This window comes from Streptomyces sp. NPDC097640, assembly GCF_040302705.1.
Lineage (GTDB): Bacteria > Actinomycetota > Actinomycetes > Streptomycetales > Streptomycetaceae > Streptomyces.
Genome location: NZ_JBEOSB010000025.1, coordinates 1 through 56,366 on the forward strand (window position 1 = coordinate 1; position 56,366 = coordinate 56,366).

At 71.0% G+C, this 56,366-nt stretch carries 50 protein-coding genes and 1 rRNA gene (1 of these 51 running past the window's edge); 23 read left to right on the top strand and 28 right to left on the bottom strand.

All coding sequences use genetic code 11. From position 1 onward, the window contains the following. From rrf to ABTY62_RS33115, 9 genes are all read left to right on the top strand, one after another. A 5S ribosomal RNA gene (gene rrf, locus ABTY62_RS33075) occupies window positions 1-92 on the top strand; the annotation flags it as partial. A 96-nt stretch (window positions 93-188) separates the two neighbouring features. Next, complete coding sequence (locus tag ABTY62_RS33080) at window positions 189-833, top strand: HAD family hydrolase (protein ID WP_352133106.1); 645 nt, start codon at window positions 189-191, stop codon at window positions 831-833. A gap of 29 nt (window positions 834-862) precedes the next feature. Continuing rightward, on the top strand, window positions 863-2,110 hold the full coding sequence (locus ABTY62_RS33085; RefSeq protein ID WP_352133107.1) for an MFS transporter: 1,248 nt from the start codon (window positions 863-865) through the stop codon (window positions 2,108-2,110). Beyond that, window positions 2,079-3,251, top strand: coding sequence for an acetoin utilization protein AcuC (locus tag ABTY62_RS33090; protein ID WP_352133108.1), 1,173 nt, complete (start codon window positions 2,079-2,081; stop codon window positions 3,249-3,251). The genes ABTY62_RS33085 and ABTY62_RS33090 overlap by 32 nt, the downstream gene beginning before the upstream one ends. 135 nt (window positions 3,252-3,386) lie before the next feature. After that, window positions 3,387-4,202, top strand: coding sequence for a phosphatase (locus ABTY62_RS33095; protein WP_352133109.1), 816 nt, complete (start codon window positions 3,387-3,389; stop codon window positions 4,200-4,202). Window positions 4,203-4,330: 128 nt separating this feature from the next. After that, window positions 4,331-4,540 (top strand): helix-turn-helix domain-containing protein, encoded by a 210-nt coding sequence (locus tag ABTY62_RS33100; protein WP_014053989.1) that lies wholly within the window; start codon window positions 4,331-4,333, stop codon window positions 4,538-4,540. A gap of 142 nt (window positions 4,541-4,682) precedes the next feature. After that, window positions 4,683-4,781: a 30S ribosomal protein bS22 gene (locus ABTY62_RS33105; protein WP_003948845.1), complete on the top strand. Its 99-nt coding sequence runs from the start codon at window positions 4,683-4,685 to the stop codon at window positions 4,779-4,781. Between the two features lie 245 nt (window positions 4,782-5,026). Next, a complete protein-coding gene (locus ABTY62_RS33110; RefSeq protein ID WP_352133110.1) occupies window positions 5,027-6,076 on the top strand; it encodes an NAD-dependent epimerase/dehydratase family protein in 1,050 nt (349 codons plus the stop codon). A gap of 14 nt (window positions 6,077-6,090) precedes the next feature. After that, window positions 6,091-7,146, top strand: a complete 1,056-nt coding sequence (locus tag ABTY62_RS33115) for a lysophospholipid acyltransferase family protein (protein WP_311726511.1) — start codon at window positions 6,091-6,093, stop codon at window positions 7,144-7,146. Window positions 7,147-7,235: 89 nt separating this feature from the next. Here the strand turns inward: ABTY62_RS33115 and ABTY62_RS33120 are convergent, their stop codons facing one another. The 4 genes from ABTY62_RS33120 to ABTY62_RS33135 form a co-directional block, all read right to left on the bottom strand. Continuing rightward, entirely contained in the window at window positions 7,236-8,453 is a 1,218-nt protein-coding gene (locus tag ABTY62_RS33120; RefSeq protein WP_352133111.1) for a DUF5667 domain-containing protein, read from the bottom strand. 371 nt (window positions 8,454-8,824) lie between these two features. After that, window positions 8,825-9,628, bottom strand: coding sequence for an ECF subfamily RNA polymerase sigma factor, BldN family (locus tag ABTY62_RS33125; RefSeq protein WP_352133112.1), 804 nt, complete (start codon window positions 9,626-9,628; stop codon window positions 8,825-8,827). 569 nt (window positions 9,629-10,197) lie between these two features. Beyond that, window positions 10,198-11,118 (bottom strand): HAD family hydrolase, encoded by a 921-nt coding sequence (locus ABTY62_RS33130; RefSeq protein ID WP_352133113.1) that lies wholly within the window; start codon window positions 11,116-11,118, stop codon window positions 10,198-10,200. A gap of 156 nt (window positions 11,119-11,274) precedes the next feature. Then, on the bottom strand, window positions 11,275-11,553 hold the full coding sequence (locus ABTY62_RS33135; RefSeq protein WP_311726515.1) for a glutaredoxin family protein: 279 nt from the start codon (window positions 11,551-11,553) through the stop codon (window positions 11,275-11,277). A gap of 309 nt (window positions 11,554-11,862) precedes the next feature. On the opposite strand from ABTY62_RS33135, the gene ABTY62_RS33140 reads away from it, so the two are divergent. From ABTY62_RS33140 to hemB, 5 genes are read left to right on the top strand one after another with little or no spacing between them, the layout of a single operon-like run. Continuing rightward, the gene (locus tag ABTY62_RS33140) at window positions 11,863-12,702 is read left to right on the top strand and encodes a redox-sensing transcriptional repressor Rex (protein WP_352133114.1); all 840 of its coding nucleotides are present in this window, start codon (window positions 11,863-11,865) and stop codon (window positions 12,700-12,702) included. Further along, a complete protein-coding gene (locus tag ABTY62_RS33145; RefSeq protein WP_352133115.1) occupies window positions 12,699-14,132 on the top strand; it encodes a glutamyl-tRNA reductase in 1,434 nt (477 codons plus the stop codon). Before ABTY62_RS33140 ends, ABTY62_RS33145 begins: the two co-directional genes overlap by 4 nt. Next, entirely contained in the window at window positions 14,129-15,136 is a 1,008-nt protein-coding gene (gene hemC / locus ABTY62_RS33150; protein ID WP_352133116.1) for a hydroxymethylbilane synthase, read from the top strand. The genes ABTY62_RS33145 and hemC overlap by 4 nt, the downstream gene beginning before the upstream one ends. Then, complete coding sequence (locus ABTY62_RS33155; RefSeq protein WP_311726519.1) at window positions 15,133-16,800, top strand: bifunctional uroporphyrinogen-III C-methyltransferase/uroporphyrinogen-III synthase; 1,668 nt, start codon at window positions 15,133-15,135, stop codon at window positions 16,798-16,800. The genes hemC and ABTY62_RS33155 overlap by 4 nt, the downstream gene beginning before the upstream one ends. Continuing rightward, window positions 16,797-17,825, top strand: a complete 1,029-nt coding sequence (gene hemB / locus ABTY62_RS33160) for a porphobilinogen synthase (protein ID WP_352133117.1) — start codon at window positions 16,797-16,799, stop codon at window positions 17,823-17,825. The genes ABTY62_RS33155 and hemB overlap by 4 nt, the downstream gene beginning before the upstream one ends. 22 nt (window positions 17,826-17,847) lie before the next feature. On the opposite strand, the gene ABTY62_RS33165 is transcribed toward hemB, so the two are convergent. From ABTY62_RS33165 to ABTY62_RS33185, 5 genes are all read right to left on the bottom strand, one after another. Further along, on the bottom strand, window positions 17,848-18,855 hold the full coding sequence (locus tag ABTY62_RS33165) for a ketopantoate reductase family protein (protein WP_352133118.1): 1,008 nt from the start codon (window positions 18,853-18,855) through the stop codon (window positions 17,848-17,850). Window positions 18,856-18,917: 62 nt separating this feature from the next. Further along, window positions 18,918-19,865, bottom strand: coding sequence for an SMI1/KNR4 family protein (locus ABTY62_RS33170; RefSeq protein ID WP_352133119.1), 948 nt, complete (start codon window positions 19,863-19,865; stop codon window positions 18,918-18,920). A gap of 80 nt (window positions 19,866-19,945) precedes the next feature. Beyond that, window positions 19,946-20,539 carry an AMIN-like domain-containing (lipo)protein gene (locus ABTY62_RS33175; protein ID WP_352133120.1) on the bottom strand — a complete coding sequence of 198 codons (594 nt, stop codon included), beginning with the start codon at window positions 20,537-20,539 and terminating at the stop codon, window positions 19,946-19,948. 120 nt (window positions 20,540-20,659) lie between these two features. After that, the gene (locus ABTY62_RS33180; RefSeq protein WP_352133121.1) at window positions 20,660-20,857 is read right to left on the bottom strand and encodes a DUF397 domain-containing protein; all 198 of its coding nucleotides are present in this window, start codon (window positions 20,855-20,857) and stop codon (window positions 20,660-20,662) included. 12 nt (window positions 20,858-20,869) lie between these two features. After that, window positions 20,870-21,721, bottom strand: a complete 852-nt coding sequence (locus ABTY62_RS33185; RefSeq protein WP_352133249.1) for a helix-turn-helix domain-containing protein — start codon at window positions 21,719-21,721, stop codon at window positions 20,870-20,872. A 160-nt stretch (window positions 21,722-21,881) separates the two neighbouring features. Between ABTY62_RS33185 and ABTY62_RS33190 the strand changes: the two genes are divergently transcribed. The 3 genes from ABTY62_RS33190 (at window position 21,882) to ABTY62_RS33200 (ending at window position 24,790) form a co-directional block, all read left to right on the top strand. Then, a complete protein-coding gene (locus ABTY62_RS33190) occupies window positions 21,882-22,301 on the top strand; it encodes an ATP-binding protein (RefSeq protein WP_352133122.1) in 420 nt (139 codons plus the stop codon). Between the two features lie 528 nt (window positions 22,302-22,829). Next, window positions 22,830-24,254, top strand: coding sequence for an RNA-guided endonuclease IscB (gene iscB / locus ABTY62_RS33195; protein WP_352133123.1), 1,425 nt, complete (start codon window positions 22,830-22,832; stop codon window positions 24,252-24,254). Beyond that, the gene (locus tag ABTY62_RS33200; RefSeq protein WP_352133124.1) at window positions 24,251-24,790 is read left to right on the top strand and encodes a Uma2 family endonuclease; all 540 of its coding nucleotides are present in this window, start codon (window positions 24,251-24,253) and stop codon (window positions 24,788-24,790) included. The genes iscB and ABTY62_RS33200 overlap by 4 nt, the downstream gene beginning before the upstream one ends. A 60-nt stretch (window positions 24,791-24,850) precedes the next feature. Here the strand turns inward: ABTY62_RS33200 and argS are convergent, their stop codons facing one another. Continuing rightward, entirely contained in the window at window positions 24,851-26,629 is a 1,779-nt protein-coding gene (argS, locus tag ABTY62_RS33205; RefSeq protein WP_352133125.1) for an arginine--tRNA ligase, read from the bottom strand. A 134-nt stretch (window positions 26,630-26,763) separates the two neighbouring features. Between argS and lysS the strand changes: the two genes are divergently transcribed. Next, entirely contained in the window at window positions 26,764-28,515 is a 1,752-nt protein-coding gene (gene lysS / locus ABTY62_RS33210) for a lysine--tRNA ligase (RefSeq protein WP_352133126.1), read from the top strand. A gap of 116 nt (window positions 28,516-28,631) precedes the next feature. Here the strand turns inward: lysS and ABTY62_RS33215 are convergent, their stop codons facing one another. The 3 genes from ABTY62_RS33215 to ABTY62_RS33225 all read right to left on the bottom strand — a co-directional run bounded on the left by ABTY62_RS33215 (window position 28,632) and on the right by ABTY62_RS33225 (window position 32,005). After that, window positions 28,632-30,074 carry a DUF2637 domain-containing protein gene (locus tag ABTY62_RS33215; protein WP_502997565.1) on the bottom strand — a complete coding sequence of 481 codons (1,443 nt, stop codon included), beginning with the start codon at window positions 30,072-30,074 and terminating at the stop codon, window positions 28,632-28,634. A gap of 110 nt (window positions 30,075-30,184) precedes the next feature. Continuing rightward, window positions 30,185-30,925, bottom strand: a complete 741-nt coding sequence (locus ABTY62_RS33220) for a hypothetical protein (RefSeq protein ID WP_352133128.1) — start codon at window positions 30,923-30,925, stop codon at window positions 30,185-30,187. A 123-nt stretch (window positions 30,926-31,048) separates the two neighbouring features. Further along, entirely contained in the window at window positions 31,049-32,005 is a 957-nt protein-coding gene (locus ABTY62_RS33225) for a DUF3558 domain-containing protein (RefSeq protein WP_352133129.1), read from the bottom strand. A gap of 182 nt (window positions 32,006-32,187) precedes the next feature. Here ABTY62_RS33225 and ABTY62_RS33230 point away from each other — a divergent pair, with 182 nt between their 5' ends. After that, window positions 32,188-33,381 carry an RtcB family protein gene (locus tag ABTY62_RS33230; protein WP_352133130.1) on the top strand — a complete coding sequence of 398 codons (1,194 nt, stop codon included), beginning with the start codon at window positions 32,188-32,190 and terminating at the stop codon, window positions 33,379-33,381. A 303-nt stretch (window positions 33,382-33,684) separates the two neighbouring features. After that, on the top strand, window positions 33,685-34,095 hold the full coding sequence (locus ABTY62_RS33235) for a hypothetical protein (RefSeq protein ID WP_352133131.1): 411 nt from the start codon (window positions 33,685-33,687) through the stop codon (window positions 34,093-34,095). A gap of 78 nt (window positions 34,096-34,173) precedes the next feature. Here ABTY62_RS33235 and ABTY62_RS33240 read toward each other — a convergent pair whose 3' ends face one another. After that, complete coding sequence (locus tag ABTY62_RS33240) at window positions 34,174-34,929, bottom strand: SDR family NAD(P)-dependent oxidoreductase (RefSeq protein ID WP_352133132.1); 756 nt, start codon at window positions 34,927-34,929, stop codon at window positions 34,174-34,176. A gap of 208 nt (window positions 34,930-35,137) precedes the next feature. On the opposite strand from ABTY62_RS33240, the gene ABTY62_RS33245 reads away from it, so the two are divergent. Continuing rightward, window positions 35,138-36,325, top strand: a complete 1,188-nt coding sequence (locus tag ABTY62_RS33245) for a hypothetical protein (protein WP_352133133.1) — start codon at window positions 35,138-35,140, stop codon at window positions 36,323-36,325. Window positions 36,326-36,503: 178 nt separating this feature from the next. On the opposite strand, the gene ABTY62_RS33250 is transcribed toward ABTY62_RS33245, so the two are convergent. Genes ABTY62_RS33250 through ABTY62_RS33265 form a run of 4 tightly spaced genes read right to left on the bottom strand, consistent with a single transcriptional unit; the run spans window position 36,504 to window position 41,813 of the window. Then, window positions 36,504-37,571 carry a C40 family peptidase gene (locus ABTY62_RS33250; protein WP_352133134.1) on the bottom strand — a complete coding sequence of 356 codons (1,068 nt, stop codon included), beginning with the start codon at window positions 37,569-37,571 and terminating at the stop codon, window positions 36,504-36,506. Window positions 37,572-37,591: 20 nt separating this feature from the next. Further along, window positions 37,592-38,074, bottom strand: a complete 483-nt coding sequence (locus ABTY62_RS33255; protein ID WP_311726534.1) for a poly-gamma-glutamate biosynthesis protein PgsC/CapC — start codon at window positions 38,072-38,074, stop codon at window positions 37,592-37,594. Continuing rightward, entirely contained in the window at window positions 38,071-39,639 is a 1,569-nt protein-coding gene (gene pgsB, locus ABTY62_RS33260; protein WP_352133135.1) for a poly-gamma-glutamate synthase PgsB, read from the bottom strand. The genes ABTY62_RS33255 and pgsB overlap by 4 nt, the downstream gene beginning before the upstream one ends. Before the next feature lie 5 nt (window positions 39,640-39,644). Further along, window positions 39,645-41,813, bottom strand: a complete 2,169-nt coding sequence (locus tag ABTY62_RS33265; RefSeq protein WP_352133136.1) for a HAMP domain-containing protein — start codon at window positions 41,811-41,813, stop codon at window positions 39,645-39,647. 492 nt (window positions 41,814-42,305) lie between these two features. Here ABTY62_RS33265 and ABTY62_RS33270 point away from each other — a divergent pair, with 492 nt between their 5' ends. After that, window positions 42,306-44,510 carry an ATP-binding SpoIIE family protein phosphatase gene (locus ABTY62_RS33270; protein WP_352133137.1) on the top strand — a complete coding sequence of 735 codons (2,205 nt, stop codon included), beginning with the start codon at window positions 42,306-42,308 and terminating at the stop codon, window positions 44,508-44,510. On the opposite strand, the gene ABTY62_RS33275 is transcribed toward ABTY62_RS33270, so the two are convergent. The 9 genes from ABTY62_RS33275 to ABTY62_RS33315 are packed head-to-tail and all read right to left on the bottom strand — an operon-like array spanning window position 44,498 to window position 53,521. After that, window positions 44,498-45,490, bottom strand: a complete 993-nt coding sequence (locus ABTY62_RS33275; RefSeq protein WP_352133138.1) for a substrate-binding domain-containing protein — start codon at window positions 45,488-45,490, stop codon at window positions 44,498-44,500. The two genes, ABTY62_RS33270 and ABTY62_RS33275, sit on opposite strands and share 13 nt — an antisense overlap. Beyond that, window positions 45,487-45,993, bottom strand: a complete 507-nt coding sequence (locus ABTY62_RS33280) for a MarR family winged helix-turn-helix transcriptional regulator (protein ID WP_352133139.1) — start codon at window positions 45,991-45,993, stop codon at window positions 45,487-45,489. Before ABTY62_RS33280 ends, ABTY62_RS33275 begins: the two co-directional genes overlap by 4 nt. Next, window positions 45,990-46,844 carry a fumarylacetoacetate hydrolase family protein gene (locus ABTY62_RS33285; RefSeq protein ID WP_352133140.1) on the bottom strand — a complete coding sequence of 285 codons (855 nt, stop codon included), beginning with the start codon at window positions 46,842-46,844 and terminating at the stop codon, window positions 45,990-45,992. The genes ABTY62_RS33280 and ABTY62_RS33285 overlap by 4 nt, the downstream gene beginning before the upstream one ends. Before the next feature lie 12 nt (window positions 46,845-46,856). Then, window positions 46,857-47,960: an ABC transporter substrate-binding protein gene (locus tag ABTY62_RS33290; RefSeq protein ID WP_352133141.1), complete on the bottom strand. Its 1,104-nt coding sequence runs from the start codon at window positions 47,958-47,960 to the stop codon at window positions 46,857-46,859. An 18-nt stretch (window positions 47,961-47,978) separates the two neighbouring features. Then, window positions 47,979-49,082 (bottom strand): ABC transporter ATP-binding protein, encoded by a 1,104-nt coding sequence (locus tag ABTY62_RS33295; protein WP_352133142.1) that lies wholly within the window; start codon window positions 49,080-49,082, stop codon window positions 47,979-47,981. A 2-nt stretch (window positions 49,083-49,084) separates the two neighbouring features. Further along, the gene (locus ABTY62_RS33300; protein WP_352133143.1) at window positions 49,085-50,827 is read right to left on the bottom strand and encodes an ABC transporter permease; all 1,743 of its coding nucleotides are present in this window, start codon (window positions 50,825-50,827) and stop codon (window positions 49,085-49,087) included. Between the two features lie 3 nt (window positions 50,828-50,830). After that, the gene (locus ABTY62_RS33305) at window positions 50,831-51,283 is read right to left on the bottom strand and encodes a type II 3-dehydroquinate dehydratase (RefSeq protein WP_352133144.1); all 453 of its coding nucleotides are present in this window, start codon (window positions 51,281-51,283) and stop codon (window positions 50,831-50,833) included. A 1-nt stretch (window position 51,284) separates the two neighbouring features. Next, window positions 51,285-52,490 (bottom strand): FAD-dependent monooxygenase, encoded by a 1,206-nt coding sequence (locus ABTY62_RS33310; protein WP_352133145.1) that lies wholly within the window; start codon window positions 52,488-52,490, stop codon window positions 51,285-51,287. After that, the gene (locus ABTY62_RS33315; RefSeq protein WP_352133146.1) at window positions 52,487-53,521 is read right to left on the bottom strand and encodes a cupin domain-containing protein; all 1,035 of its coding nucleotides are present in this window, start codon (window positions 53,519-53,521) and stop codon (window positions 52,487-52,489) included. The genes ABTY62_RS33310 and ABTY62_RS33315 overlap by 4 nt, the downstream gene beginning before the upstream one ends. Window positions 53,522-53,878: 357 nt before the next feature. Between ABTY62_RS33315 and ABTY62_RS33320 the strand changes: the two genes are divergently transcribed. After that, on the top strand, window positions 53,879-54,880 hold the full coding sequence (locus tag ABTY62_RS33320) for a hypothetical protein (RefSeq protein ID WP_352133147.1): 1,002 nt from the start codon (window positions 53,879-53,881) through the stop codon (window positions 54,878-54,880). A 22-nt stretch (window positions 54,881-54,902) separates the two neighbouring features. On the opposite strand, the gene ABTY62_RS33325 is transcribed toward ABTY62_RS33320, so the two are convergent. Beyond that, window positions 54,903-56,366, bottom strand: the 3' portion of a protein-coding gene (locus ABTY62_RS33325; protein WP_352133250.1) for an MFS transporter. The gene runs 24 nt beyond the window's last position; 1,464 of the gene's 1,488 nt are visible here — the last part of the coding sequence; its start codon lies beyond the right edge, outside the window; its stop codon occupies window positions 54,903-54,905.

Below are 56,366 nucleotides of genomic sequence, written 5' to 3' on the forward strand. Positions count from 1 at the left end.
CGCCCGGTTACATTCCGAACCCGGAAGCTAAGCCTTTCAGCGCCGATGGTACTGCAGGGGGGACCCTGTGGGAGAGTAGGACGCCGCCGAACAATCTTTGATAAAAGCCCGGTCGGGAGCTTCGGCTCCCGACCGGGCTTTTTTCTTTGTGTCGTTCGCCGGCTGAGCGGCTGAGTAGTCTGAGCAGCATGCGCTATGACCTGGTCATCTTCGACAACGACGGCGTGCTCGTCGACAGTGAGTCGATATCCAACCGGCTCCTCGCCGCTTATCTCACGGAGTTGGGCCACCCCACCACCTACGAGGACTCCATCCGTGACTACATGGGCTCGGCCATGCACCGGATCCACGAGCTGGTCCTCGAGCACACGGGCCGTCGGCTGCCGGATGACTTCGACGCCACCTTCCACAGCCGCGTGTTCGAGGCATTCCGCCGTGAACTGGAGCCCGTGACCGGTGTCGCCGATGTCCTGGAGAAGCTGCGGGCGGACGAGGTTCCGTACTGCGTGGCGTCCTCCGGAAGCCATGAGCGCATTCGTGTCGCGCTGCGGAAGACCGGGCTGTACGGACTCTTCGGCGAGGAGCGCATCTTCAGCTCCGAGGACGTGGGGAGGGGCAAGCCCGCGCCGGATCTGTTTCTGCACGCCGCGCGGACGATGGGGGTGCCTCCGCAGCGGTGTGCGGTTGTCGAGGACAGCCCGCTCGGTGTGCAGGCCGCCATCGCCGCCGGGATGGATGTCTACGGGTATACGGCGATGACGCCGGCCGCCAAGCTCGCCCGCGCCCATGCCCGTTTCCCGGGCATGGCAGAACTGCCCCAATTGCTCGCCTAACACGGCGTGGGGCCGTACGCTCCTCGGCCATGACAGATACGCGCCCGACGCCGCGGCTGCGGCGCGGTCGGGCCTCGCTGGCCGTCAGTTTCTTCGTCCAGGGCGCGGTCTTCGCTCTGCTGGTGACCCGAATACCCGCGCTCCAGGACCGGTACGGGGTGTCCGATGCGCTGCTGCCCGCGTTCCTCGCCGCGGTTCCGGTGCTCGCGGGTGTGGGCAGCGTCGCGACCGAGCATCTCGTCAAGCGGGTGCGGCCGGGCCTTGTGCTCCGCTGGGTCCAGCCGGTGGTCTCCGTGGCGCTGCTCGCGGCCGGGTCCGGCTCGGCGCTGTGGCAGCTGGCTTTGGCGCTCGCGGTCTTCGGGCTCTCCGTCGGGGCGCTCGACGCGTCGATGAACATGCTCGGCGTCACCCTTCAGCACGCGTACGGGCGGAGCATCATGCTCGGCTTCCACGCCGCGTACAGCCTGGGCGGGATCGTCGGGGCGTCGCTCGCCTGGGCGGGAGCGCACTGGGACGTGGCGCTGCCCGTGCTCTACACGCCGCTCGTCGCGGCCCTGGTACCCGTCGCGCTGTTCGCCAGCCGCTGGTACATGGACCACGGCGCGGACAAGGGCTCGGACAAGGGCACGGATCAGGTTGTGGGGGAGAGCGACCAGGCGTCCGGCTCCGGCTCCGGTGCCGTCAGCATGAAGCTGCTGTTGCCGCTCTGCCTGGTGATGTCCTTCGCCTATATCGGTGACTCGACCGTCTCCAACTGGAGCGCCAAGTATCTCCAGGACGTGCTGCACAGCTCCGAGCAGCTGGCCACCGTGCCGTACAACGTCTATATGGTCACCGCCCTTCTCGGCCGCACCTTTGGTGACCTGGGGGTGCGGCGCTTCGGTGCGGTCGCCGTGGTCCGGGCCGGCACACTGCTCGCCGCGGGCGGCTTCGCGATCGTCGCGGCGGCGCCCGGCGCATGGGTGGGGATGGCCGGGTTCACGCTGCTGGGCCTGGGGTTGTGTGTGCTGGTGCCGCAGACCTTCGCGGCTGCCGGGCGGCTGTTCCCGGGGGCGTCCGACGCCGCCATCGCGCGTCTCAACATCTTCAATTACGTCGGCTTTCTGATCGGCTCCCCGCTCGTCGGCGCACTGGGCGGCGCGTGGAACTACCGGGGGGCGATGCTGGTGCCGATGGTGCTGGTGCTCGCGACGCTGTGGTACGCGAGGTCGTTTGCGCCCACTCCTGCCCGATACGGTGACGGGCATGAGCGGTCGCGCACAGTTGATGTGGGATGAGGGCCTGACGGGGTACGACTTCGGCGCGGGGCATCCGATGGCTCCGGTCCGTCTGGCGCTGACCATGCGTCTGGTGGAGGCGTTCGGACTTGATCGGGCCGTCGAGGTGGTCGCGGCCAAGCCGGCCGGGGAGTCCACGCTGCGGCTGGTCCATCGCCAGGACTACATCGAGGCGGTGCGGCGGGTGTCGGCCGATCCGGCCTCGGCGGACGGCTCGTACGGCCTGGGCACGATCGACGATCCGGCCTTCGCCGGGATGCACGAGGCCTCGGCGCTGATCGCCGGCCAGTCGGTCGCCGCGGCGGAGAGCGTATGGCGCGGGGAGGTGGTCCACGCGGTGAACTTCTCGGGCGGGCTGCACCATGCGATGCCCGGCGCGGCCTCCGGGTTCTGCGTCTACAACGACGCGGCACTGGCCATCGCGAGGCTGCTGGAGATGGGCGCGGAGCGGGTCGCGTACGTGGATGTGGACGTGCATCACGGGGACGGGGTGCAGGCGGCGTTCTGGGACGATCCGCGGGTGCTCACGATCTCCCTGCACGAGCATCCCAGGACCCTGTTCCCGCAGACCGGATGGCCCGAGGAGAGCGGTGGGGACCGGGCGCCGGGCGGCGCGGTCAATGTGGCGCTGCCCGCCGGGACCGGGGACGCGGGATGGCTGCGCGCGTACCACGCGGTGGTGCCGGAGCTGCTGGCGGCGTTCCGGCCGCAGGTGCTGGTGACCCAGCACGGCACGGATACGCATGTGGAGGATCCGCTGGCGCACCTGGCGGTGACCGTGGACGCGCAGCGCGCGGTCGCGGAGAGCTGTCATGACCTGGCGCACGAGCACGCGGACGGGCGGTGGCTCGCGCTCGGCGGCGGTGGGTACGCGGTGGTGGACGTGGTGCCCCGGACGTGGACGCATCTGGTGGCGATCGCGGCCGGGCGGCCGGTGGCGCCGGAGGCGGAGGTGCCGGAAGACTGGCGGCACGAGGTGTACCGGCGCACGCGGCAGTCGGCGCCGTGGCGGATGACGGACGGCCGGCAGCCGCAGTGGCGGGACTTCGGGGAGTGGGGGTACGACCCGGGGGACCGGCTCGACCAGGCGATCCTGGCGACCCGCCGGGCGGTCTTCCCGCACCACGGGCTGCTGCCGTAGGCGTTTGGAGAGTCTTCGGAAGGTGAGGTCTCCCGGGTGCCGACACCGGCACCGCCACCGGCACCGTTAGGCCAACCGTGGCAACTCTCGGCGTTCTTCGACGTGCGGTCGCGGTGATCCGTCAGCATCGGTGGCGTGTTGAGTACCGCCGCGCTGCGTGCGCATCTGCTGGCCGCGCGGCTCGCCGGGCCGGTGGCCACGAGCCGGGAGCAGACCCTGCGCAGCTATCGGCTCTTCGCCGCGCGCGACCCCCGCGTACTGCTCGGTATCGAGCCCGATCACGACTGGTCGTACATGGAATTGCTTCGCCTTATGAGCGACAAATGCGGGGTTTCGGCCGACCCGGCGCTCACCTCCGGTCAGGATGTGATCGATCCGGATCTGACCATCGCCGCGCTCGACGCCTTCGCGGAGCGGCTGGCCGCGGCCGCCGCCGCGGGCGCGCCGGTGCTGCTCGGGACCGGGCATCCGCATCGCCTCCTCGGGTTCTACGCCTCGTTGGCGGCGGCTCTCTCGGCGGCCGGCTGCCCTGTTCTCACCCCCGCGCAGGGTAGATGTATCGACATAACGACCCGGTTCGGCGTACGCACGTACTGCCTCGACTACGTACGAGGAGTCGCGATGGTGCGGGAACCCGGCGCTCGGGACGGGGCCCGCGACCCGGGGTGCCACAGTCACTCGCCGCTCCCGGTTCGGGTGGTTCTCGGGTGTGCGGCCGACCGCGGCGACCCCCTCCCCGGGTTGGTCATCGGGGACCACGGATGGGTCTGCGGCGCAGGTCAGCTGGGGTTCGAGGCCATCGGGCTGGCGGATGCGGACGACCCCGCGCCGTTCGTCGGCCAGGCCGAGGGGCGGGTGTCGGTGGCGGTTCCGCTTGACGACGCTGTGCGGTCCGCTTACTACCGACCGATTACTCGCTATGTACTCAATCGGGCGTGTCTGTCACAGTAGGCGTCCGATCGCTACTCCTCTTCCCCACTCGTATCACGCGCCCCTAATCTGGTGAGGAGCGCGCATGCGAGCAGGAGTCACCGGAGGGGAAGCCGGTGCCCGACATGTGCGGAAGGTTCAGGTGTGTCATGGCTGCTGGCGAAAGGCCTCTGAACGAGGTTCAGTTTCTGACCGTGGCGGAAGTCGCCTCGGTGATGCGAGTGTCCAAGATGACCGTGTACCGCTTGGTGCACAGCGGTCATCTGCCGGCGATCCGGGTGGGCAGGTCTTTCCGGGTCCCAGAGCAGGCGGTTCATGAGTACCTCCGCGAGTCCTATGTGGGGGTGGAGTCCGCCTAGGCCCGGACGGGGCCTGACGGCGGGGCCCAGGACACCCCCTCGGATTACGCGCTTCGCTCGGTGCCGGGTAGGCTGGCCCGATGTAGGTCGTGTGGGCTCGGACGCCCCGCACCGAGTGAATACGAAGTGAGCGAGGGTTGTCGTGGGCTCTGTTATCAAGAAGCGGCGCAAGCGGATGGCGAAGAAGAAGCACCGCAAGCTGCTCAAGCGCACGCGCGTCCAGCGTCGTAACAAGAAGTAGGCAAGCGACGCTGTGTTCGTCCCGCAGCCCTTCCACCGACGGTGGGAGGGCTGCGGCGCGTGCGGCTGTGGAACGCGCACCGGAGACGGGTGCGGGCGGGCGCGCACGGGGGCGCCCCCTCGCCGGCGGGCCCTCGTCCTAAAACCTCGTACCGTGCGGCGAGTGGTCATCACAGGGCAACATCCAGCGGCTACGGTGTTCGCCTCGGCCCAGCTCGTTCGAGGGTGGGAAGGAAGGCGCTGATCTTGGGAAAGGTCGTGCTCGTCACCGGAGTCGCACGCCGCCTGGGAGGCCGTTTCGTACGGCGCATACAGCGCGAGCCGGATGTCACCCGGGTCATCGGGGTGGACGCAGTGGCCCCCGAACACCACCTCGGCGGCGCCGAGTTCGTGCGCGCCGACATCCGCCACCCCGCGATCGGGAAGCTGCTCGCCGAGACCGGCGTCGACACCGTGGTCCACATGGACATCAACGGCACCCCGCTCGGCGGGCGCGGCAGCCGGACCTCGGTCAAGGAGATCAACGTCATCGGCACCATGCAGCTGCTCGGTGCCTGTCAGAAGGCGCCCTCGGTCAAGCGGCTCGTGGTCAAGTCCAGCACCAATGTGTACGGCTCCGCGCCCCGCGACCCCGCCGTCTTCACTGAGAACACCCCGCCCAAGTCGCTGCCCAGCGGGGGCTTCGCCAAGGACGCCGTCGAGGTCGAGGGGTATGTACGGGGCTTCGCCCGGCGCCGCCCCGACGTCGCCGTCTGTGTGCTGCGCTTCGCCAACATCCTGGGGCCCTGCGCGGACTCGCCGCTCGCCGAGTACTTCGCGCTGCCCGTGCTGCCCACCGTCATCGGCTACGACCCGCGGCTCCAGTTCGTCCACGAGGAGGACGCCATCGAGGTGCTGCGGATCGCCGCCTCCGAGCCCTCGCGGGGCGTGCTCAACAGCGGCACCTTCAACATCGCGGGGGACGGCGTGCTGCTGCTCTCGCAGGCCGCCCGGCGGCTCGGCCGGCCGACGCTCCCGCTGCTGCTGCCGACCCTGAGATGGGCCCGTACCGCGCTGCGCTCGGTCGGCATCACCGACTTCTCGCCCGAGCAGATCCGGCTGCTCACACACGGCCGCGTCGTCGCCACCGACCAGATGCGCGAGACGCTGGGCTTCGAGCCCCGGTACACCACGGCCGGCGCCTTCGCCGACTACGCCCGCAGCCGCGGCCCCGGGCTGCTCCCGCCCGAGACCCTCGCCCGTACCGTCGACCGGCTCGCCGGGCTGCTGCCCGCCCGCGGCGCCGTCCAGAGTTGAGGAGCGCAACCACCATGGCGGATGCCAAGGTCATTCCGTTCGGTGAGGAACCGCGGTCCCGGCGCAAGGGCCAGCGGACGGGGCGTGCGGCCCGGGCCCAGGGCCCGCTCAAGCCCGTGCCGCAGCAGCGTGACGAGGAGCGCGACCAGCAGCGGCCCGAGGGGCTCGCGGCGGCCGCTGCGGTGCCTCCGCTGCCGCCCCAGGACCCGCCGGGAGCCGGCGCCCTGGCGGGCGGCTGGGAGCGTCGGCTGGCGCACGGGCTGAGCTTTCTGCGGCGCCGGGTCACCGGGGAGTACGAGGTCGACGACTTCGGCTATGACGAGGACCTCACCGACCAGGTCCTGATGTCGCTGCTGCGCCCGATGTACGAGAAATACTTCCGGGTCGAGGTGAAGGGCATCGAGAACATCCCGGAGAGCGGGGGCGCGCTCGTCGTCGCCAACCACTCCGGGGTGCTGCCGCTGGACGGGCTGATGCTCCAGGTCGCGGTGCACGACAACCACCCGGCGGGCCGCCATCTGCGGCTGCTCGCCGCCGACCTGGTCTTCGTCCTGCCGGTCGTCAACGAGCTGGCGCGCAAGCTCGGGCACACGCTGGCCTGCTCCGAGGACGCCCAGCTGCTGCTGGAGCGCGGTGAGGTGGTCGGGGTGATGCCGGAGGGCTTCAAGGGGATCGGGAAGCCGTTCTCCGACCGGTACAAGCTCCAGCGCTTCGGGCGCGGCGGCTTTGTGTCGACGGCGCTGCGCGCCGGGGCGCCGATCGTGCCGTGCTCGATCGTCGGCGCCGAGGAGATCTACCCGATGATCGGGAACGCGAAGACGCTCGCGCGGCTGCTGGGCTTCCCGTACTTCCCGATCACGCCGACCTTCCCCTGGCTGGGGCCGCTCGGCGGGGTGCCGCTGCCGACGAAGTGGACGATCCAGTTCGGCGAGCCGATCCCGACGGACGAGTATCCGCCGGAGGCGGCGGACGACCCGATGCTGATGTTCAACCTGACCGACCAGGTGCGCGAGACGATTCAGCACACCCTCTACAAGCTGCTGGTGCAGCGGCGCTCGGTCTTCTTCTGACCACTGGACGTGGCGTCGGCGCCCGGTGTTCTCGTGGAACTGGAACACCGGGCGCCGACCCATGGGCCCGCGGGCCTGCTTTCCGGCGCCTACTTCCCGTCGCCGTCGAGGCCGAGGCCCGGCAGCAGGTTGGGCAGCAGCGGCGGGATGGTGATCTCCGGCTGGGTCGGTCTGCCGCTCGGATCGCCCTTGCCGGAGGACGGGAGCGGAAGCGGCTCGCCCGTCGGCGGATTCAGCAGATCGCCGGCGCCGCCGATGAGGCCGCCGTCCTCGGGCCGGGGCGAGGACGACGGGCCCGGCCGGGCGTCGTCGCCGGGGCGGGTGGCGCTCGGCGTGGTCGCGGCGGGCGCCGGGATCTCCGCCCCGCCCGAGGCACCGCGCTCGGGGGACTCGACCGCCGTACGGCCGCTGTGCTGGTCCCGGCCGTCCCGGGAGGCGGGCAGCAGCGACTGGAGCGGACCGACCTCCTGCTCTATGGCGTCGAAGACCGAGTTCACCTCCTCCCCGACGTCCATGAGCTGGATGGGCAGCCTCTCGCGCAGCTGGCTCCAGCCGTCGCGGTGGGAGCGGGAGAAGGACGACAGCGTGCGCATCGGGCCGAGCGAGCCGTCCCGCTCATAGACCTTGTGCAGCAGCCGATGGCCCTCGGAGACGTCATGGTGCATCCCGGCGAGGGTCTTGCGGATCTCTCTCAGCGACTCGTGGTCCAGGTCGCCCGAGCGGCCCCGCTCCATCAGACGGCGCGCCTCGCTCATCCGGGTCGACGCCTGGTCCAGATACAGCCGGCCGCGGTCGGCGTCGCCGTCGGCCATCTCCAGCTTCAGATCCTCTATGCCGCGCTTGAAGCCATAGAGGGTGTCGCCGGGCAGGGCGTCGGAGCTCGCTGCGGCGACGCCGCCGAACGCGCCCGCCGCCACCCCGACCGTGAGCCCCCCGGCCGCCAGCCCCTTGGACCAGCGGGAGCGGGGGCGCAGCCTGCTGAGGGGTGCCGAGCGGCGGGCGTGGGACGGCCGCTGCCCGGGCACCTGGGGCGCGCCCTCGGCGAAGGCCGCTTCCATGGCGGCGACCAGCTGCGCCCGCTGGGTGACCCGGACCTCGGGGTCCAGTGTCGGGGCCCGCAGCTCGCCGAGCCCGTCGGTCAGGTCCAGCAGCCGTCTGTGCTCGGCGCTGTCCGCCGAAGAGCCGGGCTGCTCGGCGCCCGCCGTGCCCCGGGAATCCTGGCGGTTGTCCCTCTCCAGGGCCTCCAGGGCCTCCAGGGCCTTGGCGAAGGCGTTAGCCCGCCGGTGCCCCGATACGTTCGCGATCACAGGCGGCACCTCCTCTCGTCATGACGGTCGACTCCACAGGACACCTGGAAGGTTGCACGCCGCACGCATTTCCACCCGAATGAGTGAGTGTCTTTGGGTAGGACGTGACCACAAGGAGCCTGCATCCTCCACAACGAGCGGCGCATCACAGGGGTTACGCCCTCACGATGATCGGACGGGACGTGGTGGCGGCGCCACCCCCGAAGGGGCGCGCCGCCCGCGCCGGAGGCGCCGATGCGCACGGTGAAAGGGAGCGCGCGCGGGGCCCCGAGGTACGAGGGGCCGAGGCTGCGGTCAATGTGCGGCTACCGCCGCGTGGCCGACCGTCGACAGGGGCTGAGGCGCCCCGGAGGAGAGCCGAGAACCGTGGGTCAGCGGGCGTCCTCGGGGAGAAGCCGGGCCAGGGTGCGGACGGCCCGGTACTGGAGGGTCTTGATCGCGCCCTCGTTCTTCCCCATGACCCGGGCGGTCTCGGCGACGGACAGGCCCTGGAGGAAGCGCAGCGTCACGCACTCCTGCTGCTGCGGGTTGAGCTTGCGCACCGCCTGGAGCAGCGCGGCGTTGGAGAGGGATTCGAGGACGGAGTCCTCGGGGGAGCGCTCGACCTCATTGGCGTCGAGCATCTCGCCGGTGGTGACCTCCAGCCGGAAGCGGCTGGACTTGAAGTGGTCGGCGACCAGATTGCGGGCGATCGTCACCAGCCAGGCGCCGAAGTCGCGGCCCTGCCAGGTGAAGGTGCCGATGCGGCGCAGCGCGCGCAGGAACGTCTCACTGGTGAGGTCCTCGGCCGTGGCCCGGCCGCCCACGCGGTAGTAGATGTACCGGTAGACGGTGTCGGCGTACTGGTCGTACAGTCGGCCGAAGGCCTCGGCCTCGCCCGCCTGGGCGCGCTCGACGAGGTCCATCATGCGGCGGCTGTCGCTGTCCGCGCCGGGGCGGCGGGCGGTGGACGTGCCGCTGCGAGAGCGTCTGCCGACCGCCGCCCCGCCGTCGGCCAGGGCATAGCAGGAGCTGGCGGGGCCTGCCGCACCGGCGGTGCCGACAGGGTGGGCGGGCACGGGCGTGGCGAGGGCGGGCACGGCGTACGCGGTGGGGACGAAGCCGCGCAGACAGTCGAGGACCGTTGCGCGCAGCGTAGCCAGGCCCGAGGCGTCAACCCCGACGTGTGGGTACACGGGACTCCCAGAGGCAGAGCTTCCATCACGTGCAGTACGGGACCGTTCACCCGCCGTAGGGACGCGTGGGTACCGATTTGCGTCTAAGGAGAATAACGCTTCGTACAGGCAACGCTACACCCAGTTGTCCAAATCATCGTTTCAGTCTGCTCCGTTATGGGTTGATGGCCGATCAAGTATCGAATGCAGTAAGGGTCTTGACCGGTAGGTGTCGTGGTCTGCGCGATTTCGTGGCGTGTTGTGGCAAAGGGACGGTAAGGGGGCAGGTCGGGGCGGCGTGGGCCGGGAAACGGGGATTGACCGGCCGAGGGGGGCCGTGGTCAGCCGGTGACGCTCCGGGGGCGGGGTCGCGCGGCACCGGCAGCCATCACGGACGGTCATCGCCCGGCCCAAGCGGTCAGGCGTCGGCGCAAGCGGTCAAGGGTGAAGGGCGGGGCCGCAGGGTGACGGTTTCGCCGCGTACGGTGGCGACGCGTGGCGCTCCGTGGTGGTCCGTAGTGGTCCGTGGAGCCCGCGGGGCCCCAGGGAACTCGGGGTGGCGCTCGGTGGTGCTCGGTGGGCCGAACGGCTCAGCGGCGGCGGCGGTGCAGGGCCACGGCGGCCGCCGTGCCGCCCGCCACCGCGCCCACCCCGGCAGCCGCCGGGATGCCGATCTTGGCGGCCTTGCGGCCCGTACGGTAGTCGCGCAGCCGCCAGCTGTGCTCGCGCGCGTGCTTGCGCAGCCGCCCGTCCGGGTTCACCGCGTACGGGTGGCCGACGATCGACAGCATCGGGATGTCGTTCGAGGAGTCGCTGTACGCCGCGCAGCGCGACAGGTCGAGCCCCTCGGCCGCCGCCAGCGCCCGTACCGCCTCGGCCTTGGCCGGCCCGTGCAGCGGCTCGCCGACCAGCTTGCCCGTGTACACGCCGCCGACGGACTCCGCCACGGTGCCGAGCGCGCCGGTCAGGCCCAGCCGCCGGGCGATGATGGTCGCGGTCTCCACGGGGGCGGCGGTCACCAGCCACACCCGCTGCCCGGCGTCCAGGTGGGCCTGGGCGAGGGCGCGGGTGCCGGGCCAGATGCGGTCGGCCATGTACTCGTCGTAGATCTCCTCGCCGATCGTCATCAGCTCGGAGACCCGGTGGCCCTTGACGATGGACAGGGCGCTGCTGCGCACGTCCTCCATATGGGCCGGGTCCTCGACTCCGGCCAGCCGGAACCAGGTCTGCTGCCAGGCGAAACGGGCCAGCTCGCGCTTGCGGAAGAAGTGGCGCTTGTAGAGGCCGCGGCCGAAGTGGAACAGGGCCGCGCCCTGCATGACGGTGTTGTCCAGGTCGAAGAAGGCGGCCGCCCGCTCGTCCCCGACGACGGGGAACTCCGGCTCGGGGGCCTTCGGCGCGGGCACCTGGACCGACGACTTGCGCGCGGCCTCGGCCGAGGCCTCTCCGGCGAGGACGCTCGCTTCGGTGGCGAGGTGTCGACGGCGGGTGAACCATCCCAGTGCGGCCATGGGCTGAGCATAGCCAGCCATTCCCCGCATCCCGTTACGGCCCGGTGTCGGGATGGGGCGGCAATGCCGACTTCGCGGGCCCGGCGGGGCCCGGGTGCGGGGGCCCGGGTACGGGCCTGGGTACGGGGCCGGGCGCGGGGTCCGGGCGCGGGGCGCTCAGCCGCCCAGCGCCTTCCGCAGCCGCTCCGGGTTCACCCGCCAGAAGTCGTGCTGTGCGCCGTCGACGAGGACCACCGGGATCTGCTCCCAGTACTTGCGGTACAGCTCCTCGTCCTGGGTGATGTCCTTCTTCTCCCAGGGCGTGCCCAGCTCGCCGCAGACCTTCTCGACCACCGCCTCGGCGTCCTCGCACAGATGGCAGTCGGGCTTGCCGATCAGGGTGACCGTGCGCTCGGCGGGGTTCTTGCGCGGGGTGCGGCGGAGCAGCGGGCTCATTCCGACATTGTCCCCCGTGCAGGCGACTACCATTGTGGGCGATTTGTTGCAGTCCGGGGGGTGAACGGTGAGGAGTGAGGGTCCGTGCCCCCGTCGGCGCCCCGCCCGTGCGGATGTGGCCGCCGGGAACGGTGTGACACCGGTTGTGGTTCCACAAGCTGGTCGAATGGATGCGTGACACCGGTCACTTTGCTCGGACAAAGCGGACACCATCTTTGTGCACGCGTTCACAAAGACATAGCCTGCTGTCGATGGGGACGTCCTGGAACGTGTGGACGCCCGCAGCCCCGCTCTACCCGCAGGAGCACCGTGGCAACTGGCCGAACTCACCGACCGGCGACCCGAAGCCGAGGGATCCCCGAGGCCACCGTCGCCCGGCTTCCCTTGTATCTGCGTGCGCTGACCGCGCTCTCCGAGCGCTCGGTGCCCACGGTTTCCTCGGAGGAGCTCGCGGCCGCGGCCGGGGTCAATTCGGCCAAGCTTCGCAAGGACTTCTCCTACCTCGGGTCGTACGGCACCCGCGGGGTCGGGTACGACGTGGAGTACCTCGTCTATCAGATCTCGCGTGAGCTGGGCCTCACCCAGGACTGGCCGGTCGTGATCGTCGGTATCGGTAACCTCGGCGCGGCGCTCGCCAACTACGGCGGCTTCGCCTCCCGCGGCTTCCGGGTCGCGGCGCTGATCGACGCCGACCCGGCGATGACCGGCAAGCCCGTTGCGGGCATCGCGGTGCAGCACACCGACGAGCTCGAAAAGATCATCACGGACAACGGCGTGTCGATCGGCGTCATCGCCACCCCCGCGGGCGCGGCCCAGCAGGTCTGCGACCGGCTGGTGGCGGCCGGCGTCACCTCGATCCTCAACTTCGCCCCCACCGTGCTGTCGGTGCCGGACGGGGTGGACGTGCGCAAGGTCGACCTGTCGATCGAGCTCCAGATCCTCGCCTTCCACGAGCAGCGCAAGGCGGGCGAGGAGACGGGCGCGCCCGAGGAGGGGGAGAGCGCGCAGGCCGCCGCCCAGGACACCGTGCCGGGGGCCGCCGCGGTCGCGCAGACCCCGCTCGCCCCGCACCGCGCGGCGCCGGGCGCGGGCAAGGACAACGGCCGGCAGGGGCCGGACGGGGACGTACCCGCGGTGATGCCGGCATGAGCCTTCTCGTCGTCGGACTGAGCCACCGCAGCGCCCCGGTGAGCGTGCTGGAGCGCGCCTCCCTGGTGCGCGAGCAGCAGGCCAAGCTGGTGCAGGACTCGCTCGCGGCCGAGCCCGCCACCGAGGCGGCGGTGCTCGCCACCTGCAACCGCATCGAGCTGTACGCGGATGTGGACAAGTTCCACGCCGGGGTCGCCGAGCTGTCCACGCTGCTCGGCCGGCACACCGGCGTCGGCCTGGACGAGCTGACCCCGTATCTCTACGTCCACTACGAGGACCGGGCCGTCCACCACCTGTTCTCGGTGGCCTGCGGCCTGGACTCGATGGTCGTCGGCGAGGGCCAGATCCTCGGCCAGATCAAGGACGCGCTCGCGCTGGGGCAGGAGCTGCACACCGCGGGCCGGCTGCTGAACGACCTGTTCCAGCAGGCGCTGCGGGTCGGCAAGCGGGCCCACAGCGAGACCGGCATCGACAAGGCCGGCCAGTCGCTCGTCACCTTCGGCCTCGAACAGCTGGCCGGGGACACGCCGGTCGCGGACTGGGCGGCGGGCCGCAGCGCGCTGGTCATCGGGGCCGGTTCGATGTCCTCGCTGGCCGCGACCACGCTCGCGCGTGCCGGCGCCGCCGAACTGGTGATCGCCAACAGGACGTTGGATCGGGCGGGGCGGCTCGCGGACTCCCTGGCGGGTCTCGTCGACGGCGCCCGCGCCGTGCCGATGGACGCCGTCGCGGCCGAGCTGCCGCACGCCGACATCGTCGTCTCCTGTACGGGCGCGACCGGCCTGGTGCTGACCGCCGACCTGCTGCGGGAGGCCCTCGACCGGCGCGCGGAGCGCCTGGCGGCGGGCGCGACCGGGGCCGGTACGGCGGAGACCGTCGCGCTGCTCGACCTGGCGATGCCGCGCGACATCGACGCCGCGGCGCACCGCGTCGGCGGGCTGCGCCTGGTGGACATCGAGTCGCTCGCGGAGGCCTCGGCCGACGAACCGATGGCCGCCGATGTCGACCAGGTCCGCGCCATCGTCTCCGCCGAGGTGGCCGCCTTCGGGGCGGCTCAGCGCGCCGCGCACATCACGCCGACCGTGGTCGCGCTGCGTACCATGGCGGCAGATGTGGTCGCCGGTGAGATCGCCCGGCTCGACGGGCGCCTCCCCGACCTCGACGAAAGACAGCGCGCCGAGATCACCCAGACCGTGCGCCGCGTCGTCGACAAGCTGCTGCACGCGCCCACCGTGCGGGTCAAGGAGCTCGCCAGCACACCCGGCGGCGCCGGGTACGCGGACGCGCTGCGCGAGCTGTTCGACCTCGACCCGCAGGCGGTGGCCGCCGTCAGCCGGGCCGACGCGAACGGCGTCAACCCAAGCGGCGGCGGCGCCGGCCGGCCCGGCACCGCGGCCCTCCAGAACGATCCGAAGAGAGGCCGGGTATGAACGCGACAACTCCCGCCGCCTCCGGCCGCGCCGGCACCCCCGGCCCGGCGCCGCTGCGGCTCGGCACCCGCCGCAGCGCACTCGCCATGGCCCAGTCCGGGCAGATAGCGGACGCGGTGCGCCGGGTCACCGGCCGCCCCGTCGAGCTCGTGGAGATCACGACGCGCGGGGACGTCTCGCGCGAGGACCTCGCGCAGATCGGCGGCACCGGTGTGTTCGTCACCGCGCTGCGCGAGGCGCTGCTGCGCGGTGAGATCGACTTCGCCGTCCACTCGCTGAAGGACCTGCCGACCGCGCAGCCGGACGAGCTGGTCCTGGCCGCGCTGCCGACCCGTGAGGACCCGCGCGACACGCTGATCGCCCGCGACGGCCTCACCTTCGCCGAGCTTCCGCCCGGCGCCCGGATAGGCACGGGCTCCCCGCGCCGCACCTCCCAGCTGCGCGCCTGGGCGCGCTCGCTGGGCCTGCCGATCGAGACCGTGCCGATCCGCGGCAATGTCGACACCCGTATCGGCTTCGTCCGTTCGGGGCAGCTGGACGCCGTGGTGCTGGCCGCGGCGGGGCTGACCCGGCTCGGGCGGCTCGACGAGGCGACCGAGATCCTGGACGCCGACCACATTCTGCCCGCCCCCGGCCAGGGGGCACTGGCAGTCGAGTGCGCCGCCGCAAACACGGCGCTCGCTGCTCAGCTCGCCGAGCTCGACGACCCGCTCACCCGGGTCGCCGTGACCGCCGAGCGCTCCCTGCTCGCCGCCCTGGAGGCCGGCTGCAGCGCACCTGTGGGTGCTCTGGCCGACCTGCTCGGCGACGGTCAGGATGTCACCGAAATGCGCCTGCGCGGCGTCGTCGGTACCACCGACGGCACCTCGCTGGTGCAGCTGTCCATCACCGGTCCCGTTCCCGGGGCGCCAGGCGAGGAAGCGGCCCAGCTCATGGGTCGCGAGCTCGCCGCCGAGATGCTCGCGAAGGGTGCGGCCGGTCTTATGGGGGAGCGAGCACATTGAACCCCAACGCCCCGAACCACCCACCCGGACATGGGCACGTCACCTTCCTCGGTGCGGGCCCAGGAGATCCAGGCCTGCTGACGTTGCGTGCCGTGGAGGCACTCGCCGCCGCTGATGTCCTGATCGCCGACCCGCACGTGCTCGACGTGGTACGTACGCACGTCAGACCGGGCGTGGCCGCGGACGCTCAGGGCACACCGGAACGTGCGCGTGCTGACGCAGCGTCAAGCACCGCCGACGTGGCCCTACTCAGGGACACGGCCAATCTTGTCATGGCGGCCGCGCGGAGCGGCAAGCGGGTCGTCCGCGCCGTCGCGGGCGACCCTGGCCTGGACGGATACGCCGCCGACGAGATGCTCTCGTGCGCAGCCGAGGGCATCGTCTTCGAGGTGGTGCCGGGCGTGGCGGCCGCCGTGGGCGTGCCCGCGTACGCGGGCGTCCCGCTGCGGGACGCGCAGGGCACCGACGTCCGCTTCGTGGACGCCCGCACGGCCGACGACCGCTGCTGGAGCGAGGTCGGCTCCTCCGACGCGACCGCCGTCGTCTCCGCCACCCTGGAGACCGTCGCGGCCGCCGCGGGCGAGCTGGTGGCCGCGGGCCGCAAGCCCGACACCCCGCTGACCGTCACCGTCGCCGGCACGACCACCCGGCAGCGCACCTGGACGGCGACGCTGGGCACCATCGCGCAGGTATTGAAGGCCGCGAAGGTGCTGCCGTCGCCGCAGGGCGCCCAGCCGGTGATAGCCGTGGTCGGCGAGCGCAGCGCGGCCGCGCAGCGCGACCAGCTGGCCTGGTTCGAGTCCAAGCCGCTGTTCGGCTGGCATGTGCTGGTGCCGCGCACCAAGGAGCAGGCCGCCTCGCTCTCGGACCAGCTGCGCTCGTACGGCGCGGTGCCCAGCGAGGTGCCGACCATCGCGGTGGAGCCCCCGCGCACCCCGCAGCAGATGGAGCGCGCGGTCAAGGGCCTGGTGACAGGTCGCTACGAGTGGATCGCCTTCACCTCGGTCAACGCGGTCAAGGCGGTGCGGGAGAAGTTCGAGGAGTACGGGCTCGACGCCCGCGCCTTCGCCGGGATCAAGGTCGCGGCGGTCGGCGAGCAGACCGCCAGGTCGCTCATCGAGTTCGGGGTCAAGCCGGACCTGGTGCCCAGCGGGGAGCAGTCCGCGGCCGGGCTGCTGGAGGACTGGCCGCCGTACGACCCGGTCTTCGACCCGATCGACCGGGTGTTCCTGCCGCGCGCCGACATCGCCACGGAGACGCTGGTCGCCGGGCTGATCGAGCTGGGCTGGGAGGTCGACGACGTCACGGCGTACCGCACCGTGCGCGCCTCGCCGCCGCCGGCCGAGACCCGCGAGGCGATCAAGGGCGGCGGCTTCGACGCGGTGCTCTTCACCTCGTCGTCGACCGTGCGGAACCTCGTCGGCATCGCGGGCAAGCCGCACAATGTCACGGTCATCGCCTGTATCGGCCCGGCCACCGCGAAGACCGCGGAGGAGCACGGCCTGCGGGTGGACGTGCTGTCGCCCGAGCCCTCGGTGCACAAGCTGGCCGAGGCGCTCGCGGAGTTCGGGGCGGCGCGGCGGCGGTCCGCGCTGGATGCCGGGGACCCGGTCACCCGCCCGAGCGAGCGACGGCCCGGTTCGCGGAGGAGGGCACGCTCATGAGCGCCGACCACGGCCCCACGCCGTACGGCAGCTTCCCCGGCGCCCGGCCGCGCCGGCTGCGGGTGAACCCGGCCATGCGGCGCATGGTCGCCGAGACCCGGCTGCACCCGGCCGAGCTGATCCTGCCCGCCTTCGTCCTGGAGGGCGCGGCCGAGCCGGTGCCGCTGGCCGCGATGCCGGGCGTCGTGCAGCACACCCGCGACTCGCTGCGGAAGGCGGCCGCGGAGGCCGTCGAGGCGGGCGTCGGCGGGATCATGCTCTTCGGCGTGCCCGAGGACGCCAAGAAGGACGCGATCGGCTCGCCGGGCACCGACCCGGACGGGATCTTGCAGGTGGCCCTCCGGGATGTGCGGTCCGAGGTCGGCGACGACCTGATCGTCATGTCCGACCTGTGCCTCGACGAGCACACCGACCACGGCCACTGCGGCGTGCTCGACGCCGAGGGCCGGGTCGACAACGACGCGACGCTGGAGCGCTACGCCGAGATGGCGCGGGTGCAGGCGGACGCGGGCGCCCATGTGGTCGGCCCGAGCGGGATGATGGACGGCCAGGTCGGGGTGGTCCGGGCGGCGCTCGACGGCATCGGCCGCCAGGACGTCTCGATCCTCGCCTACACCGTCAAGTACGCCTCGGCCTTCTACGGGCCGTTCCGCGAGGCCGTGGGGTCCTCCCTCAAGGGCGACCGCAAGACGTATCAGCAGGACGCGGCCAACGCCCGGGAGGCGCTGCGCGAGCTGGCGCTGGACCTGGCCGAGGGCGCCGACATGGTGATGGTCAAGCCGGCGCTGCCGTACCTGGACATCCTGCGCCGGATCGCGGACGAGGCGGACGTACCGGTCGCCGCGTACCAGATCTCCGGCGAGTACTCGATGGTCGAGGCCGCCGCGGCCAACGGGTGGATCGACCGGGACCGGGCGATCATGGAGACGCTGACCTCCGTGCGGCGCGCGGGCGCGGGCATGATCCTGACCTACTGGGCGACCGAGGTCGCCCAGTGGCTGAACCGGGGCGACGACCGGGCCTGAGGCGAACCCTCAAAGGGGGGAGTCAGGGCGTGTCGACGATCTCGGTGAGCCGCGCCGCCGTGATCGTGCCGGGGGCGCGGCGCTCGCGGGCGCACTCGTTCGCGGTGCGCCGCAGCGCCTCGTTGACCGGGGTCGGCACCCCATGGAGCCGGCCCAGCAGCACGATCTCGCCGTTCAGATAGTCGGCTTCGATCGTGCCGGCGCCCCGGACCATGCTCTGCCACGACGAGCCGCCGCCCCGGGCCCTGCCCTCGAGGGGCTGTATGTCCATCTTTCCGGCGCGCGCCGCGCTCTGTTCGGCCGCGCCGGTGTGGGCGATGCCCGCCGCGTCGAGGACGGCGACGCCCTCCGCCTTGGCGCGCTCGACCAGGGCCGCCGCGTCCGCGCCCGCGTCCGGCCCGCAGACGGCCTCCACGGCGTTGGCGATATTGCTGAGCAGCTTGGCGTACTTCCAGCGCATCACGTCCGGCACGACCGGCGCGAGGAAGTGGGACTTCTCCAGATCGGCCGAGATCTGCCGGGCCGTCTCGTCCGTCTTGTCCGCGCCGGACGGATAGCGGCCCAGGTGCAGCATGCCGGTCTGCGGTGCGCAGGGCGCGATGACCACGCCCGGCTCCAGATGGGTGGAGGGCAGCCAGACGCACATCCCGTACACCTGGCGGAAGCGCCGCAGCGCCAGCCGCTCGCTCTCCACCCCGTTCTGGGCGCAGACCAGCGGCAGCCGGTCGCCTGCCACTCCGCCGCCGTCCACCGGGCGGGGCGCCCAGGCGTCCAGCGCGGCCACGCTGTCCTGGGTCTTGACGGCGAGGACGAGCACGTCGTCGGGGCGCAGCTCGACGGCCTCGGGCCGGTCGGCCACCGGCACGGGGAGGCGGTGGGTGCCGTCGGGGGTCACCAGCCGCAGCCCGTCCCGCCGCAGCGCCTCGTGGTGCGCGCCGCGGGCGATCAGGACGACGTCGTGCCCGCTCTGGGAGAGCCGTCCGCCGATCGCGCCCCCGACGGCGCCCGCTCCGATGACGACATACCGCATCCCGGCTCCCCTTTCGCCCGTTCGGGTCGTCACGTTACCGCCGGGGATCCGCCGCACTGCTGTCAGGGCCTGCTGTAGTTCATGAACCAGCGGGCGGCGAAGTCGGCGGGCATGGAGTAGGGGTGCTCGGGGTCGGTGAGCATGCGGAAGACGAACTCCGTGGTCGTCATGGCGAACCGGTCCCCGGCCTCGGGGCCGACCTCCGTGACATAGACGGGCCACGCGTCGGGGTCCGGCCCTTCGGTGACCCAGTAGAACGACGTCTCCTGCTCGGTGCCCGCCCACGGCAGCAGCCCGCCCGGCTCGGGGAACGGCGGGTGCGGCTCCCAGGACGGGGTGCCGTGCGCCTTCGCCCAACCGGACGCGAACTCGGCAACCTTGACGATGTCGGCCGGCAGATAGATGTTCAGAAAGCCGTCGAAGGCGCCGTCGCCGAACGTCTCGACCAGCAGCTTGTAGTCACTCGGCAGCGCCGTCCCCAGCCGCTCCTCGGCCGCAGCGCAGTCGGCCGTGCGGATCCGGCCGCTGTGCATCCGGTCCAGCCGGATTGGGTCGATGCCCACCTGGTCCGCGTCCCAGCCGGTCACGGCGACGAGCCGGTCCAGCCAGGAGGCGTCGGCGGGCAGCGCACCCGGCGACGGGGTGGTACGCGGGGCCAGGACCACCACCAGCCGCGCCTCGCCGCCGACGCGGACCACGCCGCAGCCGATCCACCGGCCGCCGAAGGCCCAGACGCGCATCTCGGCGACGCGCTCGCCGTCCCCGAAGGGGGCGATGAGCGGCAGCCCGGTCCATTCGCTCGCGGCGGGGTCGGCGCGCCCTTCCGAGACGAGGGCGCGCGGCTCCCCGTACCAGTTGCTGAGCGTCTCCACGAGCTCGCTCAGGCCCGCGGCGTCGGTGATCGTCAGACACATGTGCCCCGCGCCGTGCCCGGCCGCCGGGCAGTCCAGCTTTCCGGTGTCCGGCCACACCAGGCCGTGGAGCGACGGCAGCAGTTCTTTCTCGTTCACAAGGGACAGTGAAGCGCGTGCCACTGACACCCGGCCCCGGCCCCGGCCCCGGTGCAGGCCGGGACAGCGTGTCCGTCGGGTCAGCGCACGGCGGCCCAGGAGTGGGCGACATCGACGATGAGGCGGTTGTCCGCCTGGAGGACCCGGAACGGCAGCCGGGCGCGCACGCCGAGCCCGACCTGGGTCTCTCCCTCGAAACTGGCGCCGAAGCGGGTGTTCTTGAAGGTGCGGAATCCGGCGATGTCCACCCCGGGCAGCGGCTTCCCGGCCCGCCCCGGGTACGTCTCGGCGCCGTTCTCCGGGTCGTAGCTCGGCGCGGCCACATGGATCTCCAGGATCGCGCCGCCGCCGACGGCGATCGGGTCCCCGGAGCCGTCCTGGTACATCGCGTCGACATAGCCGACGCGGTAACCGGTCGGATCCGCCGTCGTGCCGCCCTTGACGTCGAACACCAGGCGGTCGAAGCACTCGTGCTGACCGGCCCGTATGTTCTTCAGCAGCCTGTGGCCGGCCGGCTGTACGGCCTTGTCGCCGCTGCCCCACGCGGTCGCGCAGGCGGCCGCCTGCGCCGAAGCCGCTTTCGACGGGGCCGCGGCACCGGCCGTCCCCGCCGTCGTCGCCAGCCCGGCGCCCGCCAGCGTCAGCGCCGCGAGTGCGGTCCCCCACCGTCGCATGTCTGCTCCCCAAAGATCGATTGCCAGTACGTGACGTCCGACTGCCCCGGTTAGGAGGAGGTTGTCCGCGTCGGCGATTTTCTGCCAGGCCGATCGGGAAGTTTGTCGCAAACCATGTGGCTAGGGGTTGAGGTGGTCGAATTCACCTGCCTTGGCGGCGCGTATGAAGTCGCCGAGCCGGGCGGGGGTGGTGGTGAGGACCGTGTCGGGGGCCTCGCTCTCGCGGAGGCGGATGGTTCCGTCGGCGGCGGAGGCGAGGTTGAGGCAGTTGTTTCCTTCGCCGCTGAAGGAAGACTTCCGCCAGTCACAGGTGGACAACTTCTCTGCCTTTCACAAGTCTTGGGCGATGGCTCGGATGAAGTCGCGGGACTCGTCCTCCTTGAGGGCTGCCTTCTCTGTGCGGTCCATGAAGATTCGGTACCGCGCGAGTTGGGCGTCCGCGTCGAGGAACACGCTGCCATGTTCGCTATCGAGCTGCACGGTGTCGAGTTGGGGGATGGGGCCGGCGGCGTAGAGCACCGACTGGCCCGAGCCCGGGATCGCCCCTGCGGCGAAGGGGACGACCAGAACGCTGATGTGGTCGTGCTCGCTCATGTTGAGGATGTGCTGGAGCTGCGTCCTCGTGGTCGATCGGCCACCGAACCGCATTCGTAGAGCTGCCTCGTGGATGACGGCGGTGTACGCGGGCGGGGATTCCCGGAACAGGACGGCCTGGCGTTTGACGCGATGCGAGACCCGGTGTTCCACCTCGGGTGGCGGAAGGGAGGGCACTACTTGCTGGAAGACCACGCGTGCGTGGTCGTGTGTCTGGAGAAGTCCCGGCAGATGCATGAACTGCGCCGAACGCAGAGCGGAGGCGTGGTGCTCAAGCTCGGCGAGGTCGAGGAGGGCGGCGGGCAGGATCTCCCGGTACACCTCCCACCACTGCCGCTTCCGCTCCCCGGTCATGTCGGCAAGGGCCTCGATCAAGTTCGTGTCCGAGCAGTCGTAGTGACTCGCGAGCCTGCGAACGCGCGCCGCGCTGACGCCGAAGCGACCGGTTTCGATATTGCTGATCTTCGTGCGCTCGGTGCCGAGCAGCGCCGCGGCATCGGTGGCCGTGAGCCCGGCGTGCTCGCGGAGCTTGCGTAGTTCGACGCCGAGGCGCAGTTGACGGGCCGTAGGGGTAGTCCTGGGCGGCATCGCTCCTCTTTCGTTGACGACGCGCAGTGTGCCGTCGTTCACCCACACGGGTCTAGTCGGACAGGAATCCCTGAACTAGTAGCACCTGTAATCCGATTGAAGCTACGGTGTGTCTCACGTCACTCACTTTACGGAGGCGCGTATGTGTAACGACCCCCGTGTGCCCGAAGACTGGGACTACACCCTCCAGTTCCCCCGCGACCCCCTTGCCCCGCGCATCGCCCGCCGCATGCTGCGCCTCATCCTCGAAGAGCACGGCGTACATGATCTGGCCGACCCTGCTGAGCTGCTGGCGTCCGAACTCGTCACGAACACCTACACCCACTCCGACGGCCCGGCGTCCATGAACGTCAGGCGAAGCGATAAGCGGGTGTGGGTCAGCGTCTGCGACACCAACCCCCAACTCCCGGCCATGGCCGCAGACTGGGTCGGTGACGCCGACGCCGAGCAGGGCCGTGGAATCGGTCTTCTGGATGTGATCGCCGACAGCTGGGGCGGCTGCGCCATCGGGGACGAGCTGTTCGGGGTTGGCGGCAAGACCGTCTGGTTCGAGCTCGGGGAGGGCTGGCGAGACGCGTGAGGGCAGGCGCGGGCGGTGGACCGGGGGCTAATCCTGGTCGGCGGGGAGTGGCCGGAGCGCGACGCGTTCTGCCCGGCGGCGCAAGGGGCGGCGGCCTCGTCACCCGATCCGGTGATCCTCGGCGATGCCACTGACGGGGCTCCGGCGGTCCTGTCACGGTAAGCCGACTTCGCTAAGGCCACCGAAACAGCTGAGCAAGCGGCCAGCTTGCGCGCCGAAATCATCCGAGGAGTTCTCGTAACCGGATCTCCCGCCTGAAGGGCGGGGGCTTTCAGTCCATGTGGCTGAGGCCCGAGTGTTTCCAGCATCAGCCAACTGCATTGGAAGTGAACCAAGTTGGCTACGTTCCGTACAGGACGGAAGACCCACCAGGCTGTGCTTCCTCAGCAGCCTGCTCTGGAATTCGGCTCAGCAGACAACCCCGGGATCAGGGACGAAACGGGGGCCGAAGACCGCGATGCGGTACCCGGTACGGGACATGTGCGAGGGGAGACCGCCGCGCCTTCACCTGGGCACGGTGGCGTCACCTTGGACCGTCAGGTCCGGGAGAAGGGCCGTGAGGCCCACCCGTGTGTGTTCGTCCTCGACCGGCACGGCACGCCGTTGCAGCCCACCACGCCCGCCAGGGCGCGGAAGCTGCTGAAATCCGGGCGGGCGGTGGTGGCCCGGCACACCCCGTTCGTGATCCGCTTGAAGGACCGCACTGCGGCCGCGAGCGAGGTCGACGGCGTGGAGCTGGGCATCGACCCCGGCAGCCGACACACCGGCCTGGCGGTGTTCACCGCGCAGGCCGCACAGCGGCGGGGCCGGTATGCGGTCCAGCTCGACCACCGCGGCGCGCAGATCCGCAGGAAGCTGGAGCAGCGGGCCGCGTACCGGCGCGGGCGCCGGTCCCGCAACCTGCGCTACCGGGCACGTCGGTTCCTCAACCGACGCCGCCCCCAGGGCTGGCTGGCGCCGAGCCTGCGGCACCGGGTGGAGACCACCGTGTCGTGGGTGGACCGCCTCTCGCGGTGGGCGCCCCTCAGGGCGGTGCATGTGGAGCGGGTGGCGTTCGACACGCATGCCATCAGTGCCGGTCGCCCGCTGGAGGGGGCGGAGTACCAGCACGGCACCCTGCACGGCACGGAGGTGCGTGAGTACCTGCTTGCGAAGTTCGGCCGGGCCTGCGTGTACTGCGGTGTCACTGGGGTGCCGTTGAACATCGACCATGTCCATCCCCGCTCCCGTGGCGGCAGCGACCGGGTCTCCAATCTCGTCCTGGCCTGTGTGCCGTGCAATCAGGCCAAGGGCGACCGGTCGGTGGAGGAGTTCGCCGACCCGGCCGTCGTCGCCCGCGTCAAGGCCCGGGCGAAGGCGCCGCTGCGGGATGCCGCCGCCGTCCAGAGCGTCCGATGGGCGCTGTGGCGCGCCCTGGACCAGCGGCTGCCCACACACGTGGCGTCGGGCGGCCGCACGAAGTGGAACCGCACCCGTAACGACCTGCCCAAGACGCACACTCTCGACGCGCTGGCGGTCGGCAAGCTCGACACCATCACCGAGACCGTCACCCGGGTCCTCGTCGCCGGGTGCACCGGGCGAGGCACCTACACACGCACCCGCCCCGACAAGTATGGCTTCCCCCGGCTGCGCCTCCCCCGACGCAAGCAGTTCTTCGGCTTCCAGACCGGCGACCTGGCCCGCGCCGTCGTCCCCACCGGCAAGTACGCCGGCACCCACACCGGCCGCGTCGCCGTCCGCACATCCGGCAGCTTCACCCTCCGCACCGCCCACGGCCTCGTCACCGCCCGGCACACGCACTGCCAACTGCTGCAACGCGCGGACGGATACGCCTACACCACCCACCCCGAGAAGCCCTCCCACCCACTGCCCCGGCACCCCACGCCGGAAGAACAGGATGCGCTTCCTCCCCCGCCCGAAGGCCGGAGTTTCCACGCAAGGAATTCCCGATGAGCCGACTTCGCAGGGCCGCCGAAGCAGCTGAGGAAGCGACCGGCCTGCGCGCCGAGATCATCCGAGGAGTACTCACTTTGTCCCCGCCACGGCGAGGCAGGCACCTCAGGATCATTAACGAGCTGTTCCGACAGCTCGACCCGGCCCTGCCGGACCTTTTGGAGTCCTTCCAGAACGGGTCCGTGTCGATGCCGGACGACAAGGACGACTACGCCACTCCTGACCTGCTCGTCTGCGACGCGGGTTTCGGCGAGTCCGGCGAGTGGCTTGTTGACCCGGGCGATGTCGAGCTCGTCTGCGAGGTCGTCTCCAAGGGCAACAGCATCAAGGACACGAGCGAGATGGTCGGCTGGTACGCGGACGCGGGCATTCCCGCTTATCTGCTGGTCGATCCCCGCGACGGCACCTGGACGCTGTACACGGTCCCCCGCGAGGGCGCGTACCAGGGCGTCCTCCACGGGCTGTACGGGGAGGACGTCGAATTCCCGGCGCTCGGGGTGAAGATCTCCACCAGCGGCTTCACCCAGTACGCCTGACGGCGGCCCCGGACCGGTGGACCGGTCCGGGGCCGCCGCCTTGGGGGCGCGCGGGAGCGCTCAGAGGCGCTCGGGGGTGCGGATGCCGAGCAGCTCCATGCCCTGGTGGAGGGTGCGGGCGGTGAGGTCGCACAGGAAGAGACGGTTCTCGACCTGGGCCGGGCCGCCCTCGGCCTTCAGAACCGGGCACTTGTCGTAGAAGGTCGTGTAGAGCGAGGCCAGCTGGTACAGATACGCGGCCAGCTTGTGCGGCTCATAGCCCGCCGCGACCTCCCGCAGCGTCTCCGCGAACTGGTCCAGGTGCAGGCCCAGCGCCCGCTCGGCCGGGGCCAGGGACAGCTCGGGGTGGGCGACCGGCTTCTGGCCCTCGTCGGCGCGGCGCAGGATCGACTGGATCCGGGCGTACGCGTACTGGAGATACACCGAGGTGTCACCGTTGAGCGAGACCATCTGGTCCAGGTCGAACTTGTAGTCGCGCGCGGCCGACGTGGACAGGTCCGCGTACTTCACCGCGCCGATGCCGACCTGGGCGCCGCGCTCGGCGATCTCCTCCTCCGTCAGGCCCAGCTTCTCGCTCTTCTCGCGCACGACCGCCGTCGCCCGCTCGACGGCCTCGTCCAGCAGGTCCACCAGCCGCACCGTCTCGCCCTCACGGGTCTTGAACGGCTTTCCGTCCTTGCCCAGGACCGTGCCGAAGGCGAGCTGGTAGGCGTGTGTCTCCTCGTTCAGCCAGCCGATCCGGCGGGCGGTCTCGAAGACCATCTTGAAGTGCAGCGACTGCCGGGCGTCCACCACGTAGACCAGCGAGTCGGCTTCCAGGTTCCGGACCCGGTCGCGGATCGCGGACAGGTCGGTGGCCGCGTAGCCGAAGCCGCCGTCGGACTTCTGCACGATCAGCGGCACCGGCTTGCCGTCCGGGCCCTTGACGTCGTCGAAGAAGACGCACAGCGCGCCCTCGGAGCGCACCGCGACGCCGGACTCCTCCAGCAGCCGGCAGGTCTCGGCCAGCATGTCGTTGTAGCCGGACTCGCCGACGACGTCGGGGTCGTGGATCTGCATGTCCAGCTTGTCGAAGACCGAGTAGAAGTAGATCTTCGACTCGTCGACGAACCTGCCCCACAGGGCGAGCGTCTCCTCGTCCCCGGCCTGGAGGTCCACCACCCGGCGCCGGGACCGCTCCTTGAACTCCTCGTCGGAGTCGAAGACCGCCCGAGCCGCCTTGTAGAGGCGGTTCAGGTTGGACATGGCCTCCTCGCCGGAGGCGGCCAGGCCGTCGCCGGCCTTGTGGTCCAGCTCGTGCGGGTGCTCGATCAGGTACTGGATGAGCATGCCGAACTGGGTGCCCCAGTCGCCGATGTGGTGGCGCCGGACCACCTTCTCGCCCGCGAACTCCAGGATCCGCACGACCGCGTCGCCGATCACCGCCGAGCGCAGATGGCCGACGTGCATCTCCTTCGCCACGTTCGGCTGGGCGTAGTCGACGACCGTCGTGCCGGGGTTCTCCGCGTACGGCACGCCGAGGCGCGCGTCGGCGGCGCGGGCGGCGAGGGTGTTGACGATCGCCTCGTCCGACACCGTGATGTTGAGGAAGCCGGGGCCGGAGACCTCGATGTCCGCGATCAGCTCGCCGGCCGGCAGGCCCTCCACCACCTTCGCGGCCAGCTCGCGCGGGTTGCCCTTGAGCTTCTTCGCGAGCGCCAGCATCCCGTTGGCCTGGAAGTCGGCCCGGTCGCTTCGTCGCAGCAGCGGGTCGGCGACGCCGGCTTCCGGCAGGGCAGCCGAGAGGGCGTCCGCGAGACGCTGGTGGACCGTAGCGGCCAGGGATGGGACCGAGGCCATGAGTGGAATGCCATTCCGGTAGATGGTTGGGTCCACCTCAGTATTTCACGGCGTGTCCAACGGTTTGTCCGGCGCTTCGGCCCCCTGTGGAAAACCTTTGGGGGCCTCGTTCCGTCTGGGACAATGGTCGAGCCATGACCGCAAGGAAGGAAGTGCCGACCGTGGCTCAGAGCACCGAGACCGACTGGGTCTCCCGATTCGCCGACGAGGTTATTGCCGAGGCGGAGCGTCGCGCGCCCGGCAAACCAATCGTCTGCGCCTCGGGCCTCAGCCCGTCCGGCCCGATCCACCTCGGCAATCTGCGCGAGGTCATGACCCCGCACCTGGTGGCCGATGAGATCAGGCGGCGCGGCTATGAGTGTGTGCACATCGTGTCCTGGGACGACTACGACCGGTATCGCAAGGTCCCGGCCGGGATCGACCCCTCCTGGAGCGAGCACATCGGCAAGCCGCTGACCTCCGTCCCCGCCCCGCCCGGATCCACGTATGCGAACTGGGCCGAGCACTTCAAGGCGCCGATGATCGAGGCGCTCAAGGAGCTCGGGATCGAGTTCCACGGCATCAGCCAGACGGAGAAGTACACCTCGGGCGCGTACCGCGAGCAGATCCTGCACGCGATGCGCCACCGCGAGCAGATCGACGCCGTGCTCGACCGCTACCGCACCAAGGACAAGGCCGGGGCGAAGAAGGCCCCCGCCAAGCAGCAGAAGCCGGTCGACGAGGCGGAGCTGGAGGCCGCCGAGGGCTCCGGCGCGGCCAGCGAGGACGACGGCAGCGCGGGCGGCGCGGGGTACTTCCCGTACAAGCCGTACTGCTCGGTGTGCGAGCGCGACCTGACCACCGTCACCTCGTACGACGACGAGACGACCGAGATGGCGTACAGCTGCGTCTGCGGGCACGGCGAGACCGTCCTGCTGCGCGAGCACGACCGGGGCAAGCTGGTCTGGAAGGTCGACTGGCCCATGCGCTGGGCGTATGAGGGCGTGGTCTTCGAGCCGTCGGGCGTCGACCACTCCTCGCCCGGCTCCTCGTATGTCGTCGGCGGGCAGATCGTGCGCGAGGTCTTCGGCGGCGAGCAGCCCATCGGCCCGATGTACGCGTTCGTGGGCATCAGCGGCATGGCCAAGATGTCCTCCTCCAAGGGCGGTGTGCCCACCCCGGCCGACGCGCTGGAGATCATGGAGGCGCCGCTGCTGCGCTGGCTGTACGCGCGCCGCCGGCCGAACCAGTCCTTCAAGATCGCCTTCGACCAGGAGATCCAGCGGACCTACGACGAGTGGGACGCCCTGGAGCGCAAGATCACCGAGGGCACGGCCCAGCCGGCGGACGTGGCCGCGTACAGCCGCGCCACCCGCACCGCCTCCGGCGAGCTGCCGAGCACCCCGCGCCCGCTGCCGTACCGCACGCTCGCGTCGGTGGTCGACATCACCACCGGCCATGACGAGCAGACGCTGCGCATCCTCAGCGAGCTCGACCCGGACAACCCGGTGAAGTCCCTGGACGAGACCCGGCCGCGGCTCGACAAGGCCGAGCGCTGGATCACCACCCAGGTCCCGGCCGAGCAGCGCACCCGGGTGCGTGAGGAGCCGGACACCGAGCTGCTCGCGTCGCTCGGCGAGACCGAGCGCGAGTCGCTGCGGCTGCTGCTGGACGGGCTGGACACCCACTGGTCGCTGGACGGGCTGACGACGCTGGTCTACGGAGTGCCGAAGCTCCAGGCCGGGCTCGCGGCGGACGCCAAGCCGACGCCGGAGCTGAAGGTCGCCCAGCGCACGTTCTTCGCGCTGCTCTACCAGCTGCTGGTCGGCCGCGACACGGGCCCCCGGCTGCCGACGCTGCTGTTGGCGGTGGGCGCCGACCGGGTGCGCAAGCTGCTCGCGGCCTGACGCGGCCCGACCCTCTCGGGAAAGCGGGCGGGCCGGACTCCTCGTGAGTCCGGCCCGCCCGCTTTTCTGTCTCCGGTTTTCTGCCCCCGGCGGCGCGTGCCGCCCGGACAGCGCGCCTAGGTGGCGGGCATCTCCAGACGGTAACGCTCCTTGCACTCCTCCAACTGCTGGCGCACATCGCCGTCGCTGATGTCGGTGATGCCGTACTTCTCGCGCAGCAGCCGTGCGAACTGGAACGGGGAGGGGAACTTGCCGTTGTTGGTGACGTGCTGATGGAAGGCCCCGTAGTACGCCTCGTCGCGCGGCATGTCGTCCGGCAGGTTCCCGAGCGGGGCGGCCGTCTCGTACAGCTCGGGCTCGCCGAAGGGCTCGTGGTCCCGCTGCGACGGCACGTAGGGGACCTGGCTGCTGGTGCCCTGTCCGCCGAGCGGCCGGACCCGGCCCCCCGCGCCGACCGGGGCGGTCAGCTGCGACCCGGCGTCCTGCGCCTCGTCGGCCTCCGCCACAGGCTGCTGGGCCTGCGGCTGCTGGGCCTGGAGCTGCTGAACCTGCGGCTGCTGGATCTGGGGCTCGGGGCCCTGCGGCTGCGGCTGTCCGGCGGCCGGGTGCCCCGCGGCCTGCTCGAAGCCGGTCGCCGCCCGCCCGTCGTGCTCATGCGTGGCGGGCTGCTGGTACCCCTGCTGCTGGTACACCGGCAGCGGGAACGAGAGCGGAAGCTCACGCTCCTGGACCCCGGCCCGGTTCACCCCCGGCGCCCCGACGGCCCCCGGCACCTCCGCGCCCCCGGGAATCCCCAGGGCCCCGCCGGCCGCGGCGCCCCGGCCCCCGTAGGGCAGCGCGGCGGGCTGCGGCGTCGACGTCAGCTCGGCCGGGTCGAGGCCCGCCGCGGCGAGCCCCGCCGGGGCGGTCTCCGCCAGCGGCACCCCGTAGCGCGCCAGGCGCAGCGGCATCAGCGACTCCACCGGGGCCTTGCGGCGCCAGGAGCGGCCGTAGCGGGCCCGCAGCCGGGCGCGGTAGACGAGCCGGTCCTGTTCGAGCCTGATGACCTGGTCGTAGGAGCGCAGCTCCCACAGCTTCATCCGGCGCCACAGCCGGAACGTCGGCACCGGCGCCAGCAGCCAGCGGGCCACGCGGACCGACTCCATGTGGCGGTCGGCGGTGATGTCGGCGATGCGGCCGATCGCGTGCCGGGCGGCCTCGACGGAGACGACGAACAGGATCGGGATGACGGCGTGCATGCCGACGCCGAGCGGGTCGGGCCAGGCGGCCGCGCCGTTGAAGGCGATGGTGGCGGCGGTCAGCAGCCAGGCCGTCTGGCGCAGCAGGGGGAAGGGGATCCGCAGCCAGGTCAGCAGCAGATCGAGCGCGAGCAGGACGACGATTCCCGCGTCGATCCCGATGGGCAGGACGTTGGCGAACGCACCGAAGCCCTTGTCGCGGGCGAGGTCGCGCACGGCGGAGTAGGAGCCCGCGAAGCCGATCGCGGCGATCACCACCGCCCCGGTGACGACCACCCCGATCAGTATTCGGTGCGTACGTGTCAGCTGCATCGCGGCCACCCGCGACCCCTCCCCCGTCCTACAACATTCGGCGCGCCCAGCGTCGCATACACGTCAAGGGCGGTGGACGGGGGGACGGGGAAGTGGCGGCGGGGGAAGGGCGTTGACGGCTATGCGGCGCCGCCGCTGGAAGCGCCCGTTCCGGAGCTCTTCCCGGCGTCCTTCCCGATCGAGGCGACGACCTCCTTGGCGGCGGTCTGGGCGTCCTTGAGCAGCGCCTTGGGGTCGGGCGTCTTCTCGTCCTCGTAGCCCGCGCCGTCGTACTCGAGGGTCACGACCACATTCGCCGTGCGGACCACGACGGTCTGGTTCCGGAACTCGTCGCCGTCCTTCTTCGTCTCCGTGCTGACGGTGGTGGCCGCGTCACCGAGGCCGGACACCTGCCCGGACTTGGCGTTCTTGGCGCCGTCCGCCGTGGCGGCCTTCCGGGCCTGGTCGGTGGCGTAGGTCTCGGCGCGCTTGTCGCCGGAGCCCAGCGACACCTCGGATCTGAAGAGCTTGAGGGACACGGTCAGCTGCCGGTACTTGAAGCCGTTGAGCCCGGCCCAAAGGCAGCTGGCCGACTGGTTGGCGTCGGCGGAGGGGAGCTCCTTGCCCTTCTTGCTCCCGGCCTTGGGCACCAGTTGGTCGATGGTCTTCGCCGACAGGGTCGGGCAGACCTCGGGGAGCGTCTCGTACTTTGCGGCCGCGACGGTCGGCGTCGGGCTGGGTGTGGCCGACTTCGACGCGCCGTCCGAGTTCTTTCCGTCGTTTCCGTCCTTGTCGGAGCCGGAGGAGCAGCCTGCGACGAGCACCACCGGTACGGCTGCGCTGGCGAATATACGGGCGAGTCGAGGGGCTGTTCGGTGCATGGGTCCTTCGCTCGTTCTCGGTCGATGGGCGGCCGTCCCGCCCGCGTCATTAGTCGGCACGGTACGCGGCCGATGCGCGGGCGGCCCAATTCGGACGTCTTGCGCGGCGCCCCGTCCACCGGTCTATTCGTTGAGCCGCCCGGTCAGCTCCTGGGCCAGATCTTCCGCGTTGACCTGCAATTCTTCGCTGCTGGGAATGTGCGTCTTGTCGGTCGACCACTGGTCGTACTCAATGGTGGCAATCACATTCGAGGACCTGAAGACGACGGTGACATCGCGGTGGATGCCGGAGTCGGTGGTGATGAGCTGGTCGTCGAGGAACGCGTCGTCGCCGAGGTCGTCCAGGCGGCGCGGCGCGGTGGTCTCCTCGCCGTCGGCGTCGCCGGAGGCGCCGGTCCCGGACGTGTCGGTCCCGGAGGTGCCGCTCTTCGGCTCCTCGGTCGAGGAGTCGTCGTCCTTCGAGCCGCCGTTCCGGGGGACGTCGTTCCCGGAGATGCCGGAGGTCGCGGAGGTCCCGGAGGTCCCGGAGGAGGCCGAGGAGGACTCCTTCGACGCGCTCTTGCTCGGCGAGCCGGAACCGGAGCCCGAGCCGGAGGGGGTGCCGGGGGAGGCCGAGGCGCCGGGGAGGTGCACGGCGGCGGCCTTCTTCTCGTACCGGTCCTTCGCCTGGTCGTCGTCGCTGACCGTCGGGTCGTACGAGACGACGCGCTCGAAGTCGATGGTGAGATAGCGGGTGCCGCTCCCCGTCTCCAGCTTCCAGCGGCAGCCGACCCGCCGGTCGGTGTCATAGGTGACGGTGGCCTGGCCGTCGTACACCTCGGCGTCCTCGTCGGCGCCGGGCAGCAGGGTGCGCAGCGTCTTGGAGTCGACCGAGCCGCACGCCTCGGGGAGGGTGCGGTACTTGCCGGGCGCGGCGGCCACCGGCGCCCCGGAGTCGCCGGACTTGCCGTCGTCGAGGCCCGCGTTCGAGGCGGTGCTGGTGCAACCGCTGAGGCCGATGGCGGCGAGGAGGGCGGTGAGCACGGCGGCGGTCCGTGCGGCACCCGGCACATACGCCCTTCGCTGCTGCGCTGGCTGCACCAACCTTGTCCCTCCGCGTCACTTCTCGCGTCTTTTCGAGCGAAAACTGCTTGCCGCCCGTGGGTGGGGGCTGAAGACAATGTCTATCGCACGCACCGCCGCGTCTGCCGGTCGCCCGCCGATCTTGGGGGCCTTGGCCCGGCTTTTGCGTTTTCAGTCTTCTGTGGGGGAATGAGTAAAACATGTCGTATGTCGAGCTGCCCGGGGCGCAGGTTCCGATCCGTATGTGGACCGATCCTGCGACGGTCGAGGGCGTGGCCATGCAGCAGCTGCGGAATGTGGCGACGCTGCCGTGGATCAAGGGCCTGGCCGTGATGCCGGATGTGCACTACGGGAAGGGCGCCACCGTCGGGTCGGTGATTGCGATGCAGGGCGCCGTGTGCCCGGCGGCGGTCGGCGTCGACATCGGCTGCGGGATGTCGGCCGTGCGGACCTCGCTGACAGCCGAGGACCTCCCTGGGGACCTCTCGCGGCTGCGGTCGCGGATCGAGCAGGCGATCCCGGTCGGGCGCGGGATGCACGAGGACCCGGTCGACCCGGGGCGGCTGTACGGCTTCTCGGCGCCGGGGTGGGACGACTTCTGGGGGCGGTTCGGCGAGGTCGCCGAGGCGGTCAGGTTCCGTCAGGAGCGGGCCGTGAAGCAGATGGGTTCGCTCGGCTCCGGTAACCACTTCATCGAGTTCTGCCTCGACGAGGCGGGCTCGGTCTGGCTGATGCTGCACTCCGGCTCCCGGAACATCGGCAAGGAGCTGGCCGAGTACCACATCGGCGAGGCCCGGAAGCTGCCGCACAACCAGGGCCTGGTCGACCGCGACTTGGCGGTCTTCATCGCGGACACCCCGCAGATGGCGGCGTATCGGCACGATCTGTTCTGGGCGCAGGAGTACGCGAAGTACAACCGCGCGGTCATGATGGCGATCTTCCAGGACGTCGTCCGCAAGGAGTTCAAGAAGGCCAGGCCGGTCTTCGAGCCCGTCATCTCGTGCCACCACAACTATGTGGCGGAGGAGCGCTACGAGGGCATGGACCTGCTGGTGACCCGCAAGGGCGCGATCCGGGCGGGCAGCGGCGAGTACGGGATCATCCCCGGCTCGATGGGCACCGGTTCGTACATCGTCAAGGGGCTGGGTAACGCGGCGTCGTTCAACTCCGCCTCGCATGGCGCGGGCCGGAAGATGAGCCGCAATGCCGCGAAGAAGCGTTTCTCCACGCGGGACCTGGAGGAGCAGACGCGGGGTGTGGAGTGCCGCAAGGACTCCGGCGTCGTGGACGAGATCCCCAGCGCGTACAAGCCCATCGAGAAGGTCATCGACCAGCAGCGGGACCTCGTCGAGGTGGTGGCGAAGCTCAAGCAGCTGGTGTGCGTGAAGGGCTGAGGCGCAGGACCGCACGTGATCGATGGCCCCGACCGGTCAAGGTCGGGGCCATCGCGTTGCCCGCGCCCTGGCAATTCGAAAGAAATCGTGTCCAATTCACCATCAATGGCACGTGATTGATCGCCGACACGCAGCGGAGAATAGCAGGCTGCTTTCTGTTCGTGAATTTCTTGAGGTTCTTCTGAGGTTACCGGAGCGGAGCTACTTCACGGTACAAAGAGCTTGATCGCAGGCGGTTTTCACGGCCGCCTGAGGCCGCTAGCATCTCCGCAATCCATTTCCCTGATTCGCAGAGGAGAACAGGTGAGATTCATTTCCCGTGCCGCTTCCGCGGTCGGCGCCGCCGCCCTGATTGTGGGCGGCTTTTCCGCCGCCCCCGCCTCCGCCGCAGACGGCAAGACCTGCGTCAGCAACCTGCACCCGACCCTCGATGTCTGGACGGGCAAAGGGTGCTTCATCGGCAACGGCGACGACATCGAGGCCACCGACCTCTACGCGGACGGCCAGCGCACCGTGGTCGACTGGTACACCGACTACGGCCGCGAGGGCGAGTGCGACAACGCGCTCGGCACGGGCTGGACAGTCACCTGCGACTACGACATGACGGAGACCGGCCGGATCAAGTTCCGCGTCTGTGCCCGCAGTAGCGGAATCAACCGTGACTGCACCGGCTGGACCGGCTGGATCAGCATCCGCACCGGCGAAGCCGCCTGACCCGCGCACCGTCATCGACGACGGCCCGCCCCGGTGTTGTACCGGGGCGGGCCGTCGTCGCGTCTGCCGTCCTGGGGGTCAGCGCTCCCGGTGCACCTTGTGCTGGGCCGCCTGGGCGCGCGGGCGGATGACCATCAGGTCGATGTTGACGTGCGAGGGGCGGGTGACCGCCCACTCGACGGTGTCGGCGACGTCGTCGGCGGTGAGCGGCTCGGCCACGCCCTCGTAGACCGCGGCGGCCTTGTCCTCGTCGCCGCGGTAGCGGTTCACCGCGAACTCGTCGGTCCGGACCATGCCCGGGGCGATCTCGATCACCCGCACCGGGTCGCCGCACAGCTCGAGCCGGAGGGTGGCGGCGATGGCGTGGGTGCCGTGCTTGGCCGCCACGTAACCGCCGCCGCCCTCGTAGGCGATGTGGCCCGCGGTGGAGGACAGAACGACGACGGTGCCGTCGCCTGAGGCGATCAGCGCGGGCAGCAGGGCCTGTGTGACGTTGAGCACGCCCACCACGTTGACCTCGTACATCGCCCGCCAGTCGGCCGGGTCGGCGGTCGCGACGGTCTCGGTGCCGAGGGCCCCGCCCGCGTTGTTGACCAGTACGTCACAGCGGTCCAGGCCGGCGGCGAAGGCGTCCACGGCGGTGCGGTCGGTCACGTCCAGCACCTGCGCCACGGCCTCGTGCCCGGCCTCCGTCAACTCGGCGGCGAGCGCCTCGACGCGCTCCTTGCGGCGGGCGGCGAGGACGACGCGGAATCCGGCGGCGGCGAGGCGGCGGGCGGTCGCGGCCCCGATCCCGCTGCTCGCGCCGGTGACGACTGCGGTACGGGTGGTCATCGACCCTCCTGAGGCGACGTAATGGGCATGATCAGAGCGCATCCTGCGCGCTTGTGATCCATACGCAGGATATGACGTACAGATTTGACGCCAATCGGGGGACTGAAGATCGAAACCCGCTACGGCGGGAGGGGCCCGGGGAAGGGTGCACTGCGTCCGGCGCGCTGCCGGTCCGGAGCCTCCCTGTGCCAAGGAGTGAAAACAGCCCATGACCCAGCACATCAGATTCACCCAGCGGCCCCGCCGCGCCCTTCGCCGCTGGGGTGTCGCATCAGCCGGAGCTATCGCGGCCGCGGCACTCGTCACCGGTGCGCCGACGGCCGCTTGGGCGGCCGGCAGTGCCACCCCGGGTCCCCATTCCGGGGCGAACAGCAGCTGCCAGCAGGGCAACGAGGAGCAGGACGAGAACAAGCGCGAGCACGAGAACAAGCGCGACCACGAGAAGAAGCGCGACCACGAGAACAAGCGCGACCACGAGAATAAGAACGAGAACAAGGACGAGAACAAGGACGAGGACGAGGACGAGAACAACAACAACGAGAACGAGAACAACGAGCAGAACAACAAGCGCGACCACGAGAAGAAGCGCGAGCACGAGAACAAGCGCGACCACGAGAACAAGCGTGAGCACGGCAACGGCGGCCAGTACGGCGGCGCTCAGCAGCGCAGCCTCGCGCAGCCCTCCGCCGACCGCGCGATGGACGAGGAGCAGGCCGCCGAGTCCGAGAGCGACGACCAGGGCAGCAAGGACAACGCCGCCCGCGCGATCCCCGGCGTCGGCAAGGCATACGCCGCCCTCGCCCAGTACTCGAACCTCGGGCAGCAGTACGGCTCCTCGGAGTCCGAGGCCGCCGAGCAGCCCCGCAAGGAGGCTCAGCCCCAGAACGAGGCCCGCCACGGAGGCGAGGAGCGGCAGGAGGACGAGCGCCGCCACGAGGACGAGGGCAAGCAAGAGGACGAGGGCAAGCAGGACGACGAGAACAAGCAAGAGGACGAGGGCAAGCGCGGAGGCCGCGTGACGCTCAACGAGGCTGTCGAGATCGCCGAGTGCGAGGTCGGTGGCCGGGCCATCAGCGCCGAGCTGGAAGACGAGTGCGAGGAGGAGGACGAGGCCGGCAAGGAGCAGAAGCACGGGGAGGACCACAAGCGCGAGGAGTCCAAGCACAAGGGCCCGCAGCAGCGGACCGACGACCACAAGGACCGCGAGAACAAGGACCGCGACCACAAGGACCACGGGAACAAGGACCGGGACCACAAGGACCAGGACCACAAGGAGTCCAAGAAGGTCTGGGACGTCGACGTCAAGCGCGGCCACGAGGTCTTCGAGGTCCTGATCGACCCGGACACCGGCTGCGTCCTCAGCGTGACCCGCGAGAACGACGAGGTCACCGCCTAAGCGGTGAATACCTGATCACAGCCACGCCGGCCAGGCGGACCAGCCCGGGCGAACGACCCGGCGACGACGCCCCTCCCCTGTGCTCGCGCACCCCTGCCAGTAAAGGAGCGTGCGCTGAGCACGGGGGAGCGGTACGGGGCTCGACGCAGCCGTCCGTACCCCTCCCCGGAGCCGCGCTCTAGAGCCGCTTCGCGCTGCGGAACAGCTTGGCGTAGAAGCCGTTGCCGTCGATGCGCGAGGCACCGCCCTTGTCGCCCATGGTCGGGCCGTTGACCTCCTTGCGGCTGGAGATGAACACCCGGTGGCCGTCGGTGTCCACGCCGAGGTACAGGGCGACGTGGTCCATGTGGTTCCCGGTGCGGTGGTCCATCTTGAAGAAGAGCAGGTCGCCGGGTTGCAGCACGTCGATGTTGGTCGGGCGCGTGTACCAGGGCGAGGGGCCCTGGAGCTTGATGATGTCGGTGCCCACGTTCGAGCGGGCCATGCCGTCGGCGGTGCGCGGCAGTCCGTCCCCGAGGGTGTTGGTGGCCCTCAGCGGGTAGCGGGCGCGGTAGCCCCACACCATGCGCATGAAGCCGGAGCAGTCCAGCGCCCGGTAGCGCTCCTTGCGCGGCTGCATGATGGAGCCGTTCCGGAAGGTGTACGGGATGCCCAGGTAGTCGAAGAAGTCGTTCTGCTCCAGGCGGTCGACGCCGTCCGCCTTGAACGGCCCGAAGACGGCGTCACCGGCGTACGGGATGCCCTCGTCGTCCTTCTTGACCGGCGCGCCCTGGATGTACTGGAAGGCGATCGCGAAGACGTCGTCCTCTTCGCTGTTGAAGAACTCCTGGAACCAGTCCTTGAACCACTTCTCCTTCTCCGCCCCCTTGCGCCAGGGCTCGGGCATCAGCCGCACCCAGTCCTCGGTCACCACGCGGGAGGTGGTGTTGGCGGGCTCGGCGAAGGTGCGGCTGGGGCCCTTGAGGGTGGCGGTGCGGGCGCCGTCGGTGAAGGTGGCGAGCACCTGGCCCTTCGAGCCGCGCAGCACGGTGCGGTCCGGGTTCTTCAGTCGCTCCCAGGTCCGCTCCCCGGTGTCCTGGGCGCTGTTCTCCAGCTGCGGGTCGTCGGTGACCTTCTGCACCGCCGGGGCTTTGGCGCTCTCCTCCTTGCGCAGCTCCACGGTCAGGAACGCGCTGGTGCCGAGCAGCGCGATCACGGTCGCGGCGTGTATGACGAGGCGTTTCTTCGAGTTCTTCTTGGCAGACATGGTCGGCTCCGGTGGTGGGGTCAGGAGGACGGCATGACGCCGAGCAGGATCCCGGCGGTGAGGACGACGTACGCCATGAGCGTCACCGAGCCGGTGGCCAGCAGCGTGGGGCCCTTGGGCTGGCGCACCAGCTGGTAGGCGATCAGGCCGGGCACGATGAATCCGAGCGTCTGGTTGCTGTACATCAGCGGGAACTCGATCGTCAGCGCGATCATCACCGTGGCCTGGAGCAGCACGCCGGTGAGCACGACGGCCGCGAACAGCCGCTTGCCGTAGAGGATCACAAAGCGCTGGAGCAGCAGGACGCACACGTAGGTGAGCACCGTGACGCCGACGACCATGGCGGCGCGCTGGAGGTCCTCGACGAGGGTGAGCGCGAGCCAGCCCGGGGTGATCATGCCGCCGGGCGAGAGGTTGGTCGTCAGATAGCAGACGAGCGAGAACAAGAGCCCGAGCGCGATACCGAGCGCGGCGATCTCGGGGGTGAGGACGGAGGGGATCAACGCGGCTCTCCTGGGCTCTGCCACTGCTGGTCTGCTGCGGGGGGCTGGTCTGCGACGAGGGGCGGATCTGCGACGAGGGGCGTGGGCGGTACCCGGGGCTCGAAGAAGCCGCGGGAGCCGGCCGAGCCGTCCTGCGCGGGCTCCGGGGCGTACTGCCGCTGCCCGTAGCGCGTCTCGTACGCCTCGGGGTAGCGCTGGTACGGGTCGATACGGGGCGCGTACAGCTGCACCGTGTCGCCGTGTTCGGGCATGGCGGGGAGCAGTGTGCCGTCGGTGTCGGCCGGGGTGTGGCCGGCCGGGACCCCGCCGACATGGGCCGGGGTGTCCACGGCCGCCGGTCCTGCGGGCGCCGGGTCGGCGGCGGCGTCGGGGGCGTCCGGGTCGTCGTCCGGGGGGAGTTCGGCGAGGTGCTCCAGGAGCAGCTCGCCCTGGCCGTGGATGTTGCCGATGGCGACCAGCGAGGAGTCGGGGCCGAGCATCCCGAGCATCTGCTGCATGAACTCCTCCGGGTCGCGCCGGTCGCCGCCGAGATCGACGGCGCGCGAGCGGTACGCGGCCGGGATGGCGTCGATGGCGGACTTGGCCGGGTGGCCGATCACGAAGACGTGCTCGGGGTCGAGGCCGGGGATGATCTCGCCCATCTGGCCGTTGCGTTCGACGCGGTCGGGGCGGCAGTTGATCACCACGTTGAGCGGGCGGTGGATGGCCCCGAGGTCGAGCAGCTGGTTGATGTTCATCAGCGTCGACTCGGGGTCGTTGGCCGCGAAGACGTTGGCGAAGCGCAGCCGCTTGCCCTCGGGGGTGCGGTAGCGCTCGACCGACAGCACGCCGGGGTCCGGCGGCGCGTCGTACATGCCCTTCAGGGCCGTCTCGCGCTCCACGCCGAGGAGTTCGGCGACGGTGAGCGCGATCGCCACGTTCTCCTTGAACGTGAACCAGCTGAAGCCGCGCAGCTCCTCGTCGCTGACCGTCTCCGGGTCGGCGTAGATCAGGCGGCAGTCGCGGGCGTCGGCCTCCTCCTGGAGGATGTGCAGGCGCTCCTTCTCGGCGGTGACGCAGATGCCGCCCTCCGGCATGGAACGGCACAGCGAGCGCGCCACGTCGTCCAGGGTCGGGCCCATCTCGGCGAGGTGGTCCTCGCGGACGTTGCACAGCACGCCGATCGTGGAGCGGATCAGCTTGGACTGGTTGATCTCCTGGAGGGCCGGCATGACGGCCATGCACTCGATGACCAGCGCGTCCGGGCGGTACGCGGCGGCGCGCCGCACGATGCCGATCTGCTCGACGACGTTGGCGATGCCGAACTTGCGGTAGACCGGCTCCTCGGTGGCGTCGGGGTGGATGAACCGGGCCGCCGTACCGGTGGTCTTGGCGACGGTGACCAGGTCGCCGCCGCGCAGCGCACCCGCGCACAACCGGGTGATGGACGACTTGCCGCGGATGCCGTTGACCAGCACCCGGGTGGGGATGTTGTCCAGGTTGGCGAAGTGCCGCCGCTGCTCCACGACCCCGGCGACCAGCAGGATCGCGCAGCACACCATGAGCACGGTGTAGAGGAAGAGCACGGTGTTCAGTTCCTTCCGGCGAGGGGGCGAGCGCCGTCGCGTCCGCGCTGCTGCTCTTGCAGCTGCTGCCGGATGAGCTCCAGGCTGCGGACGACGGCGCCGACCTCGTCGTGGTGGCGCGGGAAGAGGACGGTACGCCGGTCGCCGTCCGCGAGCGTCTCGGCCTGGTCGGCGAGGGCGCGCAGCGGGCGGACGACCACGATGTGCAGCCAGCCCAGGCAGGCCGCGGCCGCGGTGAGGCCGAGCAGCCCGACCAGCACGGTGCGGTTCTGGAGGGTGTACGCGGGGATTTCGAGCCGGGACGCGGGCTGCCAGCTGACGACGGTCCAGTCGAGGACCTTCGCCGCGCCGCCGCCCGTCATCGGGGCCGCGGCCGCGATCCGCACGTCGTCGCCGCGCTGGACCTCGGCGTGCGCCCGCTTGGCGTCGAACAGCCCGGTCAGGTGTCCGGGCATCTTCTGGAAGGCCAGATAGCCGGTGTTCCCGGCGATGACCCGGCCCTTGGCGTCGACCACCCGGACCTGGCCGAGGCCGTCGCGGCGCAGCAGCGCGTTGACGAAGTTGATGTCGAACTCGCCCACGACGGCGGCGCCCGCCTGCCCCTGGAGCGGGGCCGTGGCACGGATGACGGGCTTCTTGCCGCCGTGCCCGGACACCTTGAGGGCCTGGGCGGCGGGGCGTTCGCCGGACGAGTGGTGCGGGGCGGACCCGGCCCGGGCGAGGACCTCGCCGTCGGCGCTCAGGACGTAGACGGACTCGTAGCGGGGGTGCTCCTCGATGGTGCGCTCCAGCACGGTCGTCATGTCGGCGGGCGTGGTGCGGCCGCCGATCAGGGCGGCGACGGCGGACAGGTCCGCGTCGCCCTCGTTGAGCCCCCGGCGCACCCGGTCGCTGATGGTCTCGGTGCGCGCCTTCTGGTCGCGGACCACCTGGGCCGGGATGCGTACGGTCGAGTCGGGGCGGTTGAGCAGCAGGGTCAGCGGAATCGACCAGGTCAGCAGCAGGACGGCGGAGACGGCGACCAGGGCGCGGGTGCCCAGGCGCCGGCCGCCGCGGGCACCGGACGGCGCGCCCTCGGGGGATTCCCCGTGCAGCTGCTGCCGCAGCCGCTCCAGGGCGCGGCCGATCCGGGCGGCCTCGCCGAACCGGGGCACGGTCACCGGGCGGGCCAGGTCGCCGCGGGTGAGCCGGCGGCTCTCCAGGAACAGCCGGATCAGGGGGCGCTGTACGGTGCCGAGCAGCAGCGCGATGGCGAGCCCGCCGATGAGCAGCAGCGCGCCCGCGGCGGCCAGCCCGAACGCCGGCCGGGCCAGCTGGGAGGCGCGCTCGGTGATGCCGACCTGGGTGACGATGTTCAGCCCCAGGCCGCTGGCCACCGTGGACTCGCCCGGCTCGGCGGCGGCGAGCGAGGCGTAGCCGCCGACGGTCCGCCGGTCGCCCGCGGAGTCGCCGGTGAAGCTGCCGCTGACGCCCGCGTAGCCGCCGGAGCCCGGCTCCTTGGAGCTGAGGGGGTTCTGCCGGGCCTTCTTGGCGGCGGTGGTGGCGAACTTCTTCAGCTGGGCCTGGGCCCGTTCGCTGTCGAGGGCGCCGTCGCTGCTGAGGATCGTGCCGGTCGAGTCGACGACGCCGATGCCGCGGCCCGTGCCCAGGCTCACCCCGGGCACCTTCAGATTGCTGGAGGCGATCAGCAGCTGCTGGGGCCGGCCCTTCCAGGAGAGCAGGGCGAGGGCGATCAGCCGGGTCTGGCCGTTCTTCAGCCGGACCAGGCGGGGCGCCAGGCCGTCCTCGTCGGAGAGCTTGGTGCGGTCGATCACCGTCAGCGGCACGGTCTCGCCCCGGGCGGCGAGCAGCTTGCCCGACTTGATCTCGATGATCGCGGTGCCGCTCCACTTCTGGTAGACGCTGCCCGTCTTGTCGAGCACGGCGTCCGCGGAGACCGGGTTGCCCTCGTTGAAGAGGATGGCGGTGCGTTCGAGGTCGGTGACCGACTCGTCGAGGGAGGCGCGGAGCGAGACGGCCCCGTCTTCGGCGAAGCGCTGCTGGGAGGTCAGCACTGCCTTGGGGACGAGGACGTTCTCGGTCTTGCCGAAGGTGAGGGCGGTGATTCCCGCCAGGGAGAGGAGCAGAGCCGAAAGTACGGCTATAGGAGGACGAATGCCACCTATCAGTGACATGTCTGCCCGTCGGCGGATCTTTCGCCGCCGCTTCGGCGCCGAAGCGGCCACGGGGGCTCCTCTCTGGAAATACTGGGATGTTTCGTGCCATATGGAGGGCGCACCCATGTGCGGGCCTCGCGGGCGCGGCCGCGTGAAAATACGCGACCCGTGGGGTTTGGATCAACCAGAGAGGTTAAAGGTTGCGTGAGGAGTTGAAAATGTGAGTCAGATCGCTCAATCCCGAGCGGTGCCGGTCGATGGCCGTCCTCGAGGTGCGGGCGGCGCCTGTGGTGCGTCAGTGGACGGGATCTTCGGTGTCCCCGCGTGTGTTCATCGGGATGCGCAGAGTGATATCGCGTCTGTGCGCACGTGATATTCGGCGGCGATCAGGCTGGTCATGGTGTCTTTTCCGTGCATTGATTGAGGTATGAGGGATTTGCCGCTCTCCGGTTCATCGGCAATGGATACGACCAGGGCCGGGTTCCGGCCTGATGACATCGGCAAACAGATATGAAGCACCTGAGTGCTGATAACCGGGCGGCGTCGCGGGAGTCCGAGCTGGACGGGCGTCTGTCCCTGCTGGAGGCTGCCTTCCGCGGTGAATCGGGGCACCGGGACGCGATGTCGTGTGTGCTGGACCAGGCCGTCGCCGCGCTCCGGGGGCTCGCGGCCACGCTGCACGTGTCGGACCAGGGCCGGGCTCGCCTCGTCGCGAGCAGAGGGCTGCCCCTGGAGACCCTGCGCGGCTGGGAGGGCATGGAGGCGGAGAAGCGCGGCAGCGCGCCGGCCCGCGCCATGGCCGAGGGCACGCTCGTCCGGCTGACCGTTACGGCCGATCCCTCCCGCCCTCTCGCGGCGGCCCTCGGTGCGACGGCCGGCTCCACACCCCTCACCCTGCTGTCCGTTCCGCTTCCGGGTGCCGCGGCTCCCTTGGGTGTCCTGTCCGTCCTGACGACGGCAGCCGGGCCGACAGCCTCCGAGCAGGCGTTCCTGACATCGCTCGCGAACTGGGCGGCGCAGTGGGTCGCGGCGCCCCCGGTGCCCGCACCGGCGAAGCCGGCCGGCCGCGGGGCGGCGGACAGCACGGCCGCCGAGCGGGCAGCACGCCTCGCCGAGCTGACGACCGCTCTCAGCGACGCCGTGACCTCACACGACGTCGCGCAGGTGGTGGGCGATCGGATCCTGCCGCTGTTCCGTGCGCAGGGGCTGGTGGTCGAGGTTTTCGAGAACGGGCGTCGGCAGGTGGTCGGCTCCAGGGGGTACCCCCCGGAATTCCTCCACTCCGTCGTGGACGCGCCGCAGGCCTCCCATTCCCCCTTCCACGACGTCCTCCGCGCCCGCCTGCCGATCATCATGGGCTCTCCCGAGACTTATCTCTCGCTCTACCCCGACCTGGCCGGAAGGCTGGCCGCCTCCCGGAAACAGGCCTGGATCTTTCTGCCGCTCATCGCGTCCGGGAAGCCCATCGGCAGCTGCGTCATCACGTTCGACGAGCCCTACCAGCCGTCCGATGACGAGCGGACCCTGCTGATGGCGCTGAGCGGGCTCGTCGGCCAGGCCCTGGCACGTGCCCGGCTGTACGACGCCGAGCACGCCCGTGCCCAGGAGTTGCAGCGATCCCTGCTCCCGCGGACTCTGCCCAGCGTCGGGGCCGTCACCGCCGCGGCCCGTTACGTGCCCGCGAGCGCCGGCACGGACGTCGGCGGGGACTGGTACGACGTGATCCCCCTCTCGTCCGGCCGGGTCGCCCTCGTCATCGGCGACGTCATGGGGCACGGCCTGTCCGAGGCCGCCACCATGGGACGCCTGCGCACGGCCGTATGCACGCTGGCCTATCTGGAGCTTCCGCCCGACGACGTCCTCGCCCACCTCAACGACATCGTCTGCGGCCTGGGTGAGGACTTCTACGCCACCTGTCTGTATGCCGTGTACGACTCCACCACCGGGATGTGCTCCATGGCCCGCGCGGGCCATCCCGCCCCGGCCCTCGCCCTGCCGGACGGCACCGTGTCCACCCCCGGCGATCTCCCGGACCCGCCCCTCGGGGCCGCCGAACTCCCCTTCACCACCAAGGAGCGGGAACTACCGGAGGGCAGTCTGCTGGCCCTGTGCACGGACGGCCTGCTCGAAGCGGCGGACCTGGACATCGAGCACGGTCTGACCGACGTCTGCCGCGTACTGGCGCGGCACGCGTCCGCGGACGTCGAGAGCCTCTGCGACGCGTGCATGCGGGCGCTGCTCCCGGCCCGGCAGTCGATCGGGGACGACGCCGCGCTCCTCGTCACCCGCCTCCACCGGATGGGTTCCGGGGACATCGCGTCCTGGGAGCTGGCCGAGGAGCCGCAGTCCGCGGGCCTGGCACGTGACCACGTACGCGAGCAACTGGCCAGGTGGGACCTGCCGGAGCTGACGATGACCACCGAACTCCTGGTCAGCGAACTCGTCGGCAACGTCATACGGCACGCCAAGGGCCCCCTGCGGCTGCGGCTGCTGCGCGGCCGCACCCTCATCTGCGAGGTCAGTGACGGCAGCCAGGCCACCCCACGGGTCCGGCGTGCCGCGGCCAGCGACGAGGGCGGACGCGGACTGCACCTGGTCGCCGCGCTCTCCCATGCCTGGGGCACCCGCTACACGAGCGACGGCAAGTGCATCTGGGCCGAGCAACAACTGCCCGGCCCAGCGGACGAGAACGGCGAACGGTGTCACACGCGATAGGCGTCCAGGCATTCGGAGGCGAAGATGTCCGCGGGAGCGAACCTCCGCCCGGTCAGGCCCTGTTCGTGCGAGTAGCGAAGCAGGGTGCGCAGGGTGGTGTCGTTGGCATCGACGCCATAGGGCCAGTAGTCGTGCCCGAGGACGGAGCGGGCCCGGGCGAGATCGTCGTAGAGCCAGGGCAGTGAGTAACGGAGCGCGTTGGTCTCGCCGATGCGGGCGAGGGCGATACCGCGTGCCTCCTCGAACGCCTTGTACAGGCTGCGGGCCAGCCAGGGGCGCTGCTCGTAGACGTCGCGGCGCACCACGACGACGTGCATGATCGGGAAGATCCCGGTGTCGAGGGCGTACTGCTCCTCCACGGCACGCGGGTCCGGGAAGAGACGGACGATGCGCGGGTCGCCCTCGGCGAAGGGGAGCGGCAGGCGGGCGCTGTAGAGGGCGTCGATCCCGCCGTCCAGCAGCATGCCGGTCAGGGTCTGCGCGGGGCCGATGGGTTCGATCTCGACGCCGAGGTGCTCGGGCAGCGGGAGCTTTTCGGCCCGGCCGGGTTGGTTGAGGCCGCCGGTGCGGTAGCGGGGTGCGGACACGGGCAGGCCGTGGCGCTCGGCGAGGGTGCCGCGGATCCACACGGCGGCCGTCATCTGGTACTCGGGAACGCCGACGTGGCGGCCGGCGAGGTCGGCGGGTACGCGGATGTCACTGTCGGCGTTGATGTAGATGGCGTTGTGGCGGAAGGTGCGTGACGGGAAGACCGGCAGGGCGATGAAGTCGCCGGTGCGGTCGAGGTTCATCAGGTAGGACGACAAGGACAGTTCGGCCGCCTCGAATTCCCGGTGGCGCAGCATCCGGTAGAAGATCTCCTCCGGAGGCAGGGCGAGATACGTGAGGTCGACGCCGTCGGGGGTCACGGTGCCGGAGCGCAGGGGTTCGGTGCGGTCGTAGTCCCCGCAGGCGAGGACGAGGGGGACGCGGCGGCTCACTTCTCGCCTCCGGGGTTCTCTTCGCGCAGGCGCTCGCCCGCCTCGACGAGGTTTTGCAGGATGCGGACGAGTTCGTCGCGGTCGTGCTCGGACAGGACTGCGGTCATGCGGTCGGTCATGTCGGCGGCGGAGCGGGAGACTTCGGTGAAGACGCGCTCGCCCTCGGGTGAGAGGCTGTGCAGGTTGCGCCGGCGGTCGGCCGGGTCCTTGACTCGCGTGAGGTAGCCGCGTTCGGTGAGGCGGTAGACCACTTCGGCCACGGTGGAGGTGTCGAGGGAGACGCGCCGGGAGATCGTGTTCTGGTCCGAGCCCGGCCGTTCGGCGATCACGCTGAGCACGGCGAACTGGGTGGAGGTGATCTCCGTGGAGACGCTGCTGGTCCACAGGTGGGTGTGCACCTGCTGGGCGCGTCGGATCAGGTGGCCCGGCTGCTGGTACATGTCGATGTCCAAAGCGGCCTGAAGGCGGCGTTCCGCGTCGTTCCGGTCGGTGTGTTCGGTCATCGTTCCGCCTTGTGCCCGGGCCGGTCCTGGTAGGGAATCGCGTCCTCGCCGCTGACGAGGACCTCCAGTGTGCCGATGCGGTCGATGGTGACGGTCACCCGGTCCCCGTGGGTGAGGGGACCGACGCCCGCGGGCGTTCCGGTGGCGATGATGTCGCCCGGGTGCAGGGTCATGGCGGCGCTGGCGTAGGCGATCAGGTGGGGGACGGAATAGATCATCTTGCTGGTGGACGTGTGCTGTCTGAGCTCGCCGTTGACATGGCAGCTCAGCTCCAGCCGTCCCGGATCGGGAATCTCGTCGGCGGTCGTGATCCAGGGGCCGACGGGGGTGAAGGTGTCGAAGGACTTGCGCAGTGAGCGGTCTTCGGTGGAACGCACCGTGACGTCGAGCAGACAGGTGTAGCCGAAGACATGGCGCAGGGCGTCCCGGGGACTGACCTTGCGGGCCGAACGGCCTATGACGACGGCGAGTTCGCCTTCGTGATCGGTGCGCTTGTCGCTCCAGGGCAGGCGTACGGTGCCGCCGTGCCCGATGACGGACGTGGGGGCCTTGAGGAACAGCCCCCAGTCGACGATGGTGGCCGAATCGGGCATCTCGTCGATGTGGTCGTAGTAGTTGGCGGGGGCTCCGATGATCTTCCCGGGGTGGGGCAGCGGGGGCTGCCAGTCCAGCTCCGCGGTGCACAGCCTGGGCCGGTCGGCCAGGTCGGCGGGGCCGATCCGGAGCGCCGGCGGTTCCCCCTGCCCGATGACCTGGTACAGGGGTTGGCCGTCGAGGAGTTCGGTGACGTCGACGGAGCCGTCCGCGAGGACCACGGCGAGGCGTCCATCGCCGAAAGTACCGATGCGCATGGGGTGGGACTCCTACTTCTCCAGCCGCTTGACCACGGCGATGGTCCGGTTGACCGCCTCTGCCTGCCGGCCGGGCGGGATCTCGGGGATGATGCGGGACTGGATCCGCGACAGGGGCGGCAGTCCGTCGGGGGCGGGGGTTTGGGGCCGGGTGCCGTACAGGCCGGCACCGGCGAGCGCCCGTTGCCCCTCCTCGGTGTGGAGCCAGTTGACGAGCAGCTGGGCGGCCTCCGGCGCGGGCGCCCCCTTCAGCAGGCACAGGTACTGGGTGTCGAAGCGCGCGCCTTCCTCGGTGGGGAAGACGAAGCCGACCGGCAGGTTCTTGGCGCGCGCCGCGGCGTAGACGGCGGAGTTGTCGGCCACCATCACCTCGCGCTCGCCGCGGGCGAGGGACTGCTCGGCCAGGGCGGCGGTGTCCACCGTCTGGGGCGAGTTGTCGAGCAGCCGTCCGGTCCAGTCGGTGTTCAGCTTCCTGGCCTCGGTCAGGTGGGAGATCATGAGCGAGGTGACGCCGACGTTGGCGGGGTCGGCCTGGACGAGCCTGCCGCGCCAGGCCGGCCGGGCGAGTTCCGTCCAGCTCCGGGGCGCCTGACGGGCGGTGAGCTTGTCGGTGTTGTACTCGATGCCCACGGCGAAGCGTACGAAGGCCGCGAAGCTGTCGTTCGGGCCGACCTGGTCCGGGCTCAGATAGGCCGCGGTGAAGGGCTTGTAGGGCCGGCACTGCCCGGCCTGGTCGCTGAGGGCTATGCCGGAGCCACCGTTGGTCTGGAGGGACGCCGCGTGCTTGCCGCTGGCGAACTCCTCGGCCAGCTTGGTGGTCAGCTGCGGCCCGAAGATCGGCTGGGGGATGATGGTGATCGCCGGGTAGCGCTCCTGGAAGGCCCGGTAGGCGCCGGCGTAGAAGTTCTGGCTGGGGCCGTAGACCAGGACCTGGGTCCGGTGCTCGGCCTGGGCGGCCTTGTACAGCTTGTCCAGCCGCGCCTGCGCGGCGCTCCCTCCGATGTCCGCGGCATCGGTCCGCGAGGGGGGCGCGGTGGCGGCTCCGGCGCTACAGGCGGTCGGGCCGACGGCACAGGCGAGGGCGACGGCGAGGGACGCGGCTCTGCGAGTGGGCATGGTCTCTCCGGCGTTGGTTCAGGACACGGGCTGGAGCGGGAAGGTCTCGTCGGCGAGGGCGAGGAGGGCCCCGGGCTGGGCGATGAGCGTGACCTCCCGGCCCGCCCGTGCGCGCACGGGCGCGGGGGTACGGACGCGCAGGGTGTGCGCGTGCACGCGCAGCACGTATTCGGCCTGGTCCCCGAGGTAGGTGGCGGTGAGGACACGGGCGGATATCCCGCTGGTGCCGTCGGCGTCCGCGAGAAGGAAGCAGTTGGCGCGGGCCGCGACGGTGACCGGCTCGCCGACGGCCGGTGCCGGCCCTGTGGGCCGGGCCGGAAGCGGTTCGGGGAATCCGTCCAGTTCGACCAGGAGCGCCTGGTCCGTGCTCCCCAGGACGGTGGCCGGAAGGAGGTTCTCGAAGCCGACGAAGTCGGCGACGAAGCGGTTGGCCGGGTCGGAGTAGATCTGTTCGGGTGTGCCCGTCTGCTGGACGCGGCCGTCGTGCATGACGACGATCCGGTCGGCCAGGGTCAGCGCCTCGACCTGGTCGTGGGTCACGTAGACGGACGTCGCCGGGACGGTCTGGCGGAGCAGCTGGAGCTGTTCGCGCATGGTGGCGCGCAACCGCGCGTCCAGGTTGGACAGCGGCTCGTCGAACAGGACGAGCCCGGGCCGGGCGACCAGGGCGCGGGCGAGTGCGACGCGCTGTTGCTGCCCGCCGGACAGGGCGCCGACGGGGCGGTGCGCCAGTTTTTCCAGGCCCACGGTGCGCAGGGCCTCGGTGACGCGTTCGGCGATCTGTGCGCGGGGCGTGCGCCTCATCCGCAGCGGATAGGCGACGTTGGCGTGCACATTCATGTGCGGCCACAGGGCGTAGCTCTGGAAGACCATGCCGAGGTCCCGTTTCTCCGGCGGGACGAACGTGCCCCGGGAGTCGACGACCACGCGCCCGTCGATCCGTATCTCGCCCGCGTCCGGCTTCTCCAGACCGGCCAGACACCGCAGGGTGGTGGTCTTTCCGCATCCGCTGGGGCCGAGCAGGGTGAGGAACTCCCCGTCGGCGATGTCCAGGTCCAGCCCGTCGACGACGGTGTGGTCGCCGTAGCGCTTGGTCAGGCCCCGGATGGAGACTGCGGCCATGGTTACTTGACTCCTGTCGTGACGAGTCGGGGCGCCGACGGGACGGGGGTGTCGCGCGGGGCCCGGCGGGTGCGGTCGCGGGTTCGGCGCAGGGTGGTGGCGGCCGCCCCGAGGACGGTGGCGAGGGCGGCGGCGGAGCCGAGCACGAGCACGAACAGCGCGGCCGCCTGGGTGACCTGGCCCTGGACGTAGAGCTGGTACACGAGGACGGCGGCGGGTTGGTTGGCGGGGTTGGACAGCAGGACGGGAACCTCGAAGTTTCCCGCGATCTGGATCGCCGTGATCAGCCAGGCCGCCAGGCAGCTGGGCAGCACCAGCCGGGCGACGATCCCGAGCGCGGTGCGCAGCGGGCCGGCGCCGCTGACCCGGGCGGACTCCTCCAGTTCCCGCCCCACCTGGGCCAGGGCGGCGTCGACGGCCCTGCCCGCCACCGGGGTCGCGGAGACGACCAGACCGACCAGGACGATGGCGGCGGTGCCGAACAGGGCGCGCAGGAAGGGCACGGACAGGAAGGTCCACACCAGGGCGAGGCTCAGAATGATGCCCTGGACGGCCCAGGGCAGCCAGGTCGCCAGTTCCAGGCCCCGGCGCAGGCGTACCGGCGCGTGCCGGCCGACGACCGCGAGAAGCAGGGCGACGGCAACGGTCAAGGCGCCGCCGAACAAGGCGTACTGGGCGGTGTTGAGCAGCGCGGACGGCACCTGCGGATCGCTCAGCAGGGACCGGTAGTTGTCGAGGGAGAAGCGGTTGACGCCGAATACCGGCTGGAGTGATCCGAGCACGATCTGGGCGACGGGCAGGAGGAGGGCCAGCAGGGCGTACAGGGCGATCGCCGCGTTGCACAGCCAGGTGAGGCGGCCGATGTTCCAGGGTTCCGGCTTGGCTCCCTTGCCGCCGACCGTCGTGAACTGACGGCGGTCCAGCAGCCGCCACTTGAGGGCCACGAGCACCACGACCACGGCGATGAACACCATCGCGAGCGCGCTGGCCCCGGCGTAGTTCGGGGGGATCTCGTTGTTGGCGAAGTCGAAGATCTGGGTGGAGAAGACCCGGAACCCTGCCGGACGGCCGATGATCAAGGGAATGTCGAGGGCGATCAGGCCGATGACGAACCCGATGATGAACACGGACAGCACAGCGGGCGCCATGACCGGGACGGTGATGCGCCAGAACGTCCTGAGCCGTCCGGCCCCCGCGACCAGCGCGGCCTCTTCGAGTCTGCGGTCCATGGCCAGGAAGGGTCCGATGAGGACCAGGTAGCCGAGCGAGCACAGTTTGAGCGACAGGACGAACCACGAGCCGGTCGCGCCGCTGACGGACAGCGCGTCGGGCAGTCCCAGCGCGCGCAGTGCTTCGTTGATCAGCCCGAACCTCGGTGTTCCGAGCAGGTTCCAGGCGAGCGCGAAGAACAGCGGGGGCGTGGCCAGCACCACGGCCATGAGCGGGGTGACCAGCCGGCGCAGTGCCGCGGTGGTACGGGAGACGATCCACGCGAAGCCGACGGCCAGCGCGGTCGCGCTCAGGCCCGCGCAGACGGCGAGCAGTAGGGAGTTGCCGAGGGTGGCGTAGGTGGCGGAGTCGGAGAAGGCCGTGCGCAGCCCGGTGAGGCTGAAGGCGCCGGCCATCCCGGGTGGGGCGGTACGGAAGGCGCCGTAGACGGTCATCACCATGGGCACGATGTACAGCAGGGCGACGAGGGCCAGCAGGGCGAACAGTCCCGGGCGGCTCGGGTTCAGGGACTTCACGGCCTACTCCGGGGTGTCGCTGTGACGGAGGCAGAGCGCCTCCAGAGCGAGCCGGTAGCCGTTGCCGCCCGCGCCGGCCAGATAGACGTTCGCGACGGGCAGGAAGATGTCCGGTTCGGGCTCGGGGCCGTAGCGGTGCAGTTCGGACAGGTGCACCACGGCGACCGGGACGCCGGTGTCGACCAGGGCCGTGCGCAGCGACCAGCCGGCCCGGGTCAGTCCCGCGGGGTTGACGATGACTCCCGCGAGGCCCGGTTCGTCCTGCTGACCGTGCAGGAAGTCGATGAGGTCGCCTTCGTGGTTGGACTGGTGGTGCACGGTGGTGACGCCGAGACGGGCGGCGGCCGCGTCGGTGTCGGCCTGGATGTCGGCCAGGGTCCGTGTGCCGTACCGCTGGGGGTCGCGGCGGCCCAGCCGGTTGAGGTTGGGGCCATGGAGGACGGCGTAGCGTCGCATGTCATCTCCCGTAGGGGGTGAGGTGCGGGGGGATGGGGCGAGTCGGGGTGCCACCGCCCGTCCCGTAGAGCCAGTCGGTGTAGGCGTAGCGGTCCTCGATGCCCAAGCCGGACAGGAAGTGGTCGCGCAGCAGGGCGGCGGCTCCTCCGAAGTGGCAGAAGTCGCCGATGAAGCGGGTGTACTGCTGGATCGCGGAGGTACGCGGGTAGCGTGCTTCCTCGTAGGCGGCGAAGGCGGCTTCCGGGTCGCCGGGGGCGTCGGACAGGGCCTCGGCCAGGGCGAGGGCGTCTTCCAGCGCCTGGCAGGCTCCCTGGGCGAGGTACTGGTTCATGGGGTGGGCGGCGTCTCCGAGCAGGGTGATCCTGCCCAGCGTCCAACCGGGCAGCGGCTCGCGGTCGCACAGGGGCCAGCGCTTGGAGGTGTCCATCTCGGCCACGGCCGCGCGGATCCCGGCGGTGGCGCCGGCGAACTTCTCGGTGAGTTCCCGCGGAGTGCCCCAGGTCTCGCTCAGGGGAGCCCCGCGGGTGGACTTGAAGGAGGCGACGCGGTTCAGCATCGTGCCACCGCTGATCGGATACTGCATGTAGTGGATGCCGTCGCCCACATAGAGCATGACGGCGTCCTCGATGCCGTCCGGGCGCGGTCCGGGGCCGCGGTAGACGACGTATTCCGAGATCAGGGGCGGCTCGGCGTCGAGGAGTTGGGCGCGTACGGTGGAGCGCAGGCCATCGGCGGCCACGGCGGCGTCCGCGGTGAACGTGCTGCCGTCGGCGCAGTGAGCGGTGACCGATCCGGTGTCCTGGGAGATGCGGGTGATCTCCTTGCCGGGTATCGCGGTGACCAGGCCCGTGGCGCGGCATGCGGACAGCAGCGCGGTGAGCAGTTGACCGCGGTGCATGACGGCGTAGGGCGCGCCATAGCGTTGTTCGAAGGCCGTGCCGAAGGGGAGGGAGAAGATCTCCTCCCCGGTGGTGATGTCGTGCAGCGCCCAGCGGCGGGGCATGACGGCCTGTCCTGCCAGGGAGTCGATGACGCCCAGGTCCCGCAGGACGCGCCAGGCGTTGGGCCCGATCTGCAGTCCGGCACCGACCTCACCGAACTCGCTGTGGCGTTCGAGCACGGTGACGCGGATGCCGCGGCGGGCGCAGGCCAGCGCCGTGGTGATACCGCCGATGCCGCCGCCGGCGACGAGGATCTCCGTGCTCACGTCCGCTTCTCCTTGCGCTCCAGGCCGAAGGGTTCGAGCAGGGCGATATCGCTCATCTCGAACAGGATGGTGTCCGTTCCGGGGTCGGGGACGTGCTCGTACCAGGTCCACGCCGGCACGGCGAAGAAGTCCCGGTGCGACCACTCCAGGCGTCGGCCGCCGACGATGCTGTGCCCGCTGCCGCGCGCGACGCAGAAGACGCTGCTGGACACGTGCCGCTGCGGCGCGGTCGGTTCGGGCAGCCGGGCCAGGTAGCAGGCCATGGTGGGCAGCACGTGTCCGCCGGTCAGCGGATTGGTGTACTCGATCCTGACCCCGTCGTGCGGGTCCGGTCCTTCGGCGGCGAGTGCGTCCAGGGCGGCGAGGGCCGCGCCCCAGGTGTAGTTCATGATCGGCGAATGGGGGCGCGCCGGGCGGTCCGCGACGGGGGTGAACCCCGCGCCGTAACGTGCGGTGGAGTAGCCGTCGGGGCGGTGGAGGGGCTGAAGGCCGCCGCTGGGGTGGTCCTCGTAGAAGTTCGCCCGCATCTGTTTGACGAAGGGGACGTCGAGCCCGTCCAGCCACACCATCGGCTCGGCACCGGGGTGGCGGTGGTCGTGCCAGGTCTCGGCCGGGGTCAGCACGAGGTCACCGGGTTCCATCAGCACCGGTTCGCCCTCGACGGTGGTGTAGCCGGTGCCGGCGAGCATGAAGCGGATGGCACCGGGACTGTGCCGGTGTGCCGGTGCGGTCTCGCCCGGCAGGACCAGTTGGTAGCCGGCGACGAGCGTGTGCGTGGTGCCGAAGGCGCGGGTCGGGTTGTGCGCGTTGAGCGCCCGGCGGTCGGCCTCGTCGACGCCCAGTTCCATGACCTCTGTGGCCTGGTGGAGCAGCGGTTCCAGGTCGGCCCAGTGCCATACGTACGGCACCTCGGGCACGCTCGGTTCGGGATCGGTGGTGCCCGGGATGCGCCACAACGGGGCGACGTTCGCCTTCTTGAGCAGGTCGTAGTAGCCGGGCTCGGACGCGGTCGGCGGGGGAGACGAGTTCATCACGGCACTCCCTAGAAGTACCCAAAAGCGGATATTCAGTGGACGGAACTTCCGTGGGCACAACGACAACACGAGTGCGGGGGTGGGTCAAGGTTCCGGACAGAACTTTCCGTGTCCGCAAGGACCGTGGCCGCGGCGTTCCGGCACCTGAAAGTCACCGGCGCGATGCGCGGCCGACACCCGGTGCTCTGTATGGCTCCGCAGGTCAGCGACTTGGCGCAGGTTCGGTGCCGAGGGTGTAAGACTCGACCGCACACAGTGCGGCCGAGCTGTCCGAGCCGGGAATCCCCGGCGACCCCGAAGGCCGGAATCCACCGCCTTCAGGGGGAGGAGCAGTCAAATGGAGGAGCAGCCGAGATGAGAGCCGACTCCATGAGAGCCGACCGCCTCCGAAAGACCACCCTCGCCGTCGCCGCCCTGGCGCTCACCGCCACGGCCGCCCTGCTGACCTGGGCCCTCGCCCTGCGCGGGGGCGGCGGCGACCACGGAACCACCCCCGACGGCGGGCCGGCCGGCACCGACCTGGAGCGCCGGGTCGACGACTACACCGCCCGGTTCGGCGCGGACACCGGCTATCTGCCGCCTACGCGCTCCGACCGCCGGGGCGTCGCGCGCGCCGTCGGGCTCCTCCTGGACGGCCACCGTGCCGAGGCCGCGGAGCGGCTCGACGCCCTGGACTTCGACCTCCGTACGATCACCGACAGCGCCACCGGCCGGCGCTACGCCGAGATCGCCGACCGCACCGACGCCGGCCCCTCGCCCCGCGGCTGGGGGCGGGTGTACCTCGACCTCTCGGCCCCCGTGCGCTGGTCCGTCCAGGTGCCCCACCCGATCGCGGACGCCCGCACCGAACAGCTGGGCGTCGGCGTGCTGCGCGGCACCCCGGGCGGCGTCCTCGTGCTCGCGGGCGCCCACCGCGCCGCCGGCACCGGCGACGCCGCCGACGTCGCCCACCGGCGCGACACCGTCTTCGCCGCGGTCTGCGCCGAACTCGCCGGGCGCGGACTCCCCGGCATCCAGATCCACGGCTTCGCGGACGACACGGCGCCCGACTACGACGTGATCGCCTCGACCGGCCGCGCCACCCACCACAGCCGCACCGACGCCCGCGCCCTCGCGAACGCCCTCCGCGCCCGCGACTTCACGGTCTGCCGCGCCTGGGTCCGCTCCTGCCCCCTGGAGGGCCGCACCAACGAACAGGGCCGCAACGCCGCGGAGGAGGACAGCCCCTTCCTCCACGTCGAGTTCGCCAACGCGGTCCGCACCGACCGCCGGGAGGCCGCCCGCGCCGTCGCGGCGGTGAACGTGGTGACCGCCCGCTGGTCGAAGCGGACCCCCGAGCCGGGCGCGGCCGGCTGACCGGCCGCGCCCCGGACGGGCGTTACGACGTGGCCCCCAGGGCCTCCGCCGACTCGGCCGGCCCCGCGGCCGCCGCGGGCGCCGCCTGCCCGGCGGCGGCCCGCCGGCGCGGCAGGAAGGAGGCGAGCGCGAAGGCGAGCAGGGCGGCACCGGCGCCGATGGCCATGACCACCTTGAATCCGTTCTCGGAGGTCAGGGCGTGGCCGTGGAAGTCGGTGGTCATCTGGGCGAGGACGACGCCGGCGACGGCGCTGGCGAACGAGGTGCCCAGGGAGCGCATCAGGGCGTTGAGGCTGTTGGCGGCGGCGGTCTCGGAAGCCGGGACGGCGCCCATGATCAGGGCGGGCAGCGCGCCGTAGGTGAAGCCGACGCCGCCGCCGATCACGCAGGACACCAGGATCAGGTGCCAGACCTCGGACATCAGCACGATGTTCAGGCCGTAGCCGGCGGCCACGATCAGCGCGCCGATCATCAGCGTCACCTTCGGGCCCCTGGCCCTCGTGATGGCGGCGGAGACCGGGGCCATGGCCATCATGACCAGGCCCTGCGGGGCCAGGACCAGACCGGCGGTGAGCATGGACGTGCCGAGGCCGTAGCCGGTCTGCTCGGGCAGCTGGAGCAGCTGCGGCAGGACCAGGGACATCGCGAACATCGAGAAGCCGAGCGCGACCGAGGCGAGGTTGGTGAACAGCACCTGGCGGCGGGCGGTGGTGCGCAGATCGACCAGCGGCTGCCGGGCCCGCAGCTCGTACGCTCCCCAGGCGAGCAGGACGACGACGGCGGCGGCGAACAGACCGAGGGTGGTGGCGCTGGTCCAGCCCCAGTCGGCGCCCTTGGAGACGGCCAGGAGGAGGGACACAAGACCGGCCGACAGGCCGAGGGAGCCGAGCAGGTCGAAGCGTCCGCCGGTGCGCACCTTCGACTCGGGCACGATGGCCCCGACGAGCGCGAGGGCGACGGCCGCGAGGGCGGCCGAGGCCCAGAACAGGGCGTGCCAGTCGAAGCGGTCGGCGATGAACGCGGCGGTGGGCAGGCCGAGGGCGCCGCCGACGCCGAGGGAGGCGCTCATCAGCGCGGTGGACCCGGCCAGCCGCTCGGGTGGCAGCTCGTCGCGCATGATGCTGATGCCGAGCGGGACGACGGCGGCCGCCAGGCCCTGGAGGGCGCGTCCGACGATCATCGGGACCAGGGACTCGCTCAGCGCGCAGACGACCGATCCGGACGCCAGCAGCACGAGGCTGAACAGCAGCAGGCGGCGCTTGCCGAACATGTCGCCGAGGCGGCCGACGACCGGAGTGGCGACGGCGGCGGCGAGCAGCGTGGCGGTGACCGCCCAGGTGGCGTCCGAGGGCGAGGCGTCGAGGTACGTCGGCAGCTCGGGGACGATCGGGATCACCAGGGTCTGCATCAGCGAGACGACGATTCCGGCGAGGGCCAGCACCGCCACCACGGCGTTCGGCCTGGGCGGGGCGGAGCCCCCGGCGGG

Excerpts from the sequence above, each read along its gene's own strand:
- hemC (WP_352133116.1), top strand. The coding sequence starts at position 14,129 with ATGAACGCGACAACTCCCGCCGCCTCCGGCCGCGCCGGCACCCCCGGC.
- ABTY62_RS33080 (WP_352133106.1), top strand. The coding sequence starts at position 189 with ATGCGCTATGACCTGGTCATCTTCGACAACGACGGCGTGCTCGTCGAC.
- ABTY62_RS33200 (WP_352133124.1), top strand. The coding sequence starts at position 24,251 with ATGAGCCGACTTCGCAGGGCCGCCGAAGCAGCTGAGGAAGCGACCGGC.
- ABTY62_RS33175 (WP_352133120.1), bottom strand. The coding sequence starts at position 20,539 with ATGCGACGGTGGGGGACCGCACTCGCGGCGCTGACGCTGGCGGGCGCC.
- hemB (WP_352133117.1), top strand. The coding sequence starts at position 16,797 with ATGAGCGCCGACCACGGCCCCACGCCGTACGGCAGCTTCCCCGGCGCC.
- ABTY62_RS33085 (WP_352133107.1), top strand. The coding sequence starts at position 863 with ATGACAGATACGCGCCCGACGCCGCGGCTGCGGCGCGGTCGGGCCTCG.
- ABTY62_RS33295 (WP_352133142.1), bottom strand. The coding sequence starts at position 49,082 with ATGGCCGCAGTCTCCATCCGGGGCCTGACCAAGCGCTACGGCGACCAC.
- lysS (WP_352133126.1), top strand. The coding sequence starts at position 26,764 with ATGACCGCAAGGAAGGAAGTGCCGACCGTGGCTCAGAGCACCGAGACC.
- ABTY62_RS33270 (WP_352133137.1), top strand. The coding sequence starts at position 42,306 with ATGAAGCACCTGAGTGCTGATAACCGGGCGGCGTCGCGGGAGTCCGAG.
- ABTY62_RS33285 (WP_352133140.1), bottom strand. The coding sequence starts at position 46,844 with ATGCGCATCGGTACTTTCGGCGATGGACGCCTCGCCGTGGTCCTCGCG.
- ABTY62_RS33245 (WP_352133133.1), top strand. The coding sequence starts at position 35,138 with ATGACCCAGCACATCAGATTCACCCAGCGGCCCCGCCGCGCCCTTCGC.
- ABTY62_RS33130 (WP_352133113.1), bottom strand. The coding sequence starts at position 11,118 with ATGGCCGCACTGGGATGGTTCACCCGCCGTCGACACCTCGCCACCGAA.
- ABTY62_RS33185 (WP_352133249.1), bottom strand. The coding sequence starts at position 21,721 with ATGCCGCCCAGGACTACCCCTACGGCCCGTCAACTGCGCCTCGGCGTC.
- ABTY62_RS33165 (WP_352133118.1), bottom strand. The coding sequence starts at position 18,855 with ATGCGGTATGTCGTCATCGGAGCGGGCGCCGTCGGGGGCGCGATCGGC.
- ABTY62_RS33240 (WP_352133132.1), bottom strand. The coding sequence starts at position 34,929 with ATGACCACCCGTACCGCAGTCGTCACCGGCGCGAGCAGCGGGATCGGG.
- ABTY62_RS33305 (WP_352133144.1), bottom strand. The coding sequence starts at position 51,283 with ATGCGACGCTACGCCGTCCTCCATGGCCCCAACCTCAACCGGCTGGGC.
- ABTY62_RS33100 (WP_014053989.1), top strand. The coding sequence starts at position 4,331 with ATGGCTGCTGGCGAAAGGCCTCTGAACGAGGTTCAGTTTCTGACCGTG.
- ABTY62_RS33115 (WP_311726511.1), top strand. The coding sequence starts at position 6,091 with ATGGCGGATGCCAAGGTCATTCCGTTCGGTGAGGAACCGCGGTCCCGG.
- ABTY62_RS33220 (WP_352133128.1), bottom strand. The coding sequence starts at position 30,925 with ATGCACCGAACAGCCCCTCGACTCGCCCGTATATTCGCCAGCGCAGCC.
- ABTY62_RS33230 (WP_352133130.1), top strand. The coding sequence starts at position 32,188 with ATGTCGTATGTCGAGCTGCCCGGGGCGCAGGTTCCGATCCGTATGTGG.
- ABTY62_RS33320 (WP_352133147.1), top strand. The coding sequence starts at position 53,879 with ATGAGAGCCGACTCCATGAGAGCCGACCGCCTCCGAAAGACCACCCTC.
- ABTY62_RS33315 (WP_352133146.1), bottom strand. The coding sequence starts at position 53,521 with ATGAACTCGTCTCCCCCGCCGACCGCGTCCGAGCCCGGCTACTACGAC.
- ABTY62_RS33145 (WP_352133115.1), top strand. The coding sequence starts at position 12,699 with ATGAGCCTTCTCGTCGTCGGACTGAGCCACCGCAGCGCCCCGGTGAGC.
- ABTY62_RS33090 (WP_352133108.1), top strand. The coding sequence starts at position 2,079 with ATGAGCGGTCGCGCACAGTTGATGTGGGATGAGGGCCTGACGGGGTAC.
- ABTY62_RS33265 (WP_352133136.1), bottom strand. The coding sequence starts at position 41,813 with ATGTCACTGATAGGTGGCATTCGTCCTCCTATAGCCGTACTTTCGGCT.
- ABTY62_RS33135 (WP_311726515.1), bottom strand. The coding sequence starts at position 11,553 with ATGAGCCCGCTGCTCCGCCGCACCCCGCGCAAGAACCCCGCCGAGCGC.
- ABTY62_RS33250 (WP_352133134.1), bottom strand. The coding sequence starts at position 37,571 with ATGTCTGCCAAGAAGAACTCGAAGAAACGCCTCGTCATACACGCCGCG.
- ABTY62_RS33290 (WP_352133141.1), bottom strand. The coding sequence starts at position 47,960 with ATGCCCACTCGCAGAGCCGCGTCCCTCGCCGTCGCCCTCGCCTGTGCC.
- argS (WP_352133125.1), bottom strand. The coding sequence starts at position 26,629 with ATGGCCTCGGTCCCATCCCTGGCCGCTACGGTCCACCAGCGTCTCGCG.
- ABTY62_RS33280 (WP_352133139.1), bottom strand. The coding sequence starts at position 45,993 with ATGACCGAACACACCGACCGGAACGACGCGGAACGCCGCCTTCAGGCC.